The 48,908-nt window shown below is 40.5% G+C and carries 57 protein-coding genes, 1 tRNA gene and 1 pseudogene (1 of these 59 cut by a window edge); 15 read left to right on the top strand and 44 right to left on the bottom strand.

Features of this window, described 5'->3' with window-relative positions:
* Positions 1–114 precede the first annotated feature (114 nt).
* The 12 genes from JNO66_RS11525 to JNO66_RS11470 all read right to left on the bottom strand — a co-directional run bounded on the left by JNO66_RS11525 (position 115) and on the right by JNO66_RS11470 (position 14,108).
* A complete protein-coding gene (locus JNO66_RS11525) occupies positions 115–1,110 on the bottom strand; it encodes a class F sortase (protein ID WP_203088381.1) in 996 nt (331 codons plus the stop codon).
* A 31-nt stretch (positions 1,111–1,141) separates the two neighbouring features.
* The gene (locus JNO66_RS11520; protein ID WP_203088380.1) at positions 1,142–2,470 is read right to left on the bottom strand and encodes an LPXTG cell wall anchor domain-containing protein; all 1,329 of its coding nucleotides are present in this window, start codon (positions 2,468–2,470) and stop codon (positions 1,142–1,144) included.
* A gap of 223 nt (positions 2,471–2,693) precedes the next feature.
* Positions 2,694–3,227 (bottom strand): NADPH-dependent FMN reductase, encoded by a 534-nt coding sequence (gene ssuE / locus JNO66_RS11515; protein WP_203088379.1) that lies wholly within the window; start codon positions 3,225–3,227, stop codon positions 2,694–2,696.
* Positions 3,228–3,311: 84 nt separating this feature from the next.
* Positions 3,312–3,902, bottom strand: a complete 591-nt coding sequence (locus JNO66_RS11510) for a GNAT family N-acetyltransferase (RefSeq protein ID WP_203088378.1) — start codon at positions 3,900–3,902, stop codon at positions 3,312–3,314.
* 139 nt (positions 3,903–4,041) lie between these two features.
* On the bottom strand, positions 4,042–5,196 hold the full coding sequence (locus JNO66_RS11505; protein WP_203088377.1) for a sn-glycerol-1-phosphate dehydrogenase: 1,155 nt from the start codon (positions 5,194–5,196) through the stop codon (positions 4,042–4,044).
* The gene (locus JNO66_RS11500; protein WP_203088376.1) at positions 5,193–5,987 is read right to left on the bottom strand and encodes an HAD-IIA family hydrolase; all 795 of its coding nucleotides are present in this window, start codon (positions 5,985–5,987) and stop codon (positions 5,193–5,195) included. The genes JNO66_RS11505 and JNO66_RS11500 overlap by 4 nt, the downstream gene beginning before the upstream one ends.
* A 12-nt stretch (positions 5,988–5,999) precedes the next feature.
* The gene (melA, locus tag JNO66_RS11495) at positions 6,000–7,502 is read right to left on the bottom strand and encodes an alpha-glucosidase/alpha-galactosidase (RefSeq protein ID WP_203088375.1); all 1,503 of its coding nucleotides are present in this window, start codon (positions 7,500–7,502) and stop codon (positions 6,000–6,002) included.
* A gap of 70 nt (positions 7,503–7,572) precedes the next feature.
* A complete protein-coding gene (locus tag JNO66_RS11490) occupies positions 7,573–8,475 on the bottom strand; it encodes an AraC family transcriptional regulator (RefSeq protein WP_203088374.1) in 903 nt (300 codons plus the stop codon).
* A gap of 20 nt (positions 8,476–8,495) precedes the next feature.
* Positions 8,496–9,404 carry an ArsR/SmtB family transcription factor gene (locus tag JNO66_RS11485; RefSeq protein ID WP_203088373.1) on the bottom strand — a complete coding sequence of 303 codons (909 nt, stop codon included), beginning with the start codon at positions 9,402–9,404 and terminating at the stop codon, positions 8,496–8,498.
* Positions 9,405–9,510: 106 nt separating this feature from the next.
* Positions 9,511–11,028, bottom strand: a complete 1,518-nt coding sequence (gene arfA / locus JNO66_RS11480; RefSeq protein WP_203088372.1) for an arabinosylfuranosidase ArfA — start codon at positions 11,026–11,028, stop codon at positions 9,511–9,513.
* 201 nt (positions 11,029–11,229) lie between these two features.
* Positions 11,230–13,314 carry a beta-galactosidase gene (locus JNO66_RS11475; protein ID WP_210340842.1) on the bottom strand — a complete coding sequence of 695 codons (2,085 nt, stop codon included), beginning with the start codon at positions 13,312–13,314 and terminating at the stop codon, positions 11,230–11,232.
* 29 nt (positions 13,315–13,343) lie between these two features.
* Positions 13,344–14,108 carry an SDR family NAD(P)-dependent oxidoreductase gene (locus JNO66_RS11470; RefSeq protein ID WP_203088370.1) on the bottom strand — a complete coding sequence of 255 codons (765 nt, stop codon included), beginning with the start codon at positions 14,106–14,108 and terminating at the stop codon, positions 13,344–13,346.
* Positions 14,109–14,300: 192 nt separating this feature from the next.
* Here JNO66_RS11470 and JNO66_RS11465 point away from each other — a divergent pair.
* Together JNO66_RS11465 and JNO66_RS11460 are read left to right on the top strand one after the other, a co-directional pair.
* Positions 14,301–14,373: transfer RNA gene (locus tag JNO66_RS11465), tRNA-Ala, on the top strand.
* Positions 14,374–14,509: 136 nt separating this feature from the next.
* Positions 14,510–14,965: a hypothetical protein gene (locus JNO66_RS11460; protein ID WP_203088369.1), complete on the top strand. Its 456-nt coding sequence runs from the start codon at positions 14,510–14,512 to the stop codon at positions 14,963–14,965.
* A gap of 46 nt (positions 14,966–15,011) precedes the next feature.
* Here JNO66_RS11460 and JNO66_RS11455 read toward each other — a convergent pair whose 3' ends face one another.
* Positions 15,012–15,224 (bottom strand): hypothetical protein, encoded by a 213-nt coding sequence (locus JNO66_RS11455; RefSeq protein WP_203088368.1) that lies wholly within the window; start codon positions 15,222–15,224, stop codon positions 15,012–15,014.
* A gap of 131 nt (positions 15,225–15,355) precedes the next feature.
* Here JNO66_RS11455 and JNO66_RS11450 point away from each other — a divergent pair, with 131 nt between their 5' ends.
* A complete protein-coding gene (locus JNO66_RS11450; protein WP_203088367.1) occupies positions 15,356–15,589 on the top strand; it encodes a hypothetical protein in 234 nt (77 codons plus the stop codon).
* A 32-nt stretch (positions 15,590–15,621) separates the two neighbouring features.
* Here the strand turns inward: JNO66_RS11450 and JNO66_RS11445 are convergent, their stop codons facing one another.
* The 3 genes from JNO66_RS11445 to JNO66_RS11435 all read right to left on the bottom strand — a co-directional run bounded on the left by JNO66_RS11445 (position 15,622) and on the right by JNO66_RS11435 (position 16,560).
* A complete protein-coding gene (locus tag JNO66_RS11445) occupies positions 15,622–15,780 on the bottom strand; it encodes a hypothetical protein (protein ID WP_203088366.1) in 159 nt (52 codons plus the stop codon).
* A gap of 58 nt (positions 15,781–15,838) precedes the next feature.
* Positions 15,839–16,255 (bottom strand): YugN-like family protein, encoded by a 417-nt coding sequence (locus tag JNO66_RS11440; protein ID WP_203088365.1) that lies wholly within the window; start codon positions 16,253–16,255, stop codon positions 15,839–15,841.
* A 146-nt stretch (positions 16,256–16,401) separates the two neighbouring features.
* Positions 16,402–16,560, bottom strand: coding sequence for a hypothetical protein (locus JNO66_RS11435; protein WP_203088364.1), 159 nt, complete (start codon positions 16,558–16,560; stop codon positions 16,402–16,404).
* A 157-nt stretch (positions 16,561–16,717) separates the two neighbouring features.
* Here JNO66_RS11435 and JNO66_RS11430 point away from each other — a divergent pair, with 157 nt between their 5' ends.
* Positions 16,718–16,876, top strand: a complete 159-nt coding sequence (locus JNO66_RS11430; RefSeq protein WP_203088363.1) for a septum formation initiator — start codon at positions 16,718–16,720, stop codon at positions 16,874–16,876.
* 55 nt (positions 16,877–16,931) lie between these two features.
* On the opposite strand, the gene JNO66_RS11425 is transcribed toward JNO66_RS11430, so the two are convergent.
* Together JNO66_RS11425 and JNO66_RS11420 are read right to left on the bottom strand one after the other, a co-directional pair.
* The gene (locus tag JNO66_RS11425; protein WP_203088362.1) at positions 16,932–18,278 is read right to left on the bottom strand and encodes a glucose-6-phosphate isomerase; all 1,347 of its coding nucleotides are present in this window, start codon (positions 18,276–18,278) and stop codon (positions 16,932–16,934) included.
* 118 nt (positions 18,279–18,396) lie between these two features.
* Positions 18,397–19,557 carry an iron-containing alcohol dehydrogenase gene (locus JNO66_RS11420; protein WP_203088361.1) on the bottom strand — a complete coding sequence of 387 codons (1,161 nt, stop codon included), beginning with the start codon at positions 19,555–19,557 and terminating at the stop codon, positions 18,397–18,399.
* Between the two features lie 205 nt (positions 19,558–19,762).
* Between JNO66_RS11420 and JNO66_RS11415 the strand changes: the two genes are divergently transcribed.
* A complete protein-coding gene (locus JNO66_RS11415) occupies positions 19,763–19,990 on the top strand; it encodes a DUF378 domain-containing protein (protein ID WP_203088360.1) in 228 nt (75 codons plus the stop codon).
* 331 nt (positions 19,991–20,321) lie between these two features.
* Here JNO66_RS11415 and yugI read toward each other — a convergent pair whose 3' ends face one another.
* From yugI to JNO66_RS11390, 5 genes are all read right to left on the bottom strand, one after another.
* Positions 20,322–20,750: a S1 domain-containing post-transcriptional regulator GSP13 gene (yugI, locus tag JNO66_RS11410; protein WP_203088359.1), complete on the bottom strand. Its 429-nt coding sequence runs from the start codon at positions 20,748–20,750 to the stop codon at positions 20,322–20,324.
* A gap of 131 nt (positions 20,751–20,881) precedes the next feature.
* A complete protein-coding gene (locus JNO66_RS11405; protein WP_203088358.1) occupies positions 20,882–22,030 on the bottom strand; it encodes a DEAD/DEAH box helicase in 1,149 nt (382 codons plus the stop codon).
* Positions 22,031–22,052: 22 nt separating this feature from the next.
* A complete protein-coding gene (thiM, locus tag JNO66_RS11400; RefSeq protein ID WP_203088357.1) occupies positions 22,053–22,841 on the bottom strand; it encodes a hydroxyethylthiazole kinase in 789 nt (262 codons plus the stop codon).
* An 88-nt stretch (positions 22,842–22,929) separates the two neighbouring features.
* Positions 22,930–24,111, bottom strand: a complete 1,182-nt coding sequence (locus JNO66_RS11395) for an aminotransferase (protein ID WP_203088356.1) — start codon at positions 24,109–24,111, stop codon at positions 22,930–22,932.
* Positions 24,108–24,602 (bottom strand): Lrp/AsnC family transcriptional regulator, encoded by a 495-nt coding sequence (locus JNO66_RS11390; protein ID WP_203088355.1) that lies wholly within the window; start codon positions 24,600–24,602, stop codon positions 24,108–24,110. The genes JNO66_RS11395 and JNO66_RS11390 overlap by 4 nt, the downstream gene beginning before the upstream one ends.
* A 113-nt stretch (positions 24,603–24,715) precedes the next feature.
* On the opposite strand from JNO66_RS11390, the gene JNO66_RS11385 reads away from it, so the two are divergent.
* Entirely contained in the window at positions 24,716–25,336 is a 621-nt protein-coding gene (locus JNO66_RS11385; RefSeq protein WP_203088449.1) for a cysteine hydrolase family protein, read from the top strand.
* Positions 25,326–25,481 carry a hypothetical protein gene (locus tag JNO66_RS20450; protein ID WP_210340841.1) on the top strand — a complete coding sequence of 52 codons (156 nt, stop codon included), beginning with the start codon at positions 25,326–25,328 and terminating at the stop codon, positions 25,479–25,481. The genes JNO66_RS11385 and JNO66_RS20450 overlap by 11 nt, the downstream gene beginning before the upstream one ends.
* A gap of 123 nt (positions 25,482–25,604) precedes the next feature.
* Here the strand turns inward: JNO66_RS20450 and JNO66_RS11380 are convergent, their stop codons facing one another.
* Positions 25,605–26,075: an S-ribosylhomocysteine lyase gene (locus tag JNO66_RS11380; RefSeq protein ID WP_203088354.1), complete on the bottom strand. Its 471-nt coding sequence runs from the start codon at positions 26,073–26,075 to the stop codon at positions 25,605–25,607.
* 54 nt (positions 26,076–26,129) lie between these two features.
* A complete protein-coding gene (locus JNO66_RS11375) occupies positions 26,130–26,546 on the bottom strand; it encodes a hypothetical protein (protein WP_203088353.1) in 417 nt (138 codons plus the stop codon).
* 119 nt (positions 26,547–26,665) lie between these two features.
* Here JNO66_RS11375 and JNO66_RS11370 point away from each other — a divergent pair, with 119 nt between their 5' ends.
* The gene (locus tag JNO66_RS11370) at positions 26,666–27,490 is read left to right on the top strand and encodes a YihY/virulence factor BrkB family protein (RefSeq protein WP_203088352.1); all 825 of its coding nucleotides are present in this window, start codon (positions 26,666–26,668) and stop codon (positions 27,488–27,490) included.
* A gap of 86 nt (positions 27,491–27,576) precedes the next feature.
* Positions 27,577–27,849 carry an HU family DNA-binding protein gene (locus tag JNO66_RS11365; RefSeq protein ID WP_203088351.1) on the top strand — a complete coding sequence of 91 codons (273 nt, stop codon included), beginning with the start codon at positions 27,577–27,579 and terminating at the stop codon, positions 27,847–27,849.
* A 59-nt stretch (positions 27,850–27,908) separates the two neighbouring features.
* Here JNO66_RS11365 and JNO66_RS11360 read toward each other — a convergent pair whose 3' ends face one another.
* Positions 27,909–29,396, bottom strand: coding sequence for a leucyl aminopeptidase (locus tag JNO66_RS11360; protein WP_203088350.1), 1,488 nt, complete (start codon positions 29,394–29,396; stop codon positions 27,909–27,911).
* 156 nt (positions 29,397–29,552) lie between these two features.
* Here JNO66_RS11360 and JNO66_RS11355 point away from each other — a divergent pair, with 156 nt between their 5' ends.
* Positions 29,553–30,020: a divergent PAP2 family protein gene (locus JNO66_RS11355; protein WP_203088349.1), complete on the top strand. Its 468-nt coding sequence runs from the start codon at positions 29,553–29,555 to the stop codon at positions 30,018–30,020.
* 113 nt (positions 30,021–30,133) lie between these two features.
* Here JNO66_RS11355 and JNO66_RS11350 read toward each other — a convergent pair whose 3' ends face one another.
* The 4 genes from JNO66_RS11350 to JNO66_RS11340 all read right to left on the bottom strand — a co-directional run bounded on the left by JNO66_RS11350 (position 30,134) and on the right by JNO66_RS11340 (position 32,809).
* A complete protein-coding gene (locus tag JNO66_RS11350; RefSeq protein WP_273753249.1) occupies positions 30,134–30,853 on the bottom strand; it encodes a 3D domain-containing protein in 720 nt (239 codons plus the stop codon).
* A 72-nt stretch (positions 30,854–30,925) separates the two neighbouring features.
* Entirely contained in the window at positions 30,926–31,243 is a 318-nt protein-coding gene (locus JNO66_RS11345; protein ID WP_203088348.1) for a YuiB family protein, read from the bottom strand.
* A 139-nt stretch (positions 31,244–31,382) separates the two neighbouring features.
* Positions 31,383–31,553, bottom strand: coding sequence for a hypothetical protein (locus tag JNO66_RS20445; RefSeq protein WP_210340840.1), 171 nt, complete (start codon positions 31,551–31,553; stop codon positions 31,383–31,385).
* A 53-nt stretch (positions 31,554–31,606) separates the two neighbouring features.
* A complete protein-coding gene (locus JNO66_RS11340; protein WP_203088347.1) occupies positions 31,607–32,809 on the bottom strand; it encodes an NAD(P)/FAD-dependent oxidoreductase in 1,203 nt (400 codons plus the stop codon).
* A gap of 309 nt (positions 32,810–33,118) precedes the next feature.
* On the opposite strand from JNO66_RS11340, the gene JNO66_RS11335 reads away from it, so the two are divergent.
* Positions 33,119–34,111 (top strand): NAD(P)/FAD-dependent oxidoreductase, encoded by a 993-nt coding sequence (locus JNO66_RS11335; protein ID WP_203088346.1) that lies wholly within the window; start codon positions 33,119–33,121, stop codon positions 34,109–34,111.
* A 57-nt stretch (positions 34,112–34,168) separates the two neighbouring features.
* On the opposite strand, the gene JNO66_RS11330 is transcribed toward JNO66_RS11335, so the two are convergent.
* The 6 genes from JNO66_RS11330 to JNO66_RS11305 all read right to left on the bottom strand — a co-directional run bounded on the left by JNO66_RS11330 (position 34,169) and on the right by JNO66_RS11305 (position 40,462).
* On the bottom strand, positions 34,169–35,290 hold the full coding sequence (locus JNO66_RS11330; protein WP_203088345.1) for a mannitol-1-phosphate 5-dehydrogenase: 1,122 nt from the start codon (positions 35,288–35,290) through the stop codon (positions 34,169–34,171).
* On the bottom strand, positions 35,290–35,727 hold the full coding sequence (locus tag JNO66_RS11325) for a PTS sugar transporter subunit IIA (protein WP_203088344.1): 438 nt from the start codon (positions 35,725–35,727) through the stop codon (positions 35,290–35,292). The genes JNO66_RS11330 and JNO66_RS11325 overlap by 1 nt, the downstream gene beginning before the upstream one ends.
* Positions 35,724–37,820 carry a BglG family transcription antiterminator gene (locus JNO66_RS11320; RefSeq protein WP_203088343.1) on the bottom strand — a complete coding sequence of 699 codons (2,097 nt, stop codon included), beginning with the start codon at positions 37,818–37,820 and terminating at the stop codon, positions 35,724–35,726. The genes JNO66_RS11325 and JNO66_RS11320 overlap by 4 nt, the downstream gene beginning before the upstream one ends.
* Before the next feature lie 28 nt (positions 37,821–37,848).
* Entirely contained in the window at positions 37,849–39,624 is a 1,776-nt protein-coding gene (locus JNO66_RS11315) for a PTS mannitol-specific transporter subunit IIBC (RefSeq protein ID WP_203088342.1), read from the bottom strand.
* A 246-nt stretch (positions 39,625–39,870) separates the two neighbouring features.
* Positions 39,871–40,224, bottom strand: coding sequence for a HesB/IscA family protein (locus tag JNO66_RS11310; RefSeq protein WP_203088341.1), 354 nt, complete (start codon positions 40,222–40,224; stop codon positions 39,871–39,873).
* Positions 40,225–40,279: 55 nt separating this feature from the next.
* Complete coding sequence (locus JNO66_RS11305) at positions 40,280–40,462, bottom strand: aspartyl-phosphate phosphatase Spo0E family protein (RefSeq protein ID WP_273753248.1); 183 nt, start codon at positions 40,460–40,462, stop codon at positions 40,280–40,282.
* Positions 40,463–40,733: 271 nt separating this feature from the next.
* Between JNO66_RS11305 and mqnE the strand changes: the two genes are divergently transcribed.
* Positions 40,734–41,828, top strand: a complete 1,095-nt coding sequence (mqnE, locus tag JNO66_RS11300) for an aminofutalosine synthase MqnE (protein WP_203088340.1) — start codon at positions 40,734–40,736, stop codon at positions 41,826–41,828.
* Positions 41,829–42,100: 272 nt separating this feature from the next.
* On the opposite strand, the gene dapF is transcribed toward mqnE, so the two are convergent.
* The 3 genes from dapF to JNO66_RS11285 are packed head-to-tail and all read right to left on the bottom strand — an operon-like array spanning position 42,101 to position 43,495.
* A complete protein-coding gene (gene dapF / locus JNO66_RS11295) occupies positions 42,101–42,952 on the bottom strand; it encodes a diaminopimelate epimerase (RefSeq protein ID WP_203088339.1) in 852 nt (283 codons plus the stop codon).
* Positions 42,949–43,200 (bottom strand): hypothetical protein, encoded by a 252-nt coding sequence (locus JNO66_RS11290; RefSeq protein WP_203088338.1) that lies wholly within the window; start codon positions 43,198–43,200, stop codon positions 42,949–42,951. The genes dapF and JNO66_RS11290 overlap by 4 nt, the downstream gene beginning before the upstream one ends.
* Positions 43,201–43,258: 58 nt before the next feature.
* Entirely contained in the window at positions 43,259–43,495 is a 237-nt protein-coding gene (locus tag JNO66_RS11285) for a YuzB family protein (protein WP_203088337.1), read from the bottom strand.
* 148 nt (positions 43,496–43,643) lie between these two features.
* On the opposite strand from JNO66_RS11285, the pseudogene JNO66_RS20785 reads away from it, so the two are divergent.
* Positions 43,644–43,802: pseudogene (locus JNO66_RS20785) on the top strand (TetR/AcrR family transcriptional regulator); the annotation flags it as partial.
* A gap of 411 nt (positions 43,803–44,213) precedes the next feature.
* On the top strand, positions 44,214–45,281 hold the full coding sequence (locus JNO66_RS20595; protein ID WP_276511913.1) for an NAD(P)/FAD-dependent oxidoreductase: 1,068 nt from the start codon (positions 44,214–44,216) through the stop codon (positions 45,279–45,281).
* A 468-nt stretch (positions 45,282–45,749) separates the two neighbouring features.
* Here JNO66_RS20595 and JNO66_RS11275 read toward each other — a convergent pair whose 3' ends face one another.
* Complete coding sequence (locus JNO66_RS11275) at positions 45,750–46,064, bottom strand: YuzD family protein (RefSeq protein ID WP_273753247.1); 315 nt, start codon at positions 46,062–46,064, stop codon at positions 45,750–45,752.
* Between the two features lie 155 nt (positions 46,065–46,219).
* Here JNO66_RS11275 and JNO66_RS11270 point away from each other — a divergent pair, with 155 nt between their 5' ends.
* Positions 46,220–46,459 carry a NifU family protein gene (locus JNO66_RS11270; RefSeq protein WP_203088335.1) on the top strand — a complete coding sequence of 80 codons (240 nt, stop codon included), beginning with the start codon at positions 46,220–46,222 and terminating at the stop codon, positions 46,457–46,459.
* A gap of 38 nt (positions 46,460–46,497) precedes the next feature.
* On the opposite strand, the gene JNO66_RS11265 is transcribed toward JNO66_RS11270, so the two are convergent.
* The 4 genes from JNO66_RS11265 to JNO66_RS11250 form a co-directional block, all read right to left on the bottom strand.
* Positions 46,498–46,728, bottom strand: a complete 231-nt coding sequence (locus tag JNO66_RS11265; protein ID WP_203088334.1) for a transcriptional regulator SplA domain-containing protein — start codon at positions 46,726–46,728, stop codon at positions 46,498–46,500.
* Positions 46,729–46,800: 72 nt separating this feature from the next.
* On the bottom strand, positions 46,801–47,706 hold the full coding sequence (gene thrB, locus JNO66_RS11260; protein WP_203088333.1) for a homoserine kinase: 906 nt from the start codon (positions 47,704–47,706) through the stop codon (positions 46,801–46,803).
* Positions 47,706–48,770, bottom strand: a complete 1,065-nt coding sequence (gene thrC, locus JNO66_RS11255; RefSeq protein WP_203088332.1) for a threonine synthase — start codon at positions 48,768–48,770, stop codon at positions 47,706–47,708. Before thrC ends, thrB begins: the two co-directional genes overlap by 1 nt.
* Before the next feature lie 3 nt (positions 48,771–48,773).
* Positions 48,774–48,908: the 3' portion of a homoserine dehydrogenase gene (locus JNO66_RS11250; protein WP_203088331.1), read on the bottom strand. The gene runs 1,161 nt beyond the window's last position; the window shows 135 of its 1,296 coding nt (coding positions 1,162–1,296); its start codon lies off the right edge, out of view; it ends in the stop codon at positions 48,774–48,776.

The following is a 48,908-nucleotide window of genomic DNA, read 5'->3' as shown; positions in this document are numbered from 1 at the left end:
TCGTGAGGCTTTTTTTATGACCACGCTAGAAGCTCTATGGAACCCCCGGCAGAGCCAGGGGTTTTCAAAACCACTAATAAGACCAAGCCATATGGGAAAGGCTTGGTCTAGTAGTTATTGATTTGGGTGAATGATCTCAGAGGGTTCAGACTCCTGTCCATAGAGATCGACAGTAGTTAGATAATATGAAAGATCTTGGTTATCCTGAGAAATCGTAAAGCTTTTCCGATCATGAGCAGATATACTTCCTACATGCTCATACTCATCAGGGTTCACTTCTTGATAAACTCGATAACCAGCCACTTTATTGTCTCTAACAGCATGCCAAGTTAGAAAAGTTCCTTGAATATTTAAATTCTCCGGCGCATTTGGCTCATCAACTTCAAGGATTGGCTCTTCTTCCACTAATTCCGTGTAAACGACTAAGCGCTCATCATGTGTACCTTCTTCGCGATTAAAGAGACCTGAACACGTAATAAGATTAAGGTTTCTAGAATTGGATGCTCCAAAAATTTGCTCAATAGGAGCTTCTTTTCGATCATAGCTTTCTTTATCTGTGACTTTAAACGTAAGCTCTTCTCCCGAATCACTTACAATGATGACTTCATCACCTGGGACGAGACTTTCCAGGTCAAAGAATATAGCAGGTCCTACCTTACTATCAACATGTCCAGCCATGACTGAGTTTCCAATAGCACCTGGATTTGTTCCTGGTTCAAACCAACCGACGCCATTTACGTCTTCAGGTACCCCCATCTGACCATTATCAAGAATACCAACATCCTCAATCTCGGCCTCTATTTCTAGTGTGGGAATTCTAATTTCTACTGGTGTGATTCCTTCGTCTTTAGCAAGTTGATTCTCTTTTATCTGAGACTGAATGGCTTCTACTTCTTCCAACATGGCTGAGTCTACAAACGTAAATTCCAAATCACTGCCTGGAATCGCAAGTGCTTGCTCTTCATCAGGCTTTTCTTGAGTTTCTACTTTCAGATCAGTTTCGATTGTTGCTACATGATGTTGATCCATCGGAGAAGCAGAAGCTGTATGAAAAGCTACAACTGCGGATAGTAAACATCCCATTGTTAAAAAAGTAGAAAGCCATTTCATCTCCATTCACTCCATTTATTCAAGTCTTTTCTTATGCGTTGTTTTGGTTTTCTTTACGACGGAACAGATACAATCCACCAAGTGCTAAAGCAACCATTCCACTTAACCAAGCCATCATAGAGGATTGATCACTTGCACCACCAAATCCTGTTTGAGGCATTTCTTCTGGCATGGCTTCATCACCAAATTGGTCTGGCATTTGAGCTTTAATCGCTCCACCTAACGTTTCACCAATTCCAAACATAAACGCGTATCCTTCACGATACGTTTTAACGCTCGCTTCATAGTCTTCTTCTACAAATTGATCGAATGTTTTAATCACTTGTTCTTCGTGAGTCCATACAGCATCTTGTGCTGCTTCTTCAGGAAGATTTCCTTCTGTTGCAGTTGCTAGGAATGAGCCAAAATCTTGAGAGAATGTTTTAAGGTGTTCAATTGCTTGATCTCTTGCTTCCTGATCACCTTCAAGAGTGGCAATTGCTAGGTCGCTTTGTGCATTAATATGATCTTGCTGCCACACTGTCTCAAATTGGTCAGCACCTTCAGCACCGTAAATACCTTCGATGGCTGCTTTAAAGTCAGCTGTATGTTCATCTTCTGCCCATGTAACAAAATCAAAGTCTTCTGCTTGTGTATAGCCTTTCTCAAGTTCAAGTGAGGCTAGAGCAAAGTGCTCTCCAGCTAATTGATTTAATGTAGAACGTAATTCAGCGTCAGCTGACTCCACCGATCCGTCAAACATGTCTGGGAACTGTGCCGTAATTGCTCCAGATAAAACCTTACTAATATCAAACATCCGGTCATACCCTACACGGTAGCTTTCATACGACTCCATGTAATCGCCTGCTGCATAGTGATCAAATGTAGCTTGTACATCTTGTTCGTGTGCAACGAGTGCCTCTTCAGCAGCTTCTTTTGGAAGATTTCCTTCTGTTGCTTCATCTAAGAAACTTGAAAATTCGTCAGCAAAGCCTGCAATATTCTGCTCTGCCTCTTCTTTCGCAGAGTCATCTCCGTCCTTAACAGCCTTTACATAATCATCTGTATACCCATTATGAGATTCAAAGATTCGAACAAATTCTGCTGCCCCTTCTTCACCATATAGAGGTTCAAGCGCTGTACCCATATCCTTTACGTTTTCATCAAGTGCCCATTCAACCTCTTCCCAATCAGATGATTCATCATAGGTCTTTTGCATAGATGATGCTGCTAGAATAAAATGCTCAGAAAGTAAATGATCTAAATCTGCTCTGAGATCGGAAGCCCCACTAAATTGACTTTCTCCCCCATCAGCGGCTTGTGCCATCGTCGGAACGACTAGTGCTGCGCCTAACGCAACAGCTGTAAACTTTTTATACATGTGTGTTCTCCCCTTTCAATTTTGTAAATCTACTAGGGTAACGAGAGCCATATCATTTTGGATCACTATTTTTCAAAAAAAGTTTCTAAAATTGTAGAAAAAGCTCCTTATCGTAGACAACAGCCCACGTTCAAAACAGAAAAAAGAGACGAGAATCCTTAGTTCAGGATTCATCGTCTCTTTATAGTTCATATGTATGTTCATATATTGAGACATACATAAACTACGCTTTATTTACTTCCTGATTAGCTAAACTAAGAACTCGATCAATACGTTCAGTTATCTCAGTAGAAATGATGAACTGGTTTTCTTCAGCTCTCTCAATATGCGAGTCTAATACATATGCTCCACTTAAAATGTTTGTTGCACCAAGCGAAGACAAAACGGGTTTAAGGGCATAATCAATCGCTAATAAATGGCCAAATGAGCCACCTAATACAAGGGGTAAAAGTGTTTTACCCTCGAGACCTTTTTGAGGAAGTAAATCAAGAAATGTTTTTAGAATCCCTGAATATGCAGCTTTATATACAGGTGTAATCACTACAACCAAGGATGCTTCCTCTACCTTTTGGTTGGCCTCTTTTACTGAAACACTCGCAAAGTTAGCAGTAATAAGGTCCTCTGCCGGTAATTCGTGAACATAGATAGAACTTGTTTCGTGTCCTTGCTCTTTAAAATAAGCTTCTGACTTCTCTTGAAGTGCCTTTAATCTAGATTGGCGACTGTTTCCACCATAAATAATGGCTACCTTACCCACTTGAATCAATCCTCTCCATTTAAACTTATCTAAGTGATTATTTCTCCTTTAGCATACCTTTCCATATCAATCACTTCAATTATTTCATCCAGATATAATTGATTCTTTTTCCTTAGAATTAGCTAATAATGCTACGTTCTTGGCGGCAATGTGACTCCAATCTTTGTGTAAATTGTAATAGTAACAACGTACAACTGAATCCCCATTTCGAAACTCATTTGTCGCATCTCGTTCAAAGCCCAACCATTCATATAATGTCCAAGCTTTCTCCATTATCTCACCTGTATGAAGGTATAGGCGGCTTGCACCTTTGGCAGCTGCTCTCTCTAAGCTTTCTCTAAGCAACACTTGAGCAACCCCTAATCCTCTGGCATTGGGATGAACTGCAAGTAAACGTATAACTGGTTGATCAATACTCAGTTCCTCTCGGTTGTAGGCCTTGTCACCTGATGCAAACAGCTGTATGCTGCCAACAATCGTTGAACCATGTTTTGCCACCAAAACCTGCTCCACATTAGGGTTATCTAAGGATACTTTTATTTGATTTATATAATTTTCCCAAGCCTCAGGACTTCTAAAAATATCTTCATACTGACGATAGCTATCAACCAAAAGATTGTTCACTGTTTCTTTTTCATGGACAAGTAGCGTACTGACTATAACCGGTTGTTCCATTGTAATAACCTCCTTCTATTCAGCCATTACAGTATAATTGATAACTTACAATGCCGCTAGATTAACAGCTTGGTTTGAACTAGAAATACGCAAAAAAAACGAGCATCCTTTTATAAAAAAAGAATGCTTGTTTCTATTATTATAGATCAGGTAACCAATGCAAGGTTTCATGATAATAGCGTAAAAGCGTCCAACGATCACGTAGATGATACGCTTTAAGTAAGCTTAGCTGAATCAGTTCTTCATCAATTGGGGCCTGTTCCTGATGCCATCCTGCTAATCGTAAAAGTTTACTAATCTCCGCTGGATCTGGCAATTGATCTATAAGTTCAACAAGCTCAATCCGTTCTTGCGTCGACTCTTCTAGCAAGCTTGCTCTGACAATTTCTTTATAAAATTGCGTAATGATGAGTGAAGCACGTGCCACTTTTGCTCCATGAAACAATTGCTTTTTGTTTTCTTCTAAGTAAGTCATTTCCCAGTAGTGTGATAGATGATGTTCTGCTCCTGAAGCGGGGTGGGATGCACCGAAGATCGACATGGCTGTACCTGAAATAAGCAACGCATTCATTAATGCTTCGATGCCATTAAGCTCTCGGTTCCCTATTGCTTCGGCATGCTCAACACAGGAATCTAACGCAGCCTTTGTAAGCTGGTAGACTTCTTGATTAAATGGCTCATCAGCGATTAATGTCCCTGCCTGCCAGTCAGTTAGTGAGGTATATTTTCCAATCATGTCTCCAAAACCAGCAGCAATTAACTCAATAGGAGCCTGCGCAAGAATAGAAAGATCCGCAAATAAGGCAACAGGTGCTAGAGTCTGATATGTGGTTTTAACACCTTTAACAATGATTGGTGCTCCTTTGGAATTAAATCCGTCTACTGAAGGTGCCGTAGGACAAGAGATAAATGGCTTCTCGATCTTTGCACTAACAAATCGCACCACATCATGGATCGTACCTGAACCAACAGCGACTAAACAATCAACGTGTGTGTTTACTTGAATAAGTAAATCAACAATGGTCTGTTCATCTGCAATCACATCGCCCAAGTCGTTCGGAAGTAGGCAATGAACAACTGGTTTAAGCCCTTTTTGCTTCAGCTTATGATCTAGTTCTTTGCCGGCAGCTGCGAAGGTTTGCTCATCAACTACCAAAAGGATGGTCATAATTGGTTGATCCCCTACATAGTCAACAAGAGCATCCAATGCTCCATTAGAAACAACAACAGGATGTGTTTCCTGCTCAAATGCCTGTTCCTGCATGATCGCCTCTACTCGTTCTATTAGTTTCATAGCTCTCTCCTTAGTTCAGCTAGACTTTGAAACGTATGATGTGGCTTTGATCGTTTTGGAGCCTTTTCAAGCATTGCCTCCGTTGTATTACCAGTCATCACAAGGACGGTTCTCATTCCTTGCATATTACCCATTGCAATATCCGTATTCAAACTATCACCTATTACCATACATTGATCTGCAGTGAGTTCAATTTGTTCAAGAGCCGCCTCAACCATAAAGCAAGATGGCTTCCCAATAACAAGTTCCGTTTTCTGACCTGTTGCTGATTCAATTGCACCAATAAACCCAGCTACGTCAATGGCTGGACCATTTTCATCTGGATAGGTCTTGTCACTATTTGTGGCAATGATTCGCGCACCAGCAGATGTTGCACGAAATGCATCATTTAGTTCTTCATACGTAATTTCATCATGCAATGTGATGACAACAAAGTCTGCTTCCTCTGGTTGACTAGCTACGATGACATCATGTTCTTGCATTTCGTCTTTTAAACCTTGGTTTCCAAGTGTCCACACACTAGCAAGCGGATAATGCTTTTTGATAAAACGGGCGGTCACTGTGGAGGAGAAAATAATCTCATTCTTCTCGACTTCAATCCCATGCTCTCTAAGCTTCATCAGACCCGTATCTCTTGAGTGGTTTCCACGATTACTTAGATATACGACTTTCCTTCCACTGTCTTGTATCGCAGAAATGGCCTCCGCACAACCTTGAATTAGTTCCCTCCCTTGGAATACAGTTCCATCTAAATCTATTAATACACCTTTTATGTCATCAAATAGCGACACGATACATCCTCCTTATGATGTGGAAGCTGGACGGTCTTTTGCTTTATCTGCTTCTTGAGCATTCTTCCTTGCTTCTTCTGCATTTTGTTTCATTTCTTCAAGTGACCTTACATGTAAACGAGCAGCCCCTTCACTTTTTTTAGTGGATAGGCGAGGCTCCGTTTCTTTTCTTCGTTTTGCTTCTTTTATGCTTGTTGCATATTGAGGTAACCATCTCTCTCCAGCAATGAGCATATCGTCAACCATTTGCCAAATTTCCGGAGGGGTACAGACTGCCCCGACTAAAGGATCCATTATAAAAGCTTGACGGAGCAATTGATCGTCTCCAGTAATCGCTGCTTGAACGGCTAAGCGTTGAACGGAAATGCTTACCTGACACACGGCTGCACAGCCAAGCGGAAGATCCCCAACCTGAGTCATGTTTATTCCATTTCGGTCTACGTAACCCGGTGCTTCAATCACAGCATCTGCTGGAAGGTTCCTAATCGTCCCTTGATTAATCGTATTAAAGTGTCCACGGTACACTCTTCCTGTCTCAAGTGCTTCTAAAATATAAGAGCCGTGCTCTTCTCCTCGCTCTTCTTCGGTATACTTGAGAGCGGGATCTTTTAGCCAGTTAGGAAAATCGTCCATAAACCAATTTCTTCCCTCGGTACATACTCGTAGATATCCGCCTGTTTCCCCATTAATCCAGCTCCCTAGATCAATCCAGTCTTTAATTTCATTTTCGCGTTTACGATACCAGGGAACGTACTCACTCAGATGCCCATTGGATTCTGTACTGTAGTAACCAAAACGTTTTAGCATATCGATTCGGACTTTCTCCGTTTGACTATACTCTTTGTGAGTTTCAAAAGCTTCTAAAAGCTTCCCGGTTAAATCTTCACCTTTATGCTTGATTTGAATGTACCACGTTTGATGATTAATTCCAGCACAAACAATGTCAACTTCCCGCTTTTCTAAGCCAAACACATCGGCAATTTGCTTGTGGCCCCCTTGTACTCCATGACACAGACCAATGGTATTGACTCCCCCTACTTCGTTACATACCCATGTCAGCATAGCCATTGGATTTGCGTAATTTAAGAGGAGGCAGTCTTCATGTGCTACTTCCTTTATATCCTCGCAAATAGAGAGCATGACAGGAATCCCTCTCTGTCCATACATAATCCCTCCCGCACACAGCGTATCACCCACACACTGATCTACGCCATATTCTAGCGGTATGGAGATGTCTGTTTCGAAGGCTTCTAAACCACCAACACGGATCACATTAAATACATACTTCGCACCCTTTAATGCTTCTCTTCGATCGGTTGTTGATTGAATACTGATCTTATGATTATTTTCCTTAATATCACGCTGACAGAGCTCCGACACCATATCGAGATTCTGTTGATTAATATCTGTAAAAGCAAGTTCAATTTTATTAAATTCTGGAACAGAGAGTAGATCTCGCACAAGTGCTCTCGTGAAACCAATACTACCTGCACCAATAAACGTTACCTTAAACAATGTAAGCACCTCACTTTTTTACTTACATTGTCTCATCAGGTTTTAGATAACGCTTTCATTATTGAAACCTTTATTTAGCTTGTTGTTTGAAATGCTCACTTCTTACCGTTCTAGAATCTGTGTATCTCGATTCTCTCCGATACTGTTTTGGAGTAGATCCTGTCTGTTGTCTAAAGATTGTACTAAAATATTGTTGGGAGTTCATACCAATGTAATGTGGAATTTCTGTAATCGTAATGTTTGTACGTTTTAACAATTCTTTCGCTTTAGTTATACGATGATTAATAAGGTAACCGTTTACAGATGTTCCCATCGCTTTTTTGAAGATACGATGTAAGTATCCTGGATGGAGATGAACAGCATCTGCTACATCCTTCACTCTAATATCCCGATCGTAGTTCTGATGCATGTATTCAATCGACTTTTGGATATAAACATGTTGTTCTGATGTATCGTTCTGTTGCTTAGCAGCTAGCTCAGCCATTCGTATAAAAAGTTGCCCCAATAAGAGCTGTACTGTGAAAACAGATTCATCCTCTTTGCGATCTAACTCTAAAATAAGAGCGTTCAAACACTGGAAAACATCTGACGAATCATGAAACAATAAGTACGACTTTGGCGACTCTGTTAACATCCGTAAGGCATCATGTTCGGAGACTAGATGTCTAAAGGATGGAAATACGGTTTCCAATTCCTCGAAATGGAACTCGATATTGCTCATTCTGCAGCTTTTCCCAGGCTCCACAAAGAGTCTATGAGGTACATCTCCATCAATAAAAATAAATTGCCCCTTTTTTAATTTATGTGTCGTTCCATCTACTTCAATCAAGCATGAGCCTGATAAACAGTACATAATTTCAATGGCCTCATGTGAATGGTTTGGCATATTAAAACCTTCCCACTCCTTATAGTAATAAAAACGAACAACTGGATAATAATCCTGTTCAAGTAAACGGTTATGATAAAAGCTCATGAATAACTCCCCTCCTTTTTTTACTCGCTATAATATAATCGAAAGTCAATATCCTGATTGTAATTACCAAAAGATGAACCAAAAAGTGTCACACCACCAACACATGTTGTACACTCCTGATTTCCAATGCGAAACAGCCAAAATGGACGGTGAATTTCGACATCTGCAATCGTTACATCTGAGATCTTTCTTCCGTCAATGAATGTTCCATTTTGTTTAATTCGTATCATCTTTAATAATCCGTATTGGTTAACAGATCTAGGCCACCAATTTGGCGTATATTTTCCAATACGCTCTCCAAAATCTCCTGGACTTCTCCATGTTCCTATTTCTAGCCCATTCAGCCAAAAGGTAATGTCTGATGGCCAATTTTCGTTTATTGAGGGGGCTTCAGAAGATATTTCAAGTGAAATCTCTAGTTCTTCAACTGTTTTGGATGCTTCTAGAAAGTTAGCAAGCTTATACTCGACAAAGCCTCGATAAAACCAAAGGATTTTTGCGTTCACTCTTTCTGTATCCATAAAGAAACGCGGGTCATCGAATTCACCTATAATTGCTTGTTCTGTAGCAAGTCCACATGTAGGCTCAACATGAAAGTCTGAATAATGCCCAACAGAAACTGTATTTTTGACATAAGTACGCTTCTTAGTTAACAGATTCGGAAAGACAATTTCCAGTTTTTCAACCTTAAGACGACACATTTTTTGTTTGCCAGCTTTACCAGATACCATATCCGTATGAAGAAGACCCGCGACTTCTAGTTTCTTTACATGCTTTGTCATGATTGCACTGCTGACTTGATGAGCATCGGCAAGCTCTTTAATATTCATTGGCTTTTCCCCTACATGTTGCAGGATACTTAACCTAATTTCACTTGCCAACGCTTCATAAACCGGTAATGACTCTTTTGACCAGCTAAGTGCTTTCATACTGCTTCACCTGCATCCTTATCTCTTACACTTTGTTTTCGTTTTCATACAGTATAGCGGGAACAATTCCAAGACGCAATGGAAAAGAGACAGGTTTGCACCCATCTCAGCTTCTCTTCGCCCCTAGTCGAATAACGTGCCATGAAGCCTTTGGCAATTGTGCATGGATCATTCCTTCGTCTAAAGAAGCACCTCCATTAGAATGAGGTCTAACAGCCTCATGTTGAACGGTATTCACTGCTTTTAGATCATTGTTCTCAAGCACAATGTGTTCATTTAACTGATAAGATGAAAAGCTTCTGACGTCAATGGATACATCTAATGGTTCGTTGAGATGACGATTTAATAAAAAGACAGTTAATTCTTCATTCTCCTCATTCCATACCACCGCGGAGTCTAAGTAAGGAATATCAGTAAAGTCTTTTGAATCGTACTTTGGTGAAGATACAACAGGCTGCAGAGAGGTTCCTCGACCAAAAACGGAAACATGCATATACGGATAGAAGATGGTTTGTTTCCAAGCACGTCCACCTGTTTCCGTCATAATAGGAGCAATTACATTAACTAGCTGAGCCATGCAAGCCATCTTTACACGATCTGCATGACGGACGAGTGTCATTAGGATCGATCCTACAAGTAAGGCATCTTCAAACGTATACACATCCTCCAGCTGCGGAGGTGCAATGCCCCATGGTTCAATCTCCTGATCTGCTTGATTTGAGTGAAACCAGACATTCCATTCATCAAAGCTTAAAAACATCGTCTTCTTACTACGTTTCTTTGCTTTAATATAATCACATGTTGCAACCACTGTTTTAATAAATTGATCCATTTCAAGCGTTTTGGCCAAATAGTTAGCTGAATCTCCAGAACGATTTCCATAATATTGATGAAGAGATAAATAATCAACTTCTTCATATGTATGGTCTAAAATTGTCGCTTCCCATTCTGGGAAGGTTGGCATATTTGCATTTGAGCTTCCGCATGCAACAAGCTCAATTGTTGGATCCACAAGCCTCATTGCCTTCGCTGTTTCTAGAGCCAAACGACCATATTCATCAGCTGTTTTATGCCCGACCTGCCAAGGACCATCCATCTCATTACCAAGGCACCAAGTCTTAATGGAATGCGGATCTTTGTATCCATGGCTTTTCCTGAGATCACTCCAGTAACTCCCTCCAGGGTGATTGCAATACTCTAATAGATTTCTAGCCGCATCAATTCCTCTTGTTCCTAAGTTAACAGCCATCATGACCTCGGTATTTGCGAGCTTTGCCCAATCTGCAAATTCATTCGTACCAACATAATTAGGTTCAATGACTCGCCATGCAAGCTCTAGCTTTTTTGGTCGCTCTGCAATTGGTCCAACACCGTCTTCCCAGTTATATGCAGACACCATATTTCCACCTGGATATCTGACGATCGGAACCTGTAGCTCACGAACAAGATCCAAAACATCCTGCCTGAATCCTTGCTCAGTAGACGTTGGATGATCTAGTTCATAAATTCCCCCATATACTGCTCTACCTAGATGCTCAATAAATGATCCATAAAGACGATTATCAATTTCACCAATTTTAAATTCACTGTCAATGGTCACCTTAGCTCGGTTTTGATCTGTCATATGAAACCCTCCAAATTCAGTTTAGTTAGCGCTTTCATAAAATTATATAATTAACAAAAGAGTTAATCATTAACTTTATCATTTCTTTAAATTGAATTATAGACAGTGACCATATATCCGTCAACGATTTTTTACCTTTACATCCTCTAATTGAATACACAAAGTCGAACGTTCTAACAGAACGCCCGACACATGCTCATATTAGATAACTTCTACAGATCCTTTTATGAGCTTTAACGTGTGAACATCATACGTAGAGAGTGTCACTTCATTTGAAATGGTTCCTTCACCTACGATTTCATTTAACTCGTATGTCTCCGGAATGTTTACTACTTGCGTTTCCTCAGTAAAATTCATTAAAAACAAGTAGGTCGTTTCCCCATCTGTTCGAGATTGCAAGCTAACACCCTCAGGTAGCTCAATGCCAATTGGATTTGAGAGCTGATGATCATTTGCGAGTTTTTCATAAAAAGTATCTAAAAAACCAGTTTCTGTTCTTGCTGATATGTGGTAAGCCTGACCTTTTTTATATGTGTTCACCGTTAAGGCAGGTGAATTCTTATAGAAATCCTGCTCATACTGAGCTAAAACCGTAGCCGACGTTGGCTCAACAATTTCACAGAAATCGCTCACTTGATAAGAGAGTCCTTCCCAGTTTACCGATTGCTGATCTGCCTTATACAAACTATCAATCTCATTCACTCTAAGGCCAAGCATTGGGAACAATGGGTTTGGATCACTTTCGATATAACATAAATCATTTGCATCCACGATACCGGACATGTACGTACTTACATACGTGCCTCCTGATTCAACAAACGTAAGAATAGCCTGCGCCGTTTCTCTCTTTAACATATAAAGCATTGGCGCAATCACGATTTCATAAGAACTTAAGTCATAATGCGCAGGAATCACATCCACAGGGATGCCTTTTTTCCAAAAGGCTTGATAGTGCTCCTCACATGTTTTCACGTAATCAAGATGTTTTTTAGCAAATCCTTGCGCTTCATACAACGCCCAGCGGTTCTCCCAATCATAAATAATCGCTACTTTTGCATCAACTGAGGCTCCTGCCACTTCCTTAAGAGAAGCCAATCGACTACCAAGCTCTGCCGCTTCTTTAAATACTCTAGTATTCTCATTCCCATAGTGATCAACAACTGCGCCATGCAGCTTTTCCGAAGAACCTCGTGATTTTCTCCATTGAAAATACATGACGGAGTCTGAACCATGAGCGACCGCTTGTAAGGAGGAGAGAAGGTTCATACCAGGACGCTTTAATTTATTTGTGATCTGCCAATTAACCAGACTTGGTGTACTTTCTAATAATAGAAACGGCTGTCCACCCTTAAGAGAACGATACAGATCATGGACAAAGGCTGTATTTGCCGCAAGCTGCCATGTCTTTTCCCATTCATTATGCCACGCTGGATATGCATCCCATGTAATGACATCCACATAATTAGCGAAGCGGCTGTAATCAAGCCCTTTAAACGGTCCCATATGCGGATTCTCGCCCATAAAGTTTGTTGAAACAGCGATATTTGGAGTTATTTCTTTTAGTGGCTTAATTTCATTACGGTAAAAATCAACCGTTTGATCCGTCACAAATCGTTTCCAATCAAGAGTGAGCCCATGAATCTGGTTCTCCCCGATTGACGAAGGAGACTCAATTTGATCCCAATCTGTAAAGGTATGACTCCAAAAGGTTGCCCACCATGCGTGATTTAATTTCTCAAGCTGGTGATCATATTTGTTTTTTAGCCACTCTCTAAATGCCTCTTGGCACAAATCACAATGGCACTCTCCACTGTATTCATTTGAAACATGCCACATAATTAAGGCAGGATGATCCTTATACCTCTCGGCTAGCATCTTATTTAGAGCAGCTGTTTTCTCTCGATAAATGGGGGATGTAAAGCAGTGATTATGCCTTTGCCCATGGAGCTGTTTCTGTCTTTTTTCATTTACTCTTAATACTTCTGGATATTTCTTTGAAAGCCAGGCAGGTCGTGCTCCACTTGGCGTTGATAAGAGAATATGCCCTCCAATGGAAGCCATGTTATCCATCACATCATCTAACCAACCAAACGTGTACGTTCCTTCTTCTGCTTCAATAGCGGCCCAACCAAAAATATTAACAGAAACCGCATTCACATTTGCCAGCTTCATTAACTCAACATCTTTTTGAAGAACCTCAGGATAAGCCTGCCATTGGTCGGGATTATAATCTCCCCCGTACAATAATCCATTAACACTTGGGTGAATCGTTGAAAAACGTTTCAATAAAACCCACTCCTCCACCTGTAAATTAGTTAATACAGTCTTACCGACAGCCCGCCATCAACTTGAATGCATTCTCCTGTAATTTGACGCGATCCTTCTGTTCCAAGGAACAATGCTAACTCGGCAATATCATTTGGTACGGCCACCTGATTTGTTGCATGAAGTGCTCGAACAGTTGAATCTGTCATGGAATTCTGACTTTCGGCTAACCACTTTCGGTAATGTGGTGTGTCTGTGAACCCTGGACAAATTGCATTTACTCTGATCCCTTTTTCACCTAAGCTTAACGCCATACTCCTTGTCATTGCGTTTACCCCTCCTTTAGCTGCCGCATAGATTTCTGCGTCAGGCAAAGTCTGCACAGCATGATTGGAAGATATATTAATAATGCTTGCACCAGATCGCTTATGCATAAGAGGTACAGCATATTTTGAACACAGATAGGTACCACGCAAATCAATATTCATAACAGAGTTCCAGTCCTCAATCGTTGTTCTGTCGATCGACTTAAATAATGTAATTCCCGCATTATTAACAAGAACGTCTATGAAGCCATACGTTTGTTTCACCCATTGAAACAATTTAACGATGCTTTGTTCCTGCTCAACATCCGTTTGATAAAAATAAGCTTCGTGTCCAGCTTCTCTAAGTTTTTTTTCTGCATCGATCCCTTCTTGTTTCTCTTTTGTAGCGAGTATGACAATTGCTCCAGCTTCAGCAAATAATTGAGCAATAGCCTGACCAATTCCTTTACCGGCTCCTGTAATCACAGCTATCTTGGTATGTAGCTTCACTCAAAAACATCTCCTATTGATAACGCTTTCATTTATACTATAGGAGCTTCAGAATACAAGTCAAGCAGTATTTAAGTTAGTTTAATAAATCAGCAACTTATCCAGTCTTATCATTAATCTTTAAGAAAAAACTTGATCTTTCAGTTGTCTCCATGTAAAATAATTCTTGACCGATACATACAGTTCTATATTGGGGCCATAGCTCAGCTGGGAGAGCGCCACGCTGGCAGCGTGGAGGTCAGGGGTTCGAGCCCCCTTGGCTCCATCTACTTAAAACCTTGAGAAATCAAGGTTTTTTTGTTACGAAAACATTTATTCACACTCTCTTAACGTTTCAAGTCTTGTTCCACATCCTATATCATAGTAACATTGAACTAGATTTATAAGTTTGGAGGAACGAAATGAAGAATCTATGGATAGGACTCGGATTGATGATTTGCTTATTTTTAGCTGCGTGTAATGGAACATCAGACACGTCAAATCAGGTAGTTGCTGACACAAATGAAGTAGATGAAGCATCAACATCAGAGGCAGAGCAAACGGAGAACTCATTAGAAGCAGAGGATGAATCTTCACTTGAAATTGAGGAAACCACCAATGAAGAGGAGCAAGTTACATTCTCGGTAAAAGAACTAGAGGCTGTCTTTTACATAGGCATGAATTATACGACATATCTTGATGAAGTAACGGGTGTCTTTGAAATTGAACAAACATACGTAGACGAACATTCAAACGATATGCTCGATGTGTTTGAAGCTTACGATGGGTATTTAGGCATCGTTTATTCCCCTGATGAAGGGATTAAACAATTACTTCATTATCAAGAAGCAAATGAAGCGAGTTCTTATTTTAATTAATTGCGAAAGACCGACACCTGGGTTGATATAGGTGTCGGTCTTTTTTTTATCCTTTGGATTCTTTTAATTCGAAATCTCCCACCGTTTCATTTTCTTTGATAAGCTGACCGCCATTTACCATTTCGTCTATGATTTCATACACTTCAAATGACTCGATACGTCTAGACTCGATAATTCTCTCAGCTACTGCGACTTTTGTAGTGACACCTTCTGCAATTAGTGAGTAGATATCTTCCTCAATCTTTACTTTGTCAGCCATAAGTAAATCCTCCTATTTTTAATTTATCATTACCCGTTTAGACTCATTGAAAACACATATTTTATCTAACGAATGTTTTGTCTCTTAATAGCAGGGTATAGAGCATAAACATCTTACATAGGAGGCACACCTTGACTATAACAAGTAATCGACTCTTAGATGGATTTATTGCAGGGTTGTTAGTAGCTTTTGGATTAACGATGAAGGACTTATTTCTTTATCAAACTGTTAACGGATTACTCACTCTTTATGTGTCGGCTTCCATATCCCTGATTGTTATGATTGTCCTTCCATTTATGCGAGCAAGACCGCCAAAATATCGTCGCCGCTTACGGAACGAATGGCAAAACGAAACAAATACCTGAGTCCATATTAATTGGGACTCAGGTATTTGTCTTTAGAAAAACCGATCTAAGAGATACCAGAAAATGGCACCAACTACTCCGGCTATAACCGATGTGACGACTGTTGCTGCATTAATTGTTCTGTATTTCACTACATCTAAAATCATCCAACCTAAAAAGATGGCAACGCCAAAAATGATCGCTGTATTCATTGTGTTCCCCACTCTGCTTTTTTGTCAGTTTACCAGTTAGGGACTCGCAAGACAATCGTTAAGGGATCAACAGCGACTCTACTTCTTTCAGCAGGTTTTGTGCGGTTGGGACATACTTCTCGTCAACTTCTCCGTCTTTGTTAGTTGGTTCAGAAAATTGATTTACTACTCCACTCACCTGTAGCGGAACAGATCCACTGGTCGCATAGTCGTCAAGATCTTCTTGGTATTCGTGAGCTAAAATAAATGGAGTATCTAAGGTAACAGTGGTCCCTCGTTCTCCAACCTCTCCATACCTTGTGTGAAAAGGAATACGCAACACCGTATACCCGTTATGCTGTTCAATGGTGTAATCAAAATATCCATGGTCATAATCCCAGTTACTCCCAATAGTATATCCTTTTGGTTTGAGTTGTTCTTCAAGAAACCCTAATTTGTATGTCTCTCCTATAATGGCAGATTGCAATGGAATCAAAATCGTACGCTCCTTTTTCTACGTTTGGCTATAGTATCTCTAAAAAGGAGGTATTTATGTGATAGAGGATGTATAGAAGAAAGTATTTAAAAATTAACTATATGTAGAAGAGAGTAGTGCTACTCTCTGTCAGCTAAGTTCAGTCATTATTTTACGAGTAATCGATCGCGCATGCAGATACCTTCTAAGAAACGAATATCTTCTCGGATACACGCTTTTAGTACAACACAGCTTGTATGATGGTATTCTGATCTTAGCTTTTTTAACTCAATAGTGAACATAGTAAGATCATGTTGTTTAATCATTATGTCCCACTCCCACTTTTAGTTACCGTTGATATCACTATTCCCCCATTTCATTTTCTTACACATGTTTTTTACGTAAACCACATATTAGATTGTGCGATTCAATTGGTGTACACTAGTCATATTCAATACTTTATGAAGAAGGGATTACATCTAGATGTTGAAGAATGCTGAAGGACTTGGGATCGTTGTAGGACTAGTCGTGGGAATGCTCATAGGTATTTTCACAGATAATATTGCACTTGGAATTGGCATAGGTATTGCTATTGGTGTTATTGGAACCGTGTTTTTTTCTAGAAAAAAAGACAATGATTAATTATACATGATAAAAAAACGACAGGCTGCATAATCCGCAGCTTGTCGTTTTTTTCTTAAAGACGTTTTTCCAACTCTTCTTTTTCTTTCTCATATCCTTGTTTACCAAGAAGTGCAAACATGTTACGTTTGTAATCCTCAACACCAGGTTGGTTAAATGGATTTACTCCCAACAAATAGCCACTAATTCCGCATGCTTTTTCAAAGAAATAAACAAGATATCCAAAGTGATACTCATTTAATTCAGGGATATTCACAACAAGGTTTGGCACACCGCCGTCTGTGTGAGCAAGCATTGTTCCTTGGAATGCTTTTTTATTCACGAAGTCCATCGTTTGACCAGAGATATAATTTAATCCATCAAGATCCGTTTCAGCCTTCTCGATTACGATCTCCTCGCGTACAGATTGTACATTTAAAATCGTTTCGAAAATGTTTCGACGACCATCTTGAACGTATTGACCCATTGAATGTAGATCCGTTGAGAAGTCTACAGATGCCGGGAACAATCCCTTATGATCTTTCCCTTCACTTTCTCCAAACAATTGCTTCCACCATTCAGATACAAAGTGTAGAGAAGGCTCGTAATTTACAAAAAGCTCTGTTGTTTTTCCTTTGTTATAAAGAAGGTTGCGAATGGCAGCGTATTGATACGCTTCGTTCTCTTCTAGGCTCGGGTTGCTGTAAGCTGTTCTTGCTGCTGCAGCACCTTCCATCATAGACTGAATGTTTAATCCGCTTACTGCGATTGGTAGGAGACCAACTGCTGTTAAAACAGAGAAACGTCCACCTACATCATCCGGAATGACAAATGACTCGTAGCCTTCTTCAGTCGCTAATGTTTTAAGTGCACCTCGTTTGCTATCTGTAGTAGCATAGATGCGTTTACGAGCTTCTGCTTTTCCATACTTTTGTTCAAGAAACTCACGGAAGATACGGAAGGCAATAGCTGGTTCTGTTGTTGTTCCTGACTTTGAAATCACGTTTACAGAAACATCCTTATCACCTAAAACATCAAACAAGTCTTTAACATAAGTAGAGCTGATGTTTTGTCCAACAAAAAAGATTTGTGGAGATTTACGGTCTTCTGAAGAGAGCGTATTGTAGAAGCTATGCGTAAGTGCCTCAATCGCTGCACGTGCGCCCAAATAAGAACCACCAATTCCAACAACAAGGAGGACATCCGAGTCTTGACGAATTTTCTCTGCTGCTTTTTCAATGCGAGCAAATTCTTCTTTGTCGTAGTTTACAGGTAGATCAATCCACCCTAAATAATCGTTTCCTACACCGGTTCCATTATGTAAGGAATCATGTGCTGCCTCAACTGCTGGGGCTAAGTTCTTTACTTCTTGTTCATTGAAGAAGGATAATGCTTGTGAATACTTAAATGATACGTTCTCCATGTGTGAAGAACCTCCCTCGCTAACTAATATGTACCTATCATTACTTTACCGAACACCAGTATAAAAGACAAGAACAACAAATGGTAGTAACGGCGGGAGACTATTCCCGCCATCAGTTCTACAATGCGTCTGTTAGGATTTTAGCTGTTTTGTCTTTATCAAGTACTCTATAACGACCAAATTCACCATTCGCTGCAGCGATGCCAGCCATACGGTCAACCTGAGATTCATCAATATCATAGTCAGCCAAACGGTTTGGAGCTCCTAAGCTTGTCCAGAATTCACTTAGCTTTTGAATTCCTTCTTCAGCAACTTCTTGATCTGATTTACCCTCTGGGTCTACACCAAACACTCTTGTTGCAAGTTGGACATGTGGTTTTGGATTATCATCAATACTATTTCTTAACCAATGCGGGAAGATAATAGCCAGTCCACCTGCATGAGGGATATCAGAAACTGCAGACACCGCATGTTCGATATTGTGAGAACCCCAGTCTCCTCTCGCTCCCATTTGCGTCACTCCATTAAGAGCCATTGTTCCGCAATAAAGAATCGTTCCACGATGCTCAAGGTTGTCTAAGTCATCTAGAAGCTTTGGAGCAGTCTCCATCACAGTTGTTAAAATGGATTCACAAATACGGTCTTGAAGTGGCGTGTTTTCTACGCGGTTAAAATAAGCTTCAAGAACGTGGCTCATCATATCAACCATGCCGTAGACAGTTTGGTCTCTTGGAACAGACACTGTATTCTTAGGATCAAGGATTGAGAATGTTGGGAATGAGTGAGGACTCCCCCAACCAATTTTTTCATTTGTATCCCAGTTTGTAATAACAGATCCTGCATTCATCTCAGAGCCTGTTGCAGCTAGCGTTAAGATCGTTCCAAAAGGAAGAGCTCCTGTAGCTGTTTCTTTCTTCGTAATAATATCCCAGATATCTCCGTCAAACTTTGCTCCTACCGCAATTGCTTTAGTCGCATCAATGACACTACCGCCGCCAACAGCTAGGATAAAGTCAATGTCATTCTCCAGGCAAAGCTCAATGCCACGACGTACTGTCTTTAGTCGAGGATTTGGTTCAATTCCTGCAAGTTCTGTAACTGTTGCTCCTGCTTTTTCTAGCTGAGTTAATGCTTTATCGTATAAGCCATTTTTCTTAATGCTACCGCCACCATATACAAGCAGGATCTTTGCGTCCTTTGGTAATTGAGCAGCAAGCTCATCTGTTTGGTCAATACCGTAAATTAGTTTTGTTGGATTATAAAACGTAAATGTTTCCATGAATGATTGCCTCCTTCTTTCTACAGATAATCCTAATCAGTTCTGTTGTGTATGTAAAGAAACTTGCTCCAAGCATAGTGTGACCCACCATTTTGAGAAGTACTCATGATGATGCATAATTTTATCCTTAGTATCTCAACCTAACACAGAAGCACACCCTCACATCGACGGTTGTGCAAATCCTACAACAACGGAGGTGATTGATGTGAGTGGCATTCAACGTACTGCTCTTGTACTAGCTATTATTGGAGCAATCAACTGGGGACTTATTGGTTTTTTCCGATTTGACTTAGTCGCTGCCCTATTTGGCGGTCAAGCAGCTGGCTTTTCAAGAGTGATCTATGCACTTGTTGGCTTAGCCGGGCTATATTGTATTTCAATTTTGTTTAAGCCCGATGCAGAAATTGAGCGAATTCCTGAAACGGAACGTTAATGGATACATGGCATGAGGCCGGAACATAACTTTGATGATGCGAGTAAAACACGAATATAGCACCAAATTCGCTACAGGAGAATCCCTCGCTTTCCACGGGAGCGGCCTCAGCCCCTTTCGCGGGAAAAGCGCCGCTACAGTGTCTTCACCGCGTTCTGTTCCGTAGGAGTCTCGGGTTCTCCCTCCGCTTGTTCGAATAAATTACGAATGGTGAATGATTCTTCATTTGAATCATTCACCATTTTTTTTTTTAGTGATGTCCCAGCCCTATCTTTATTGGCATCAAAAAAAACTTCTGCGTATGAACGCAGAAGCTTTTTCAGATTAAAGCTTATTTTTTTGCACGTTTGTTAAGATCAGCTTGGATCTCATTAGATTGCTTTAACCATTCTTTTAGCTTGTCTTCAAGCGTGTTAAAGCCTTGTTGCTTTTGTTGCTGTTGTTGTGGCTTACGAGAACCGCCACCAAAGTTACCGCCACCGCCGCTTGGACGTGGTTTGCTCGCTGGACGAGCCGGTGCTTCCTGAGTCGCACGGATTGATAAAGAAATTTTTCCAGAGTTCTCATCAACAGAGATAACTTTAACTTTCACTTCATCTCCAACTGTAAGAACATCATTGATGTCCTTAACAAAACCGTGAGCCACCTCCGAAATGTGTACTAATCCTTGTTTTTGCTCGTCAATTGCAACGAAAGCACCAAAAGGTTTAATACCTGTGATTTTTCCTTCGATGATACTTCCTACTTCATAATTAGCCATGCACATACATCTCCCAACTATTTTTTAACCTTTTGATTTTAACATAGGTTTTGGATTTATGCAAAAAACGATTGTGTAAGCACCTATGAAACATTCACGTTTTTTTAACCTATAGACGCAATGGTTCTCAATTAAACATTTCGCTCTTTTTCAAGTCGACCTTTTCTTAATGATACTTTCTCTAGTTTGAGGTCCAGATCGCGTTTTAGCTGCTCCCGTTTATAGCCTTGGTGTTTTTCTAGTAGCGTAATGACTTGACCTGCTTTCCCCACTCGGCCTGTTCTTCCTGCACGGTGTAAATAAGAATCAGCCTCAGCCGGAGCATCCAATTGGATAATATGTGTCACATTTTCAACATCGAGTCCACGCGCAGCAATATCTGTCGCAACTAAAATGTGTAGATCCCCTTGTCTAAATGCTTTCAAAACCTTTTCGCGGTCTTGTTTCGTATGATCTGAAGACAATGCTGCCGCTTTAATTCCTCGATACTTTAACTTCTCAGTTGTCTCTGCTAATCGCTCTAATTGATTAACAAACACGATTCCTTTTTCAATGCTTTCTGCGTGAATCAGCTTGCGAACCGTATCTATTTTGTCTCGTGCTTCACATTCAAGATACATATGAGCCACATTCTCATTATTAACAAGTTCACCAGAAGCTTCTATTTGAACAGTGAATGGAGCAAATAAAGCTGTTTTCTCCGTTAAATTCTCAGGAATCGTTGCTGATACAAATAGAAATTGCTTGTCCCGTCCAATTCGTTTGGATATTTCCGACACAGCATCCCATGAAGATTTTTCAGCAAGCATTCGATCCGCTTCGTCTACGGTCACCGTCGCTACATCGTTTACTTTTAGCTTTTTCATTTGCATAAGCTCAAGTAAGCGGCCAGGAGTACCGACAACTAAATGAGGCTTTTGTTTTTTTAACTTGTCAATTTGACGATTCACATTCGCTCCACCAATAAAAGCTCCAATATCAAACGGCTCATTCCCGATAAGCTCTTTTGCCACACCAACAATTTGCATTGCAAGTTCTTGAGTTGGTGCCAGAACAATCCCTTGAATCGCTTTTTTTGAAGGATCAAGCTTACTTAAAATAGGTAGTAGATAAGCCATTGTTTTACCTGTACCCGTTTGAGACCGAGCGATTAAGCTTTGACCTTCTAATGCCTCAGGAATCATCTTTTCCTGAATATCTGTAGGTTCAGTAATGTTCATCTCTTTTAATGCCTGTTGCAAGAAATCAGGCAATGCCTGAAAGGTAAATCGTGTACTCATTTCATTTGCCACACTTTCGTATCTATTTTTTCATTTCAATTCTTTGTAGTCTTAGTGCCTGTTCTTCTGATAGTACACCTAAATGATCAATGAAAGCTTGTCCAAATGTACCATAGCCTTGTTCTTGTGAAACATTGTACGCGTTCTCAGCTGCCACACCGTAATACGAAACAGCCTGTGCACATGCTTTTACATAGTCAGGTTTTTCAGCCGTTGCAGCAAAGGCTGCGACTACCCCACCAAGTAAGCATCCTGTTCCCACGACTTTCGTTAACCATTCGTGACCATTCGAGACCGTATACGTTTCTGTGCCATCCGTAATGACGTCCACTTCTCCAGTTAGAACGGCTATACATGAAAAAGATGTTGCAACTTGCTTAGCAATCGCTTCTTTGTCACCATCTGATGACCCATCAACGCCTTTCACTACACCTTGGGCACCAACAAGAGCGGAGAGCTCCCCAGCATTTCCTCTAACAATTGTCACATCAACCTTTGATAAGATTTTCTGACAGACCTCTGTGCGAAACGGTGTTGCACCTGCTCCCACTGGGTCAAGTATAACTGGCTTTCCAGCTTGATTTGCCGATTGACCTGCGATGATCATGGCTTCTGTTAGTTCATTTGAAGGTGTACCAATATTTAATAATAAAGCTCCTGCCGCTTGAGCCATGTCTCCTACTTCCTCTTTTGCATAAGCCATCACAGGAGATGCACCTAAAGCGAGAAGTCCATTTGCTGTATATGTGGTCACAACCATGTTGGTCATGCAATGAATGAGTGGATTTTGTTGTTTCAATTGATTAAGCATCTCTAATCAGCTCCCTACTTCTATCGTATCCGTTTCTACACATGAAGAAACCACTTATTGGCTCAACCAATAAGTAGCTTCAGTCGTCTTATGCATATTTTGTTAAAAAACGATCCAATCTAGTCATTGCTTCCTGTAATTGTTCCATTGACGTTGCATAAGAGCATCGAATATACCCTTCTCCACCTTCACCAAATACATGGCCAGGTACAACGGCTACACGTTCTTCAAGAAGAAGCTTCTCTGCAAATTCCTCTGAGGTAAACCCTGTATTCTTGATAGAAGGAAACGCATAAAAAGCACCACCTGGAGAATGACAAGATAAACCGATTTCAGCAAATGTCTTCACTAAATAGTTCCGTCTCTGACGATAGGAATTACGCATTTGTTCTACGTCTTCCATGCCATTTTCTAACGCTTCAATAGCTCCGTATTGAGCCATCGTTGGTGCACACATTAATGTGTACTGATGGATCTTCAGCATCGCACCTAGTATATCAGGCGGCGCCATAACAAATCCTAATCTCCAACCAGTCATCGCAAACGATTTCGAAAATCCAGAGATCAGAATGGTACGATCCTTCATACCATCAAGCTCTGCGATACTTACATGTGGTTCATCATAAGAAAGCTCAGCATAAATTTCATCGGAGAATACAAGTAGATTATGTTCCTCACAAAGCTTCGCTATACTTATTAAGTCTTCTCTACCAATCGTCGATCCGGTTGGATTATTCGGAAAACAGATCATTAAAGCCTTTGTTCTAGGAGTAATTGCCTCTTTAATCTGCTCAGATGTCACTTTAAACTGGTCTTCAATTCCCGTTCTAATGGGTACAGGTACGCCACCGGCCATTGAAACAAGTGAACGATAGGAGACAAAGGTTGGTTCAACAATAATCACTTCATCGCCTGGATTTAAAATGGCACGCATGCCAATATCAATCGCTTCACTAGCTCCTACAGTCACCAAGACTTCTGTATCTGGGTCATAGGAAACGGAAAAGCGCGTTTCCATATAATCACATATGGCGCGGCGTAGCTCAGGAACACCTGCATTGGCAGAATACGAGGTAAAGCCTCTTTCAAGTGATGAGATACTTGCTTCTCGTATTTTCCAAGGTGTGGTAAAGTCAGGTTCACCCACACCAAGAGACACAACGTTCTCCATTGTTGAGGCTAAATCAAAGAATCGACGAATGCCTGAAGGTGGAATATCCTGTACTCGATCTGATAGTCTAGATGTTCGGTTTAAGCTAATTGAACTCATGGAGACACCACCATACGGCGATCTTGATCAGGTTCAGCAAATACAACCCCATCATGCTTATACTTTTTCAGTTGGAAGTGAGTTGTAGTGGAAATAACTGAATCAATTGTTGAAAGTTTCTCTGAAACAAAGCGAGCACTTTCGGACATCGTTTTGCTTTCAATAACAACAGACAAATCATAAGCACCAGACATTAGATACAATGCTTGAACTTCCGGAAAGCGGTAAATCCGTTCTGCCACTTCATCAAAACCAACCCCACGTTTTGGAGTGACTTTTACATCTATAACAGCTGTAACACCTTCTTGGTTGCGGACCTTTGTCCAATCAATGACAGCTGAATAACTAAGGATAATTCGATCCTTTTCTAGTTGAAGGAGATATTGCTTTACTTCTTCTTCAGTGGCCTCTACCATCTTAGCTAAGATTGGTATTTCTACTCGGCCATTTGACTCGATAATTTGAAGAATTTCAATTGCTTTTTGATCCATAATGATGTCCCCTTCCTACCCAAGGATGTGATCTCTACATTTCGTCTATCATAACATAGTGGACACATTTGCCGAACATTCTTTTTTACCATTCTTTTCGTTCTTTTATCATAATGGAGGTGTTACCCATCGAAAAAACATCGAAGTCAAAAAATAAAACTGCGTTAATCATTATTGATATGATCAACTCAATGGATTTCGAAGATTCGGATCAATTATATGAACATGCGCTCCCTTGCGCAGAACAAATCGCTGATTTAAAAAGAAGAACAAAAGATGCTGGGATTCCCACGATTTATGTAAATGATAATTATGGAAAATGGCAATCAGACTTTAAAGAAATTGTAGGATTTATTATAGATGAGGACAAAAAAGGAAGACCAATTACAGAACTACTCAAACCTGCCGATGAGGATTATTTCGTGCTAAAACCTAAATTCTCAGGCTTCTTTGCTACGCCGCTTCATTTGTTACTTGAGCACCTTATGGTTGAGACAGTAATTTTAACTGGAGTAGCCGGAAATATGTGTGTGCATTTCACAGCTAACGATGCGTATATGCGCGACTATAAAATCTATGTTCCAGAGGACTGCACAGCATCAAACACAACATCCGCAAACGAAGAAGCCATGCATTTAATCCGAGATGTGCTAAAAGGAAGCATTACTCCGTCCTCGCGTCTAACGTTTAAAGGGGATACAACGGGAGACATTGTTGAAGAGGATGAATCATAAATGGCCTAATCCAAAAATTAAAAATCAATTAGAAAAATGGCGCATGATTCAACGATTGAATCATGCGCCATTTTTGTTTTTAGTAAAACGAGCGGAAGGAGAACCCGAGACTCCTACGGAACAGAACGTGGTGAAGACACTGTAGCGGCGCTTTTTCCGCGGAAGGGGCTGAGGCCGTTCCCGTGGAAAGCGAGGGATTCTCCTGCAGCGGCTAGATTGCTATGTTCATGTTTTACCAACAGCATTAATTTTATTTCCTACCCTCTTATTAATAAATCTCTCGTAACGTAGCTTTATCTTGACTCAACCAATATTTCATTAACTTTTTTGCACCATTCAGATCATGCAGCTTTGCTTGCCCACATTGTTTTTCTGTTGCAGCTGGCACTTCATCAATATCAATGGAATACTTCATTGTTTCCTCAAGTACATCAATAATATCATCTACGGACGGGGTTCCGTGCATAATAAGGTAAAAGCCTGTTTGGCAACCCATTGGCGACAAATCGACTACATCAAAATGATCATGTGGTTCAGCAAAACGACGAATGTTTAAAGCAAGCAAATGCTCCATTGTATGGATGACATCTGGCTTCATTGCTCCTTTGTTTGGCTGGATGAACCTGATATCGAACTTCCGTACCTCTCCATCTGACCCGACCTTAATAGTTCCACATGGACGAACGAAAGGGGCGCTTACGATGGTATGATCTAACTCAAAGCTTTCTACTGTTGGCAAGCTACTCACTCCTTTAGCATTATTTGAACAGTATATCTAGAATCCTCTTAAATGTCACTTGCCCTGTTTAAGGAAACTTTGTTCTTTTAGCGGGAGAGCATGTCGTTCTGCGTATTGTTGAATTTCATTTATGTAGGTAACAGGTTTAAAACGTTGCAACTTTAAGCGTATACTATTTGATGTTTGCACTAACACAATGGTTTGTCGTTCATTTTGAATAAGAAGGATTTGTTTAATTGATTCAACATGTACCTTTCTTTGGAATAGCTTTACCCCAAACAAATAACAAGATAGAACAAGCCAGTCTTCTTCAATCTGTAATGTGTAAGAGATAAATAGTGCCAATACAAATACCGCAGCTAAAATAAAAAATAGTATTCTTAACCTATCGTCTTGATACATTGCGTATAGTAACGATAAGAGTAAAAGGACAATCCATAAAAACTTTGGTTCCTTTGCCTTATAAAGCATAATACCCCTCTCCTTCTGTATGATTTTCCGCTTTTAATTATACAGGAGTTTAGAGTAAGAGAAAGAAGGGGATTTAAATCAGAGAATTCATCTCAATTTAAACTATAAGGATGATGTATATGCGCAAAAGAGAAAGTTCATTTTCAAAGCAGCTTATAACCAAGCTAAAGACAGATCCGATTCCAGATTGGTCAGCAACGCTTGCCTATTATTTTATGCTATCTATTTTTCCATTGATCATTTTTCTGCTAGCTATTATTCCTTTCTTTAATTTAGACACAAGCGTAATTGAAGGATTTATCGGCGATTATTTGCCTGAGGAGATTGGATCTTTATTTTCTGAAACGATTATTGAGACGGTAAATCAGCCATCTGGTGGTCTATTATCATTTGGTATCCTAGCAACGATTTGGTCGGCTTCAAACGGATTAAATGCTTTAATACGTGCGATCAATCGCTCGTATGATATTGAAGAAACACGGAATTTTGTTAAGATGCGTCTTTTATCCATTATTTTAACGATCGGAATGATTGTTACGATTGTGATTACACTGATCATGCCTGTATTTGGTAATGTCATTATTAATTTCTTAGAAACGTATTTGGCCATGCCGAATTCTACAGCAAATTTATTAAATTTGTTGCGTTATCCTATTGGGGTCGTCTTCATGATCTTACTTGTTACGTTAATCTATTGGATTGCTCCAAATGTCCGCTTAAAAGTTAAAGAAGTTCTGATTGGTGCTGTTGTTGCAACGATTGGTTGGCAACTTGTCTCTTTCTTCTTCTCACTATATATTACTAACTTCGCCAACTACTCAGCTACATACGGTAGTCTTGGTGGCGTCATTATCCTGATGCTTTGGTTCTTTATTACAGGCATCATGCTCGTTTTAGGTGGCCAAATTAACGCAGTCATTTATCAAAGAAAACGATTTGTATAAGATTTTTTCAAGATCATGTATAGGACACGCTTTATTGGGTAACGATGGTAGCAGGTCTTAACCTAGACAAAAGGAGTTGTCCATACATGAACAAATCAGAACTTATTCAAGCTGTAGCTGAACGTTCCGAACTAACTAAAAAGGATGCAGGCTCAGCTATACAAGCGGCTTTTGACATTATTTCTGAAACCCTTGAAAAGGGAGAAACCGTACAATTGATTGGTTTCGGAAACTTTGAAGTAAGAGAACGCGCTGCTCGTAAAGGGCGTAACCCACAAACGGGTGAAGAAATTAGCATTGCCGCAACAAAAACTCCAGCGTTTAAAGCAGGAAAACAATTAAAAGATGCAGTGAAGTAAGTCATGTAAAAACAAAAAAGCCAATGGATAGCATATCCGTTGGCTTTTTGTCTGTTAAATTATGTGTGAGAGACAACAAGTCGTGTTAACGTTCGTGCCATTGCTCCCGTTGCACCAGCTGGTCCGTTTGCTGTTGCCTTATCCTGCCATGCGGTACCTGCAATATCTAAATGAACCCAAGGAGTATCCTCAACAAATTCACCGATAAATAATCCTGCAGTTATACTACCGCCTGCGCGTCCTGGCGCGTTGTTTAAGTCAGCAACGTTACTTGTTGCAAGCATCTTCTTGTATGGCTTATGGCTTGGTAGTTGCCAGATCCACTCACCTGCTACCTCAGAAGCTTCTGTGACCTTTTTCATCCAGGCGTCATTATTTGTGATGGCACCAGTTGTATAGTCACCAAGCGCCACAACAACCGCCCCTGTCAACGTAGCAACATCAACGAGGTAATCTACACCTAGCTGGCGTGCATATGCTACAGCATCAGCCAAGATTAAACGACCTTCCGCATCCGTATTGCGAATTTCGATGGTTTTTCCTGTCATTGCTCGAACAACATCACCTGGTTTTAGTGCTGATCCATTGATCATGTTCTCAGCTGAAGGGATAACCGCAACTACATTTACATCTGGTTTAAGCTGTCCAATAGATTCCATTGCGCCAAGTACTGCACCTGCGCCACCCATATCCATCTTCATCTCATGCATACCTGCTGCTGGCTTAAGCGAAATACCACCTGCATCAAATGTAATCCCTTTTCCAACGAGACCGATGGCGTTTTCCCATTTGTCAGTACCTTGATATGTTAGTACGATAAGCTTGGCAGGTTGATCACTTCCTGCTGTTACCGCAAGTAGTGCTCCCATTCCAAGTCGCTTCATATCTTCCTCTTCAAGTACTTCAAGCTTGAAGCCATATTTGTCAGCAAGCTTCTCAGCTTCACCTGCAAGATCAGTCGGTGTTAACAAGTTGGCAGGCGTATTTACGAGCGTTCTTGTGTAGTTCGCTCCTGTTGCATAAGCCCTACCTTCAGTAGCAGCTTCTACAAGCTGATCTGCTGATTCTGAGTAGAACGTAATCGATTCAAGCTGTTTGTCAGGCTTATTTGACTTTTCTTTATAATCAACGACTTCATATGTACTTAATGCTAAGCCTTCACCAAAAAGAAAAGCAATTTCTTGTGATGAAAGAGAATCGTTTGTAAACGCATCTAGGCTAATAGCCAGATTGGTTACACGATCAGCCTTCGCTTTCTTACCAATCTTACCAGCAAGCTCACGGATATCTTCTGCAGTTAATTCGTCTTTAGATCCTAGACCAAGAGTCAGAATGGTCGGTGTATTCGCTTGCCCAAATGTAAAGAAGGAGCGTAACTCACCTTTATCTGTAGAAAGCAATCCTTGCTTCTTTAATTCATCTAATTGTCCATTAATCATCGTATTGACTGTGGCCGCTCCTGAATCAAGATGACCGTTTTTTGACAGACCCACAACAAGTACGTCATGTGTTGTTTCTTTTGAAAACTGTCCAGCTTGTGTATACAAAAAAATCCCTCCTTATTGTTACACTAGTATAACATGTTTTGCCGAAAAACAGCGTAATTGAATGATGACTATCTTTTTTATGTATAGGGTGACTATGATATAATGACAGTATTCGTTACGTGAGTTTGTTTTGTTGGAAAGGACGTTATTGATAACATGGAGATCTTTCTGAACTACCCCTTGTGGTCAGCACTTATTGCAATTATTACGGCTCAATTTATTAAAATTCCCCTTGCCTTTATTGCAACCAGAAAACTCAATTTCGAGCTATTCACTAGCACAGGAGGAATGCCTAGTTCTCATTCCGCCGCAGTGACCGCTTTATCGACTGCCGTGGCGATTGAGCTTGGACTTGATTCACCTGTATTTGCTGCAACAGCCATTCTCGGAATTATTGTTATGTTTGATGCAACAGGTGTAAGACGGCACGCGGGATATCATGCAACAGTCTTAAATCAACTCGTCGCTGATTTTAATAAATTAGTTGATGAAGTAAAGACTTGGCCAAAAAAAGAAGACTCGGAAAAACTTAAAGAGCTATTAGGTCATCAACCCATTGAAGTGTTCTTTGGTGCACTACTTGGTATCTTCTTAACATTAGGTTTGTATAACTGGATTTTCTAAGTATTACACTCCGATACCTCTAGGCAAGGTCTTGAGGTAATCTAAATAAAAAACTGCTGGTGCTATCAATTGATAGCACCAGCAGTTTAAAGACCTAAGCTGGTCTATGTCTATTATGGATCAATTTGTTCCCTAAATACTTGTACCGCTTCGTCCTCATTCATTGCGTCAAGCTCCTCTTGACTTAAAGAGCCTGATCCCTCTTCAACGATAAAGACATCAAGATCTTTTTTACCCCATCGCTCGTATACATCATCTACTGTGTGATAGAACAGATCAATTTTGTTCCCTTTGATCGCCGAACCTGTGTCCGCCACCACTCCATATCCATATCCTGGAATATATAAAACAGTCCCGATTGGGAAAACCGATGTGTCTGCAGCAATCGTTGAAAAAACATCTCGCGTCACAGGTACACCTGAATATGTAATACCGTACGCTGCATCCCCAGGAATCTTTCCTGTTGATTCGTATCCTGCTGTATAACCAGTAGCTTCAACGTGATGCGTAGGATACTTTGACCAATCTTCTAATTCGTCAAGATCCTTCTCGCCTTGCCCATGTGCGGTTACTCTCTCTGACAGAGTTGCATGTGCCGTCTCATAGCGAGGTAAACTCTTCTCTTGTAAAAGCACTTGTTTGTGTTGATACTCTTCTGCTTTGTAAGTTACATCTTTGGCTTTTAAAACCTCTGATTGAAACCACGTGTTGACCTGACTCGCTTGTACTCCTGATACTGTTGTGAAGGTTGCCCATATCGCACTTACGAGCAATAAGCTCATTATGATTCGAATGGTATTCATTCCTGTATGATGCCGTTTTGGCCTATTCAAGAATATTCACTCCTCTCACAAAACAGCTTCTCCAAAATTTAGAAGAAGTATGCATGCGAGAGAATGAAGGGATTAGAACATTTGATAGCCTCTAACACGTAACATTTTAATAACAATACCTGCAATAATAGAACCAACCATTCCAAACGTTAAAACGAGATGGTCCACAACTTTCAAGTTCATTAATGCACTTCCCAAGTTTTGTAGTTCAAGAACTGGTTGGGTTAAGTAACTTCCAAACGGACTTTGATTCACAATGATAAGAACTACAAGTGGATAGATAAACGCCATCAACCACGTTGAACGAAGTAACATATTTAGCAAGAAACCGATTCCAAAAAACATAACTAAAAAGATAAGCATAGAAATTACTAGCTGGGGTATATTCATTCATTCCTCACTCCTTGTCTGCTTCTATAGTTTACATAAATGAATGAAACACCGTCAATCCAATGTTAAAAGAAACATCAAAGAACATAAGACAAATGAGTAAAACACTATAGAAAACACGAAGATAGCACCAAATTCGCTACAGGAGAAGCCTTCGCACCCACGAGAACGGCTTCAGCCCCTTCCGCGGGAAAAGCACCGCTACAGTGTCTTCACCGCGTTCTGTTCCGTAGGATTCTTCGGTTCTCCCTCTGCTTGTTTTAATAAAATCACGAATGGCGAATGATTCGATTGTAGAATCATTCGCCATTTTCGTATTAATCTTTAGTTATGTTCCATGCTCTCATTAAACATAATTACTTATTAAAATGGCTTTTTCCCTTTTTTAAGGGTAAGGCCCACTCCACCTAGCATAAACAGATAGCGGTTATCGATCATTTTCTTCATGAAGTTTGCTGTTCCGCCGTAAAGCTTACGGGATCCTACTGCGCCAATCGCTTCTTTGCCACCGAGTGATGCAACCGTTCCTTTAATATCTGGTTTAAACGTTTTAAGTTGTCCACCACCGTTTACTAAAGATTGTAGGTTGCTTGCACATACTTCAGCCATTTGCATCGCAATTTGAGCCGTTGGCGGGTATGGACGATTAATCTCTTCATTAATGATCAACGCACAGTCTCCAATAACAAAGATGTTGTCATGTCCTGGTGCACGAAGATCTGGTTCTACTTTAATACGTCCACGCATATTGTCAAAGCCTGAACGTTCAATGATTGAGCTTCCGCGTACTCCTGTTGCCCAAACAACTGTTGATGCTTTAATTTCTTCCCCTTCACCAACAACCACTCCAGAAGCTGTTACTTCTTTAATTGGTGTATTAATTTTGAATTCAACTCCACGACTCTCGAGTAGATTCATCGCGTATTCAACGAGTTCTGGATCAAATCCCGGAAGAGCTGTTGGAGCTGCTTCTACAACGTACAGCTTCACTTTATCACGCGCGATATCATATTGCTTACAAAGCTCAGGTACACGTTCAGATAACTCTCCAATAAACTCAATACCTGTGAACCCAGCTCCAGCTACAACAAACGTTAAAAGACCTTCTTCTTTTTCTACTTGGTTGTTGTACTTCGCAAAACAGTTATCAATATGATCTTTAATTTGTCTTGCACCATTCACTGTCCATTTACTGTAAGCATGCTCTTTCACTCCAGGAACACCAAAGGTTTCAGCTTCTGCACCAAGTCCTACAACAAGGTAGTCAAACTCCAACTCGCCGTCCTTTAAAAGAACTTTTTTGTCCTCTGTCTTAATTTCGACCACTTCATCTTGTACAAAATTCACTTTGCGAAAGTCTACTACACTATCGATTGACATTCTTGTTCTCTCAGGCTGCATTGTTCCAGCCGCAGGTTCATGTAACCAAGTTGTTTGATAGTGGTAGTCATGCTTGTTTACTAGAGTAATCTTTGCTTCATTGTCTCCCATTTTCTTCTGGAGTCTTGTTGCAGTAATCATTCCACCGTACCCAGCACCAAGAATAACAATATGTGGCTTATTCACAGTATCACGTCCATTACTATATTTTTTGTCAGTCTAAACTTTGTGATCCATTTCACGAACTTATACATAGTCATACTTTCGTCTAAAAATAGACACAAATTATCTACATCCTATGATATGTGTTTTCTCTATACTTTTCAACATTTTTCGTGCAATTTATGAAAGATCTTCTGACATTCGAAAGTCCTCTTTTATATCGTATAAAAAAGATGAATCAATTATGACTGAAAAAGATTCTCATTCTTTGTTTTTCCTGTGAACTAAAGCTATAATGGGTAAGGCAGATATTAATTCGGAGGTGTCCATTCTATGTCAGAGCAAGAAGAGTTATATGACATTACAATTATTGGAGGAGGGCCAACTGGTTTATTCGCTGCCTTTTACGCAGGAATGCGAAAAGCAAAGGTGAAAATCATTGAAAGCATGCCGCAACTCGGCGGACAGCTTTCAGCTCTTTATCCTGAAAAATATATATACGACGTAGCAGGTTTTCCTAAGGTAAAGGCACAGGATCTTGTTGAGCAGTTAACAATTCAGGCACAACAATTTAACCCTGATATTGTTCTTGAACAAGCTGTTAAACACCTGACTAAACAGGAAGATGAAACCTTTACCATCGAAACCGATAAAGAAACACATTATTCTAAAGCGATTATTATTACCGCTGGTGCTGGTGCATTCCAACCACGTCGCCTTCAATTAGAAGGAGCAGAAGCGTACGAATCAACCAATCTTCATTATTTTATTAAAGATCTTAATGCATTTGCAGGCAAACGAGTAGTCGTTTTAGGTGGAGGCGATTCTGCTCTAGACTGGTCACTCATGCTTGAACCACTTGCTAAGGAAGTAACAATTGTTCACCGGAGAGATAAATTCCGCGCACACGAGCATAGTGTTCAGCTCTTAGAAGAATCAAATGTAAATGTTATGACTCCTTACGAGATTACTGGATTAAATGGTGAGGATGGCGTCATCACACAAGTAGAATTAAGTGAAGTAAAAGGTGAAGGCAAACAAACCATTGATGTTGATGCATTGATTGTAAACTATGGATTTGTTTCCTCTCTAGGTCCAATTAAAGAATGGGGTCTTGAAATAGAGAAGAACTCCATCGTTGTTAATTCTAAGATGGAAACAAATATCAAAGGCATCTATGGAGCTGGAGACATTTGTACGTATGATGGAAAAGTTAAATTAATTGCTACTGGTTTTGGTGAAGCACCTACAGCAGTGAATAATGCAAAAGCATATATTGATCCAAAAGCCCGTCTACATCCGGGACATAGTACAAGTTTATTTTAAGTAGTATGTAACATGAAAAGCCTGACGCGTTGATAGATTAATGCGTCAGGCTTTTCTTTATAGTAATGCTTTAATTAATGGGTGATCTTCCTCAAGACCTGTAACTTGTAATAACGTTTCTTTTTTGCCTTTTTCTTTTAAGAGCTTTTGAAGCTCCTGGCTTTCTGAGTCATCAGCGACATCAAAATGTAAGGCAGCCTTTATTGCCTCGATTAGAACGGTTGGCATTTCACCTTGCTCTATCAGCATTCTAGCTGGCTTCACTAAACGGTCGTTAAATCCTAATTTACGAATTGGACCTCGTCCTACTCGGACAATATCATCAGACAAGTATGGATTCTCAAAACGGTTAATAATCTTTAAGATGTATGCTTCATGCTCTGATTGATCAAAACCGTATTCTTTTACAAGAACAAGCTTTGTTTCATTTAATCCGTCTACCACCTTCTGCTTAACCTCTTGATCATCCATCGCTTCTTTAATTGTTGTAAGCCCTTTTTGATACCCAAAGTAAGCAGCTAGTGCATGTCCCGTATTCACTGTAAATAGTTTGCGCTCAATAAACGGGATTAAATCATCGACATATGTTACCCCTTCAATTGAGGAATTCGCGCCTTTAAGAGAAGGCTTTTCAACCACCCATTCAAAGAATGGCTCAACTGAAACAACCAATGGATCTTCATTTTTTTGATTCGGGACGATCCGATCTACCGCAGCATCAGCAAAGCCCGTTTTTTCAAGTACTTTAGCCCAGTCTGCTTCAGATACTAGATCCTTTGTATATTCAGCTAAAGTAGAGGTTGCACGGATGGCATTTTCACATGCAACTACATCAACAGGACCAGCATCGTTTGAACGCTGCGTTAAGCCTTTTGCTAGAACAGGAGCGATAAACTTTAAGATCGTTGGGCCAACTGCAGTTGTAATTAAATCAGCTGTAGCAATTTCTTTTATTAACGCGGCCTCATCTTCATTACTGTTCAAACCTCGAACACCTGTAATATGCTCCTTGCCACCTTCTTCACTAGCAAGTGTAACCGTATATTCGTTACGTGCATTCAATTCATTAATAATCGCTTCATTTACATCCGCAAAAATAACTTCATAACCGGCTCTATTTAAAAGGGCGCCAATAAAACCGCGCCCAATATTTCCTGCTCCAAAGTGAACAGCCTTCATTATTCATTCACCTCTGAGAAAAAGGACAATACTTCATCTGACGACTTAGACTCTAAAAGTTTTTGAACATTTTCTTCTTCAGAACAAGCAATGGCAATTTTCGAAAGAATATCTAAGTGCTCATTTCCTTTACCAGCAATCCCAATGACAATCCGAACGTCGTTGCCATCCCAATCTATTGGATCATTGTATAGAAGGATCGAAATGCCAGATTCCTTTACTTCTCCTTTAGCCTCTTCTGTTCCATGAGGGATCGCCAGCATATTCCCCATAAATGTAGAAGTTAATTCTTCACGTTCGTGCATTTTTGCTACGTACTCACTCGTTACGTATCCACGATCAGCCAGAAGTGTACCTGCTTCCTCAATCGCTTCTTGTTTACTTTTTGCTTGCGCGCCTACTACGATATTGTCTTGTTTCAGAATTGAATTTGTCATGATTTAAGCACTCCTTTTTGTACTAGCTTTTGTATATATTCAAAACAATGTTGACTAAGCAGATTCTTAATCTCCTCCGCATCTCCATTTTCCATCAAACGCGTGTGTTCCTCGTTTGAGATCAGCATTACACTAAGGCTGCTAAGTAAATCAAGCAGCTGCTGATTTGCATGACTTGGAGCAAGCATTAAGATGACTCTTTTCACAACAATAGGCTTGTCGCCCATTGAAGCAAGTGGCTCTTCTGCATCTAGTCGAATCATTGTAAAGACCGGTTTTAACACGTGCTCTGTACGCGTGTGAAATAACGCTAAATGTGTATCGGGTATGCCAAGACCACCCAACCGCTCTCTTTGCAGGAGAGCTTCAAAAACAGGGACTGCGTCAGTCAGACTTCCAGACTGCTCTAGCTCTGTACAAAGATGTGCAAGAGCCTCGTCCATTACTTTACCCTGATTCAATGAAAATGAATCTAAAATCTGCGTAATCTCAGTACTTAACATCGATAACTCTTCAAAAAAAGTACTAGAGATTTGCTTGCTATCTACACGCTTTTGTTTAAAAGCAGAACGACTAACAATTGGGCGTTTTTGCCCGATAAGTTGAATCTGTTTTCGAATTTGTTCTGTTTCTTCCTTCGATAAAAAGGGCTTAACTAAAAAGTAAGGTTCCACCTGTGGCAATGGAATGGTTGAAATGATTAGATCATAAAAACGTGCTTCTTGTTTATTAAAATCAAATAGTGACACTTGATCTATCTGTTCAATTTCTGGGAATTCATTTTCTAAACGGCTGGCTAAAAGCTTTGAGGATCCAATACCGCTAGAGCATATAACGATAGCCTTAAGCGGTGTATGCTGGTTTTGACGTTCAATAGCTGAGCCAAAATGCATCACGAGAAACCCAATTTCTTCTTCAGGGATGGTTAAAGGATTAAAGACATGCTGAGATACGTCCTTAACTGCTGAATAAAGGTCGGCATCATTTTGTTTAATACGGTCAAGTAACGGGTTATGAATTTTCATTCCGTGGTTCATTCGATATAACGCAGGCTCCAGATGTGAAATAAGCCCTGGATAAAGCGAATCGTCTTCAAACACTACATTCAGCTTACTTTCCATCAGTTTAATCATTCGATCCGCATAATAGGAAAGCTCAGCATACTCCTCATTATTGAACAGATGGTACTCACGCTGAATCTTTGCTCCACGTAAATGCATAACAATGTACCCGATTTCTTCTTCAGGAATGGTAATGGAAAATAGACCTTCTAATGAATGTGCCAATTCTTTTGCTAAACCATAAACGGTTTCTTGCTTGAGCGCCTGTAAATGATCAGCATCCATTTGCACATTCTCACCTTGTTGAATGCGTTCAATGGCAAGTGCCAGGTGAACAATAAGACCAATGTATGAAGTATCAGCCATTTGTCCATTCGAATGCGTACGAAGATCCTCAACAGCTGCTTGCACCTGTTGGATTTTCTTCGTATCAACAATGCCAAGCAGTCGATCTGAAATGGACTTGGACAGAGAATGGTCTGGAGTCTCAGAATGAAATGAGTGATAAAAGGACGTTTCACTTATATTTTCAGTGATTAAGCTACTTAAGCTTCTCCTAATATCCGTTTCTGACCCCTCCACTTCTACTCCATAGCCCCTACGTCTGATTAATGTTAAATGAAATGAAGAGAGCCATTCTTCGACTTTCGTCAAATCATGGCTGACTGTTGCAACTGTTACATTCAGTTCATCGGCAAGCGTAAATAATTTGATTGGTTCTTGTTTTTCAAGAAGAGCGACAAGTAAAAGCAGCTGTCGTTCCTCAGGTGTATAATCACTTGGCTCCATTGAAGATAAATCAGCATCTAATCGCTTAATATCTTTATCATCACCAATTAAATAAAACCCTTTTTTGGCATCCTTTTGTAACGTGAGACGATACTCATTTACAATACTGCCGAGTCCCTTTAAATCACGTTGAACGGTTCTCGTACTAACATCGAGGATAGAGGCTAGTTCATGTAGATCATGTGGGCTTTGTTCACTAAGCAAAAGCTTTAACAATTGCCTTTCTCTGGCCGGAATATACATGAAGTCTAGCCTCCTCTCTTTGTCAATTTTATTTTAAGCGATCAATCAATTCATCGTACTTAGGACTATTCATAAAGTTCTCAACAGAGATATGCTCAGCATTTGGTTGCTTTGATTTTGCTCGTTCTGTTAAATCTTTATGAGTGACAACGACATCTGCATCGTCTGGGATGTTAGAAATCGATGTGTTTGAAACAGCCACATCAAGATCCGCTTTCTTTACTTTATTTTTAAGAATAGAAGCACCCATTGCACTTGATCCCATGCCTGCATCACACGCAAAGATGATTTTTTGAATGTCTTCTTTCGCTTTTTGACCACCAGAGCTTCCTTCTGATGCTTCTGGTGTATCAGCTTGACTATTCTTCAACTCTTCAATGATTTCATTGTAGCGTGGGCTGTTCATGAAATTATCAACCGAGACGTGAATAGCATCACCTTTTTTAGACTTTGCACGATCCGTTAGATCTTTATGAGTAATGACTAGATCTGCATCATCCGGTATGTTTGAGATTGACGTATTTGTTACTTCAGTATCAAGATTTGCTTTCTTCACTCGGTCACGCATGATCGAAGCACCCATCGCACTTGATCCCATGCCTGCATCACATGCAAAAACAATTTTATTTACATGAGCGTATGAGTTTGTATTTGTTTTTGTTGCTTCAGAAGCTGTTAAAGAAGAAGAAACCTTGCTCTTTTTCCCCTTCATTGCTTCCATTTTACCTGTTGCTTCAGCAATGTCGTCTTCGCCTTTGCGATCGAGTTTGAGGATTAAAGATGCAATGGCGAATGATACGGCTGTGGCTGCAAGTACACCTAGTAATACGTTAATACGATCACCTGGATATGCCAAGCCTATGATAGGTAAAATACTACCTGGTGATGCTGGACTTACAAGACCTACATCTAATGAACTGAAGACAAATACTCCAGTCATTCCTCCAAAGATAACTGCAAGGAACATAAGTGGTTTCATAAGGACGTAAGGGAAATAAATTTCGTGTATTCCACCAACAAAGTGAATTAAACCAGCACCGTAAGACGAAGCTTTTGAAGCACCCTTACCAAAGATCATAAATGCTAATAACACTCCAAAACCAGGACCCGGGTTTGCTTCGAGTAGATAAAAAATCGACTTTCCTGTTTCTCTGACTTGATCAATGGAAATTGGAGTAAGAATTCCATGGTTAATGGCGTTATTTAAGAACATAACCTTAGCAGGCTCTATAAAGATACTAGCTAAAGGAAGTAATCCCCAGCCAATAATTGTTTCAGCACCTAGCCCCATTACTGTAGTTAATCCTGACACAAGTGGCGCGACAGCTAAAGAACCAAAGCAAGCTAAAATTGCAGCTAGAATACCAGCTGAAAAGTTATTAACAAGCATTTCGAATCCTTGTTTTACCTTACCATCTAGCGCTTGGTCAACCTTTTTGATTAAATAACCACCTAAAGGCCCCATAACCATCGCTCCGATGAACATTGGAACATCTGTAGCGGCAATAACCCCCATTGCTGCTGTTGCTCCAACCACACCACCTCTAAAGTCATGAAGCATTCTACCACCAGTGAAGGCAATTAATAATGGTAAAAGATACGTAATCATTGGACTAACCATAGCTTCTAAGAACGAAACAGCATCAGCTGGAGACGTTCCCTCACCATAATAAGCTGTTACACCTGCAAAGATAGCAGTGATAATCCCCCATGCAATAAATGCACCGATATTCGGCATGATCATGCTACTAAGAAAACTACCGAACTTTTGAACCTTTGAACGAATGCTGGTCTTTTCTGCCATCATTGTTCCTCCTTTTTCTATATAAAAATGAATAAATGCGATTCTTACATTTAGTTTAATCGCTTGAAAACGCTTCATTCAACCAATTGTTCACACAAATTCGTCACAATTAGGTGCGACAACATTTAATAAGTACTGAGATATGTATCTTTCTTACGTTTCCCTATCACCCTTAAAACAAACATCAAAAAAGACCATTTAACAAAAAACTGTTAAATGGTCTGACTTTATCTATTTAAACTTGAGTTAACAATCCCCTGGTGTCCCAGCATTTGTAGCTGTTCTAAATGATGTACCGCAACCACACGAGGCGATGGCATTTGGATTATCAATCGTAAATCCTCCACCCATCATGTTTTGTTTATAATCAATAACTAACCCTTTAATGACCGGTGCGCTTTCTTCATCAACCAAAACGGACAATCCATTAATCTCAAACTTTTGATCCTTAGGAGCCTGTTCATTATCAAAACCCATGCCATAGGAAAGACCGCTGCATCCGCCACCTTTTACGCCTACGCGTAGCATTAACGAATCGTCTTCTTCGGCTTTCATCATTTCTTTAATATGCCCAACCGCTGCATCTGTTAATGTAATCATGGTCATCCTCCTATCGTTTTCTCTACATTTATTATAGTACGATAGATACACAATCTCAACCAACTGAACTCTTCTTGGCCATCTTGGTAAAATAACAGGTGTGCAACTTGTCAAGTTCTTGACTAAAGCGGAGGACCTCGGGATGACTAAGACCAAATTTTTCTGCTGCTTCAAGCATCTTTTGCCTCATACGTTCTATTCGTTCTTCAAATGAATCACTCTGACAAACCGTACACAATATGATCCCCTCTTTTCATAAGGCCATTAAAAAGATAACGAATTACGCCTATTCTACTAAAATATCCCTATTAGTGCAAATTAATTATAAAAATTAATTACTGAATATGGGCTTCCCTTTACTTAAATTCGACTCAAATAAGCACAAACCTTTAAATCATGGAACGTGGGTAGTATAATAGTTTAAGATTACACATTTTCATGTTTAGTATATAGATTGTAATCCAGCTGACAGGCGATAGCTGTCAACTAGAGAGCAGGAGATGAATCGGATGAGTATATTGTTAACTGATACAAAGCTAGAAGGTATCAAAGAGAAGGTCTTGCACGGAGAACGTTTAACAATTGAAGATGGTCTATATTTATATGAAACACCTGATCTACTTGGAGTCGCTCAGCTTGCGAACCAAGTAAATCTAAAGAAAAATGGGGACAATGTATACTTTATTCAAAACATGTACATTAACCCAACTAATGTATGCGAAGCTTCATGTAGCTTCTGCGGATTTAAGCGTAAGCCTGGGCAGGAAGGTGCTTACACAATGGATTCTGAAGCTCTTCTAAACTATGTTGGCGAGCGTTGGAATGATAACATCCGCGAGTTTCATATTGTGGGTGGGCATAATGTCGAGGTAGGATTTGAGTATTATCTTGATACGATTCGCACATTGAAAAAGCATTATCCTTCTGCAACGATCAAGGCTTACACTGGAGCTGAAATTGAATTCTTTTCTCGCATTTCCGGTCTTAGCATGAAGGGCGTGCTAGAAGAGCTAATCAAAGCTGGTCTTGATACACTCCCTGGTGGTGGAGCAGAGATTTTAACTGAAAACTACCGCGCTAAGATGAGTCCTGATAAAGCTTCTACTGACCAATGGCTTGAAGCTCATGAAATTGCACACTCTTTAGGACTACGTACACATGCAACGATGTTATATGGTTCGATTGAATCAACAGAAGAACGTTTGATTCATATGGATCGTGTTCGTCAGCTGCAGGACCGTACAAACGGGTTTATGGTATTCATTCCATTAGCCATGCAGCCTCGTAGTGTGAAAGCAAGCTTAAAACGCAGAACATCTGCATTTGATGACATGCGCACACTTGCGATCAGTCGCCTGATGCTTGATAACTTTGATCATATCAAAGCGTACTGGATTAACATTGGTGTTCAATTAACACAAATGGCACTAACATTTGGATCAAGTGATATTCACGGAACATTGATTGAAGAACGCATCTCCCACTCTGTTGGAGCGCTAACTTCATCAGGTATTACGCGTGATGAATTAATTCACTTAATCAAGAGTGCGAACAAAACACCGATTGAGCGAGATACATTCTATAATGTGGTGAAGACGTACTAATAAAAAAAGCCTGAGGCACAACTAAAAATTAATTAAAAAATGGCGAATGATTCTATTGCAGAATCATTCGCCATTTGTAATTTTATTTGAACAAGCGGAGGGAGAACCTGAGACTCCTACGGAACAGAACGCGGTGAAGACACTGTAGCGGCGCTTTTTCCGCGGAAGGGGCTGAGGCCGTTCCCGTGGAAAGCGAAGGATTCTTCTGCAGCGGATATTGTGCTATGTTCGTGCTTTAATCGCACATTAATGTTATATGTTGACCGCTTCTTTTATTTTATCACCCATTCACCTTCAAAAATGGTTTCAGCCGCCCCGTTCATCAAGACCTCTCCATTATCTAACCATGTTATAAATAGATCGCCGCCGAGTAAGTGAACAGTCACTTCTTGATTGCGAGGAGAATGACCATTTAATACACAAGCCACAACTGCTGCGCACGCTCCTGTTCCACATGCTTGCGTAATGCCAGTGCCACGTTCCCACACTCTGAATTGAAGTTCATCTTCCTTTAACACTTGAACATACTCAACGTTTACCCATTCAGGAAAACGCTCATGCTTTTCAAGCGATGGTCCTACCTGCATTAATGGAATCGAGTGAATGTCCTCTGTAAAAATAACGGCATGGGGATTTCCCATGGAGACTGCTGTGACATCTACACTTACCTCTCCAAGATCAATCGTTTCATTAATGACTTGATCAACAGCCGCTCCAATCATCGGTATCTCCGATCGACTCAGTCTTGGTTTTCCCATGTTTACTGTAACCGTTGGCACTTGATTGGTCTCATCCGGATGGACCGTTGCCTCAACCAGTCCGCCTTTTGTTTCAATTGTAAATACCGTTTCATTAACATACCCATGCTCATATGCAAACTTCGCAACACAGCGTAACCCATTTCCGCAGTTCATCGCTTCGGACCCATCATTATTAAATACACGCATGCTTACCTTTGCCACATCTGATGGTCCAATCAAAATCATGCCATCAGATCCAATCCCTCTATTCTTGTCAGCCAATTGAATTGCAAGCTTAGGCATTGACTCCTCTGCGATGGTTTCTTTGAATAAATCAATATAAATATAGCTGTTACCTAACCCATGCATTTTTGTAAATTTCATGACGATCGGTCCTCCCTAAGTACTTGGTTTGTCCAAAGATAATCTTCATCTGCTTCAAGAATAACTAATCGCCCATGACAGCATGGTAGATTCAATTGCTTTTTAATTCCTTCTTTTGCTTCTTCCAATTCTTTCATTTTCATGTGTGTGAGTACTTGATCCTCCCCACAAAAAGGGCATTCGTGCAAATAAATATCCTGGTATTGCTTTTCATAGGGCCATGAATGAGAAAACGGAATAACTGGCATACTGTGACCTCCCCGTCTATTCGTAAAAAAACTCCTAGTATTCACTAGAAGTCGAAAGTTAAAACATTGGGTTCTCTTCAAGAAATACATATATATTTGCAACGAGCTCATCTGCTGTTTCACCAGAGACGTACTCACCATTTACAAGGGCAAATGGTTCCATCGCACAGGCTCCACAATGACTTAAGCACCCGTAATCAACAATATCGAGATTCGGATCTTTTTCAAGCTGTTCCATCGCACTTTGTGAGACACTTGCTAAATTGCTGAAACAGAACTCTATAATTGGTCTCATGTCTTTCACCTCAAATTTCTACCTATAGACTACCTCCTAGGAAAAAAGAAGTCAACGACTAGAAACTAATGTCGAAATCAACCTTGTTTTCTCATAAAATCGTCTGTATAATTTAAAAATGACCGGGGTCATTTAAGGAGAGAATGAAGTGAAACAAGTTAAAAAGGTAGAAACCAAAGAAAAAATTGAAAACGCTGCAATTGCTCTTTTTAGAGAGAAAGGGTTTGATCGTACAACCGTTCAGGAGATTACATCAGCCGCCCATGTAGCAAAAGGAACCTTTTTTAACTACTTTCCGACAAAAGATTCCATCATGCACTCCCTTGCAAAAGAACGATTAACAAGTGTAATGAAGCATATCCAACAATACCCTAGAAATCAGTTACAGTTGTCTAACCGCATTCATTCGTATTTATATTTTATTCTTGATGAATATGATCAACATCCTACACTAACGATTCAAATGTGGAAGTTCGTCGTTGATAGTGAGCATTTGCTCTTATCTCACTGGCGAGAATTACTACAAGAAGCACTAAACAAACAAGAGCTGACGCCTGGAACGGACATTGATCTTTGGGCACATATCATCCATTCTCATGTATCCTATGGAATTCAATTGTACGCGAAAGAACCCACACGGATCCGATTATTAACTCGCGTAATGGCATTGGTCGAAGCAAGCTTGTCTGCCGTTATGGTGAAAAGGAGTAAACCTCATATGGAAAAACTAGTGATTCTTGGAGCTGGGTACGGTGGCATGCGTGTAATGCAACGTCTCCTACCCAATGACTTGCCTGACAAAGTGGAAATTACATTGATTGACCGCTTGCCATACCACTGCTTAAAAACAGAATATTATGCTCTTGCAGCAGGAACGGCTGCGGACCATCACCTGCGTGTAGCCTTTCCAGAAGACTCTCGCTTAAAAGTAAAATATGCTAACATCGAATCCATCGAACTTGAGGATAAAGCCATTGTTCTCGACAGCGGCGAATCTGTCCCATTTGATAAGTTGATTATTGGTCTTGGCTGCGAGGACAAGTACCATGGTGTCCCTGGTGCTAAAGAGAACGCCTATAGCATTCAAACGATGGAAGCCACTCGCAAAACATACGAAGCCTTAAACAACGTCCGCCCTGAAGGAGTTGTATCCATTGTCGGAGGTGGATTGAGTGGCGTCGAGCTAGCAAGTGAGCTTCGCGAAAGTCGTCCAGACCTTACGATTAAACTCTTTGACCGAGGCGAAATGATCTTATCCTCCTTCCCTAAAAAGCTAAGTACTTACGTACAAGGCTGGTTCGAGGATCATGGTGTAGAAATCGTAAACAAATCGAATATTACAAAAGTAGAACCAAACGCCATCTATAATCATGATGAAAGAGTCGATGTAGACGCCGTTATCTGGACAGCTGGGATTCAGCCTGTTAAAGTCGTACGCGATTTAGACATCGCTAAAGACTCTTCTGGACGCGTTGAATTAACACCACAGCACTTTCTCCCTGGAAACGAAGACGTTTTTGTAGTAGGTGACTGTGCGAGCCTGCCTCATGCTCCAAGTGCTCAACTCGCAGAGGGGCAGGCCGAACAAATTGTACAAATCCTAAAAGCTCAATGGAACAACGAAGCACTTCCAGCAGAGCTACCTAAAATAAAGTTAAAAGGAGTACTTGGCTCCCTTGGCAAAAAGCACGGATTTGGGTTAATGGGCGAACGCACATTGCTCGGACGAGTGCCGCGCGTACTCAAAAGTGGCGTGCTTTGGATGTACAAGTATCACTCCGGTTGATCGTTGAGATGAGTAGTAGACACTGTCTGCTGCTCTTTTTTTGTGTGGTGAGGAGGGGGGCTTTGTGATTGCGGCGGAATCCTTGCTAATGATTAAAAGTTCCTTGGTAACATTCGCATACTTCTTGGTAACTTCGTACTTCTTGCTTAGGTGTTGGATCTTCTTGCTATGCTCCAGAAAGGTCTTGGTATTCTCCTCAGGCTTCTTGCTATTGGAGCTCGCTTCTTGGTGAGGAGCAGCGTTTTCTTGCTATCAGGGGGTGATTCTTGGTAGCACTCCCTCTGCTCTTACTACTTTTTGCATTTCGCTTGGTAACGTCCTTACCTTCTTAATAAATCTTTAAGAGGTCTTGCTCCTCTCCGCATAGTTCTTGCTAACGCCATGTTTCTTGCTTAGGTGGTGTTAAATCTCCCTGCCATGCTCCAAAAAAGTCTTGATCTTCCCTTCTCCCCATAAAAAAACCACGATTTACATCGCGGCTTCAACTTTGGCTGAGACGGTTTTTAAGTTGGGGTTTCCTTCTGCGATCACTTCACCGTTTAACACAACGAGTGGGTAAAAGTACTCGTCGTTTAAGATCGCTTCTGAAAAGGATTTGTGTTCTTCGTTATCAGTAGTTTGTTCGATATCTACATAGAGAACGGCTAGGTCTGCGTTCGGAAATTTGCGGTTGAGTGCGGCTTCTAGCCATTCTTTTGTTTCAATTGCGCTTGGCAGGTGTACGCAGCTTGCGCACTTTTGTTCTGCTCCATATATAGTCAGTTGTAATCCGATCGTTCTCACTTCCTCTCCTATGAAGCGTACCGAATAATGTGAAAAGATTCAATAAAAGAATCTCGCTCTCGTGGAGATTGAGAACTTTTCTCGAAAAAAACGTCAAGATCATGGATTTTTTCTGCTATGACGATTATAATAGGGTCAGAAAGGAGTGTTGACCCATGGAAACAAGTACTGATATGTTAGAAGAAGTACAAGAAGTATTGGAGAAGCTTCGTCCTTTTTTACTTCGTGACGGTGGAGATGTTGAGTTAGTAGGTATTGAAGACGGGATTGTTCGTGTTCGTCTACTAGGCGCTTGCGGTTCTTGCCCAAGTTCAACGATTACACTTAAGGCGGGTATTGAACGCGCGCTTCTTGAGGAAGTACCTGGAGTAAAAGAGCTAGAGCAAGTATTTTAATAAAGATGAAACGCCTGGTCCTCGGACCAGGCGTTTTTTTACATCATAAATTGATCAAACATTTGCTCAGCTGCTTCGTAACTTTCAAAGATGGCATCATCTTCTTCAATGGAGTGATAATAATCATACAGAAGCAATGATAAGATAGATGGATCCATTGGATCTCTTGCAATCGTTGCCTCCTGAATGGTTGCAACGGTTGGTGTGTGAGGGTTTCTATAAATAATATAGACAGATTGACCTTCATAAAGGTTATTAATGTTTAACATCTCATCCACCTCCAGCCTATTTTCGTTCAGCCGTAGTTTATGTGATGTTTCTGTCATTTATGCCTTTTATGTCTAGTTTTTTGTAATTAGTTTAACTCCATGTTCAGCTGGCTTTAATACATCCACTTCAATGCCTTTAAATGCTTGTGTTAATGTGTGAGCTACCTGAGCACCCATACCTTCTTTTGTGATACAGAGAATGGTTGGTCCTGCTCCACTTAATGCAGCTCCGTAGATATCCTCTTCTGCTTCGGCAAACGAAATCACCTTTTCCATAAGCGGAATGAGTTGTTTACGATAGGGTTGATGGTACAGATCTTGAGCCATCATCTCTCCAACGAGCTCCCAGTCCCGTGTTAATGCTGCGGCTGTGAGTACATTTCCTACGCTACCCGCTTGAACTGCTTCTGAAAAGTTGAGTTTCTCTGGAAGTACGCCGCGTGCCGTTTTTGTCAGTACTTCTTCGGTTGGGATGAGAAAAACCAAGTCAATCTTTGGTATTCCAGCTTGAACCACTCGAGTCCAATCCTGATGATGGGTTCCAATCACCAATCCCCCATACACTGAGGCTGCTACGTTATCTGGATGACCCTCCCAAACACTAGCGATACGAGTTTTTTGCTCTGCTGTAACCTCTTCGTTTGAGAAATAACAAGCGAGCTCAATTCCTGCTACAATTGCCGCAGCACTACTACCTAGTCCTCGTGCAAGCGGGATGTTACTAGTCATTTTCACATGGCAAGGCGGAAGATTAACGTTTAGTTGTTCAGCTGTCTGTTTTGCTACTTTACACACTAAATTATCAACACCAGCTGGAATTCCCTTTAAATCCTTTGATTCTGAAGAAAAAAACCAATCGGCGGCACGTGTGACCTCAAGTTCAAGGTAACGACTAACAGCAAGCCCAATGGAATCAAAGCCCGGTCCCAGGTTCGCTGTACTGCCTGGGACCTTAATTTGAAACGATTGTGTTTTCATTATTGAGTCACACCTTGTTTTAAATGAGCAAGGAATGCATCCTTTTCATTTGGAAGAAGGGTTGGCTTCACTTTCACACTGTCGATTGCAGTTGCAGGGTCTTTTAGACCGTTTCCTGTTAATACGCAAACAACTTTAGATCCTTGCTTAATTTCGCCGGAATCGATTTGTTTTTTCAGACCTGCTAGTGAAGCGGCTGAGGCTGGTTCACAAAAAACGCCTTCTTTCGTTGCAAGCGTTTGGTAGGCTTCAATGATTTCTTCGTCTGTCACGAAATCAATTTTCCCATTCGATTCCTCTACTGCATTTACGGCTTTATCCCAGCTTGCTGGGTTTCCAATTCGAATAGCTGTAGCAATGGTTTCAGGGTCTTCGATCACTTCATTACGGACAATGGCTGCTGCTCCTTCTGCTTCAAAGCCTCTCATCTCTGGAAGTCCTGTGCCTTTTGCTTCGTGGTATTCTTTAAAGCCTTTCCAGTATGCTGTGATATTCCCCGCATTCCCAACTGGAATACATAACACATCCGGCGCTTGTCCGAGTGCATCACATACTTCAAAGGCTGCTGTTTTTTGACCTTCAATTCGATAAGGGTTCACTGAGTTAACAAGCGTGATTGGCTCAACCTCACTGATTGAACGAACGATATCAAGTGCGTGGTCAAAGTTCCCTTGAATTTCAAGAACTTCAGCACCATACATTACAGCTTGAGCAAGCTTGCCCAGTGCAATTTTGCCCTCGGGGATAACAACGATGCAACGAAGTCCCGCGCGCGCGCCATATGCTGCAGCAGCTGCTGATGTATTACCGGTAGACGCACAAATAATGGCTTTACTACCCTCTTCCTTAGCTTTAGCTACGGCCATAACCATTCCTCTGTCCTTAAACGACCCAGTTGGATTGGCACCCTCGTATTTTACGTGAATGTCGACTCCCCACTCTTTGGACAATCGTTCTAATGGGACAAGCGGTGTATTCCCCTCTGACAAAGAAAGGGCAGGCGTTTCCTCCGATACCGGTAAAAATTCTGCGTATTCTTTAATAAGACCATTCCATTTACTCATCTTTTAATTTCCCCCTTCAACGCAATAGCTGCTTTCAACTGATTCAACAACTTCTACGTTTTTCAGCCGTTCAATTAACCCATCAAATGTCTGTTTACTCGTTTTATGTGTAACGACAATAATTTCAGCAAGTTCTTC

It is taken from the genome of Alkalicoccobacillus gibsonii (assembly GCF_016798245.1).
GTDB classification, from domain to species: domain Bacteria; phylum Bacillota; class Bacilli; order Bacillales; family Bacillaceae_D; genus Alkalicoccobacillus; species Alkalicoccobacillus gibsonii.
This window is presented reverse-complemented; position numbering and strand designations above follow the sequence as displayed.

Coding starts and splice junctions, on each gene's coding strand:
- JNO66_RS11520 (WP_203088380.1), bottom strand. CDS start 2,470: ATGTATAAAAAGTTTACAGCTGTTGCGTTAGGCGCAGCACTAGTCGTT.
- JNO66_RS11485 (WP_203088373.1), bottom strand. CDS start 9,404: ATGAAAGCACTTAGCTGGTCAAAAGAGTCATTACCGGTTTATGAAGCG.
- JNO66_RS11270 (WP_203088335.1), top strand. CDS start 46,220: ATGGAAACAAGTACTGATATGTTAGAAGAAGTACAAGAAGTATTGGAG.
- JNO66_RS11395 (WP_203088356.1), bottom strand. CDS start 24,111: ATGAGTTCAATTAGCTTAAACCGAACATCTAGACTATCAGATCGAGTA.
- JNO66_RS11490 (WP_203088374.1), bottom strand. CDS start 8,475: ATGAGCTTTTATCATAACCGTTTACTTGAACAGGATTATTATCCAGTT.
- JNO66_RS20445 (WP_210340840.1), bottom strand. CDS start 31,553: ATGGCGAATGATTCTACAATCGAATCATTCGCCATTCGTGATTTTATT.
- JNO66_RS11315 (WP_203088342.1), bottom strand. CDS start 39,624: ATGGCAGAAAAGACCAGCATTCGTTCAAAGGTTCAAAAGTTCGGTAGT.
- thrC (WP_203088332.1), bottom strand. CDS start 48,770: ATGAGTAAATGGAATGGTCTTATTAAAGAATACGCAGAATTTTTACCG.
- JNO66_RS11460 (WP_203088369.1), top strand. CDS start 14,510: ATGAAGAATCTATGGATAGGACTCGGATTGATGATTTGCTTATTTTTA.
- thiM (WP_203088357.1), bottom strand. CDS start 22,841: ATGCTTAATCAATTGAAACAACAAAATCCACTCATTCATTGCATGACC.
- JNO66_RS11510 (WP_203088378.1), bottom strand. CDS start 3,902: ATGGAACAACCGGTTATAGTCAGTACGCTACTTGTCCATGAAAAAGAA.
- JNO66_RS11420 (WP_203088361.1), bottom strand. CDS start 19,557: ATGGAAACATTTACGTTTTATAATCCAACAAAACTAATTTACGGTATT.
- JNO66_RS11330 (WP_203088345.1), bottom strand. CDS start 35,290: ATGAAGGCTGTTCACTTTGGAGCAGGAAATATTGGGCGCGGTTTTATT.
- JNO66_RS11265 (WP_203088334.1), bottom strand. CDS start 46,728: ATGTTAAACATTAATAACCTTTATGAAGGTCAATCTGTCTATATTATT.
- JNO66_RS11525 (WP_203088381.1), bottom strand. CDS start 1,110: ATGAAATGGCTTTCTACTTTTTTAACAATGGGATGTTTACTATCCGCA.
- JNO66_RS11505 (WP_203088377.1), bottom strand. CDS start 5,196: ATGAAACTAATAGAACGAGTAGAGGCGATCATGCAGGAACAGGCATTT.
- JNO66_RS11290 (WP_203088338.1), bottom strand. CDS start 43,200: ATGCCAGTTATTCCGTTTTCTCATTCATGGCCCTATGAAAAGCAATAC.
- JNO66_RS11345 (WP_203088348.1), bottom strand. CDS start 31,243: ATGAATATACCCCAGCTAGTAATTTCTATGCTTATCTTTTTAGTTATG.
- JNO66_RS11455 (WP_203088368.1), bottom strand. CDS start 15,224: ATGGCTGACAAAGTAAAGATTGAGGAAGATATCTACTCACTAATTGCA.
- JNO66_RS11355 (WP_203088349.1), top strand. CDS start 29,553: ATGGAGATCTTTCTGAACTACCCCTTGTGGTCAGCACTTATTGCAATT.
- JNO66_RS11310 (WP_203088341.1), bottom strand. CDS start 40,224: ATGATTACATTAACAGATGCAGCGGTTGGGCATATTAAAGAAATGATG.
- JNO66_RS11435 (WP_203088364.1), bottom strand. CDS start 16,560: ATGATTAAACAACATGATCTTACTATGTTCACTATTGAGTTAAAAAAG.
- JNO66_RS11390 (WP_203088355.1), bottom strand. CDS start 24,602: ATGGATCAAAAAGCAATTGAAATTCTTCAAATTATCGAGTCAAATGGC.
- arfA (WP_203088372.1), bottom strand. CDS start 11,028: ATGACAGATCAAAACCGAGCTAAGGTGACCATTGACAGTGAATTTAAA.
- JNO66_RS11405 (WP_203088358.1), bottom strand. CDS start 22,030: ATGAGTACACGATTTACCTTTCAGGCATTGCCTGATTTCTTGCAACAG.
- dapF (WP_203088339.1), bottom strand. CDS start 42,952: ATGAAATTTACAAAAATGCATGGGTTAGGTAACAGCTATATTTATATT.
- JNO66_RS11445 (WP_203088366.1), bottom strand. CDS start 15,780: ATGAATACAGCGATCATTTTTGGCGTTGCCATCTTTTTAGGTTGGATG.
- JNO66_RS11385 (WP_203088449.1), top strand. CDS start 24,716: ATGGAGGTGTTACCCATCGAAAAAACATCGAAGTCAAAAAATAAAACT.
- yugI (WP_203088359.1), bottom strand. CDS start 20,750: ATGGCTAATTATGAAGTAGGAAGTATCATCGAAGGAAAAATCACAGGT.
- thrB (WP_203088333.1), bottom strand. CDS start 47,706: ATGAAAACACAATCGTTTCAAATTAAGGTCCCAGGCAGTACAGCGAAC.
- JNO66_RS11370 (WP_203088352.1), top strand. CDS start 26,666: ATGCGCAAAAGAGAAAGTTCATTTTCAAAGCAGCTTATAACCAAGCTA.
- JNO66_RS11375 (WP_203088353.1), bottom strand. CDS start 26,546: ATGCTTTATAAGGCAAAGGAACCAAAGTTTTTATGGATTGTCCTTTTA.
- JNO66_RS11320 (WP_203088343.1), bottom strand. CDS start 37,820: ATGTATATTCCGGCCAGAGAAAGGCAATTGTTAAAGCTTTTGCTTAGT.
- JNO66_RS20595 (WP_276511913.1), top strand. CDS start 44,214: ATGGAAAAACTAGTGATTCTTGGAGCTGGGTACGGTGGCATGCGTGTA.
- mqnE (WP_203088340.1), top strand. CDS start 40,734: ATGAGTATATTGTTAACTGATACAAAGCTAGAAGGTATCAAAGAGAAG.
- JNO66_RS11335 (WP_203088346.1), top strand. CDS start 33,119: ATGTCAGAGCAAGAAGAGTTATATGACATTACAATTATTGGAGGAGGG.
- JNO66_RS11285 (WP_203088337.1), bottom strand. CDS start 43,495: ATGAGACCAATTATAGAGTTCTGTTTCAGCAATTTAGCAAGTGTCTCA.
- JNO66_RS11425 (WP_203088362.1), bottom strand. CDS start 18,278: ATGGAGAACGTATCATTTAAGTATTCACAAGCATTATCCTTCTTCAAT.
- JNO66_RS11430 (WP_203088363.1), top strand. CDS start 16,718: ATGTTGAAGAATGCTGAAGGACTTGGGATCGTTGTAGGACTAGTCGTG.
- JNO66_RS20450 (WP_210340841.1), top strand. CDS start 25,326: ATGAATCATAAATGGCCTAATCCAAAAATTAAAAATCAATTAGAAAAA.
- JNO66_RS11365 (WP_203088351.1), top strand. CDS start 27,577: ATGAACAAATCAGAACTTATTCAAGCTGTAGCTGAACGTTCCGAACTA.
- JNO66_RS11325 (WP_203088344.1), bottom strand. CDS start 35,727: ATGACAAATTCAATTCTGAAACAAGACAATATCGTAGTAGGCGCGCAA.